The 57,671-nt window shown below is 68.6% G+C and carries 49 protein-coding genes (1 of these 49 running past the window's edge); 27 read left to right on the top strand and 22 right to left on the bottom strand.

Annotated elements, in window-relative coordinates; translation table 11 throughout:
- From IT359_01355 to ligD, 6 genes are all read left to right on the top strand, one after another.
- Positions 1-1,460, top strand: the final stretch of a protein-coding gene (locus tag IT359_01355; GenBank protein ID MCC6927610.1) for a PAS domain S-box protein. It extends 1,513 nt beyond the left edge of the window; 1,460 of the gene's 2,973 nt are visible here — the last part of the coding sequence; the start codon falls outside the window, past its left edge; its stop codon occupies positions 1,458-1,460.
- 184 nt (positions 1,461-1,644) lie between these two features.
- Positions 1,645-1,848 carry a hypothetical protein gene (locus IT359_01350; protein MCC6927609.1) on the top strand — a complete coding sequence of 68 codons (204 nt, stop codon included), beginning with the start codon at positions 1,645-1,647 and terminating at the stop codon, positions 1,846-1,848.
- 4 nt (positions 1,849-1,852) lie between these two features.
- The gene (locus IT359_01345; protein ID MCC6927608.1) at positions 1,853-2,704 is read left to right on the top strand and encodes a Ku protein; all 852 of its coding nucleotides are present in this window, start codon (positions 1,853-1,855) and stop codon (positions 2,702-2,704) included.
- Between the two features lie 209 nt (positions 2,705-2,913).
- On the top strand, positions 2,914-3,096 hold the full coding sequence (locus IT359_01340) for a hypothetical protein (GenBank protein MCC6927607.1): 183 nt from the start codon (positions 2,914-2,916) through the stop codon (positions 3,094-3,096).
- 46 nt (positions 3,097-3,142) lie between these two features.
- The gene (locus IT359_01335; protein MCC6927606.1) at positions 3,143-3,772 is read left to right on the top strand and encodes a ferritin-like domain-containing protein; all 630 of its coding nucleotides are present in this window, start codon (positions 3,143-3,145) and stop codon (positions 3,770-3,772) included.
- A gap of 83 nt (positions 3,773-3,855) precedes the next feature.
- A complete protein-coding gene (ligD, locus tag IT359_01330) occupies positions 3,856-5,670 on the top strand; it encodes a DNA ligase D (protein MCC6927605.1) in 1,815 nt (604 codons plus the stop codon).
- Here the strand turns inward: ligD and IT359_01325 are convergent.
- The 7 genes from IT359_01325 to IT359_01295 form a co-directional block, all read right to left on the bottom strand.
- Positions 5,624-7,120, bottom strand: a complete 1,497-nt coding sequence (locus IT359_01325) for a serine hydrolase (GenBank protein MCC6927604.1) — start codon at positions 7,118-7,120, stop codon at positions 5,624-5,626. The genes ligD and IT359_01325 overlap by 47 nt on opposite strands.
- A 199-nt stretch (positions 7,121-7,319) precedes the next feature.
- Positions 7,320-8,348, bottom strand: coding sequence for a hypothetical protein (locus tag IT359_01320; GenBank protein ID MCC6927603.1), 1,029 nt, complete (start codon positions 8,346-8,348; stop codon positions 7,320-7,322).
- Positions 8,349-8,355: 7 nt separating this feature from the next.
- Positions 8,356-9,324 (bottom strand): putative zinc-binding metallopeptidase, encoded by a 969-nt coding sequence (locus IT359_01315; protein ID MCC6927602.1) that lies wholly within the window; start codon positions 9,322-9,324, stop codon positions 8,356-8,358.
- Positions 9,325-9,559: 235 nt separating this feature from the next.
- A complete protein-coding gene (locus tag IT359_01310) occupies positions 9,560-10,252 on the bottom strand; it encodes a cytochrome c biogenesis protein CcdC (GenBank protein ID MCC6927601.1) in 693 nt (230 codons plus the stop codon).
- Between the two features lie 150 nt (positions 10,253-10,402).
- Positions 10,403-10,708 carry a hypothetical protein gene (locus IT359_01305; protein MCC6927600.1) on the bottom strand — a complete coding sequence of 102 codons (306 nt, stop codon included), beginning with the start codon at positions 10,706-10,708 and terminating at the stop codon, positions 10,403-10,405.
- Between the two features lie 92 nt (positions 10,709-10,800).
- Entirely contained in the window at positions 10,801-11,709 is a 909-nt protein-coding gene (locus IT359_01300; protein MCC6927599.1) for a c-type cytochrome, read from the bottom strand.
- 215 nt (positions 11,710-11,924) lie between these two features.
- Entirely contained in the window at positions 11,925-13,100 is a 1,176-nt protein-coding gene (locus tag IT359_01295) for a hypothetical protein (GenBank protein ID MCC6927598.1), read from the bottom strand.
- A gap of 334 nt (positions 13,101-13,434) precedes the next feature.
- On the opposite strand from IT359_01295, the gene IT359_01290 reads away from it, so the two are divergent.
- The 4 genes from IT359_01290 to IT359_01275 all read left to right on the top strand — a co-directional run bounded on the left by IT359_01290 (position 13,435) and on the right by IT359_01275 (position 18,529).
- Positions 13,435-14,958, top strand: coding sequence for a fumarate hydratase (locus tag IT359_01290; protein MCC6927597.1), 1,524 nt, complete (start codon positions 13,435-13,437; stop codon positions 14,956-14,958).
- 89 nt (positions 14,959-15,047) lie between these two features.
- Positions 15,048-15,416, top strand: coding sequence for a hypothetical protein (locus tag IT359_01285; GenBank protein ID MCC6927596.1), 369 nt, complete (start codon positions 15,048-15,050; stop codon positions 15,414-15,416).
- Positions 15,413-15,823, top strand: coding sequence for a type II toxin-antitoxin system VapC family toxin (locus IT359_01280; protein MCC6927595.1), 411 nt, complete (start codon positions 15,413-15,415; stop codon positions 15,821-15,823). The genes IT359_01285 and IT359_01280 overlap by 4 nt, the downstream gene beginning before the upstream one ends.
- 171 nt (positions 15,824-15,994) lie before the next feature.
- Positions 15,995-18,529, top strand: coding sequence for a hypothetical protein (locus IT359_01275; protein ID MCC6927594.1), 2,535 nt, complete (start codon positions 15,995-15,997; stop codon positions 18,527-18,529).
- Positions 18,530-18,608: 79 nt separating this feature from the next.
- Here the strand turns inward: IT359_01275 and IT359_01270 are convergent, their stop codons facing one another.
- Positions 18,609-19,394, bottom strand: coding sequence for an enoyl-CoA hydratase (locus tag IT359_01270; protein MCC6927593.1), 786 nt, complete (start codon positions 19,392-19,394; stop codon positions 18,609-18,611).
- A 213-nt stretch (positions 19,395-19,607) separates the two neighbouring features.
- On the opposite strand from IT359_01270, the gene IT359_01265 reads away from it, so the two are divergent.
- On the top strand, positions 19,608-20,708 hold the full coding sequence (locus IT359_01265) for a metallophosphoesterase (GenBank protein MCC6927592.1): 1,101 nt from the start codon (positions 19,608-19,610) through the stop codon (positions 20,706-20,708).
- A 32-nt stretch (positions 20,709-20,740) separates the two neighbouring features.
- On the opposite strand, the gene IT359_01260 is transcribed toward IT359_01265, so the two are convergent.
- Positions 20,741-21,127 (bottom strand): hypothetical protein, encoded by a 387-nt coding sequence (locus tag IT359_01260; GenBank protein ID MCC6927591.1) that lies wholly within the window; start codon positions 21,125-21,127, stop codon positions 20,741-20,743.
- A gap of 23 nt (positions 21,128-21,150) precedes the next feature.
- The gene (locus IT359_01255) at positions 21,151-21,603 is read right to left on the bottom strand and encodes a DUF1569 domain-containing protein (GenBank protein ID MCC6927590.1); all 453 of its coding nucleotides are present in this window, start codon (positions 21,601-21,603) and stop codon (positions 21,151-21,153) included.
- 356 nt (positions 21,604-21,959) lie between these two features.
- Here IT359_01255 and IT359_01250 point away from each other — a divergent pair, with 356 nt between their 5' ends.
- Positions 21,960-23,426, top strand: a complete 1,467-nt coding sequence (locus tag IT359_01250) for a right-handed parallel beta-helix repeat-containing protein (GenBank protein MCC6927589.1) — start codon at positions 21,960-21,962, stop codon at positions 23,424-23,426.
- Between the two features lie 131 nt (positions 23,427-23,557).
- Here IT359_01250 and IT359_01245 read toward each other — a convergent pair whose 3' ends face one another.
- Positions 23,558-25,459 (bottom strand): gamma-glutamyltransferase family protein, encoded by a 1,902-nt coding sequence (locus IT359_01245; GenBank protein ID MCC6927588.1) that lies wholly within the window; start codon positions 25,457-25,459, stop codon positions 23,558-23,560.
- A 192-nt stretch (positions 25,460-25,651) separates the two neighbouring features.
- Positions 25,652-26,368, bottom strand: coding sequence for a 6-phosphogluconolactonase (gene pgl / locus IT359_01240; GenBank protein ID MCC6927587.1), 717 nt, complete (start codon positions 26,366-26,368; stop codon positions 25,652-25,654).
- A gap of 99 nt (positions 26,369-26,467) precedes the next feature.
- On the opposite strand from pgl, the gene gnd reads away from it, so the two are divergent.
- Entirely contained in the window at positions 26,468-27,496 is a 1,029-nt protein-coding gene (gnd, locus tag IT359_01235) for a decarboxylating 6-phosphogluconate dehydrogenase (protein ID MCC6927586.1), read from the top strand.
- Entirely contained in the window at positions 27,493-28,869 is a 1,377-nt protein-coding gene (gene zwf, locus IT359_01230) for a glucose-6-phosphate dehydrogenase (GenBank protein MCC6927585.1), read from the top strand. The genes gnd and zwf overlap by 4 nt, the downstream gene beginning before the upstream one ends.
- Before the next feature lie 66 nt (positions 28,870-28,935).
- Here the strand turns inward: zwf and IT359_01225 are convergent, their stop codons facing one another.
- Complete coding sequence (locus tag IT359_01225; GenBank protein MCC6927584.1) at positions 28,936-30,276, bottom strand: hypothetical protein; 1,341 nt, start codon at positions 30,274-30,276, stop codon at positions 28,936-28,938.
- A complete protein-coding gene (locus IT359_01220) occupies positions 30,273-30,878 on the bottom strand; it encodes a gluconokinase (protein MCC6927583.1) in 606 nt (201 codons plus the stop codon). The genes IT359_01225 and IT359_01220 overlap by 4 nt, the downstream gene beginning before the upstream one ends.
- Positions 30,879-31,090: 212 nt before the next feature.
- Here IT359_01220 and IT359_01215 point away from each other — a divergent pair, with 212 nt between their 5' ends.
- Positions 31,091-33,157, top strand: a complete 2,067-nt coding sequence (locus IT359_01215) for a PQQ-binding-like beta-propeller repeat protein (GenBank protein ID MCC6927582.1) — start codon at positions 31,091-31,093, stop codon at positions 33,155-33,157.
- Positions 33,158-33,196: 39 nt separating this feature from the next.
- Complete coding sequence (locus IT359_01210) at positions 33,197-35,653, top strand: ABC transporter permease (protein MCC6927581.1); 2,457 nt, start codon at positions 33,197-33,199, stop codon at positions 35,651-35,653.
- Between the two features lie 313 nt (positions 35,654-35,966).
- Here the strand turns inward: IT359_01210 and IT359_01205 are convergent, their stop codons facing one another.
- Positions 35,967-38,405: a TonB-dependent receptor gene (locus tag IT359_01205; protein MCC6927580.1), complete on the bottom strand. Its 2,439-nt coding sequence runs from the start codon at positions 38,403-38,405 to the stop codon at positions 35,967-35,969.
- Between the two features lie 234 nt (positions 38,406-38,639).
- Positions 38,640-39,125, bottom strand: a complete 486-nt coding sequence (locus tag IT359_01200; protein ID MCC6927579.1) for a VOC family protein — start codon at positions 39,123-39,125, stop codon at positions 38,640-38,642.
- Between the two features lie 236 nt (positions 39,126-39,361).
- Between IT359_01200 and IT359_01195 the strand changes: the two genes are divergently transcribed.
- The gene (locus IT359_01195) at positions 39,362-40,276 is read left to right on the top strand and encodes an alpha/beta hydrolase (protein MCC6927578.1); all 915 of its coding nucleotides are present in this window, start codon (positions 39,362-39,364) and stop codon (positions 40,274-40,276) included.
- Between the two features lie 147 nt (positions 40,277-40,423).
- Here the strand turns inward: IT359_01195 and IT359_01190 are convergent, their stop codons facing one another.
- Together IT359_01190 and IT359_01185 are read right to left on the bottom strand one after the other, a co-directional pair.
- Positions 40,424-40,798: a DUF1801 domain-containing protein gene (locus tag IT359_01190; GenBank protein ID MCC6927577.1), complete on the bottom strand. Its 375-nt coding sequence runs from the start codon at positions 40,796-40,798 to the stop codon at positions 40,424-40,426.
- Between the two features lie 84 nt (positions 40,799-40,882).
- Positions 40,883-41,368 (bottom strand): hypothetical protein, encoded by a 486-nt coding sequence (locus IT359_01185; protein MCC6927576.1) that lies wholly within the window; start codon positions 41,366-41,368, stop codon positions 40,883-40,885.
- Between the two features lie 315 nt (positions 41,369-41,683).
- Between IT359_01185 and IT359_01180 the strand changes: the two genes are divergently transcribed.
- On the top strand, positions 41,684-41,896 hold the full coding sequence (locus IT359_01180; GenBank protein ID MCC6927575.1) for a hypothetical protein: 213 nt from the start codon (positions 41,684-41,686) through the stop codon (positions 41,894-41,896).
- Between the two features lie 123 nt (positions 41,897-42,019).
- Here the strand turns inward: IT359_01180 and IT359_01175 are convergent, their stop codons facing one another.
- Complete coding sequence (locus IT359_01175) at positions 42,020-42,313, bottom strand: hypothetical protein (GenBank protein MCC6927574.1); 294 nt, start codon at positions 42,311-42,313, stop codon at positions 42,020-42,022.
- Positions 42,314-42,909: 596 nt separating this feature from the next.
- Between IT359_01175 and IT359_01170 the strand changes: the two genes are divergently transcribed.
- Positions 42,910-43,182 carry a hypothetical protein gene (locus tag IT359_01170; GenBank protein MCC6927573.1) on the top strand — a complete coding sequence of 91 codons (273 nt, stop codon included), beginning with the start codon at positions 42,910-42,912 and terminating at the stop codon, positions 43,180-43,182.
- Positions 43,183-43,210: 28 nt separating this feature from the next.
- On the opposite strand, the gene IT359_01165 is transcribed toward IT359_01170, so the two are convergent.
- Positions 43,211-43,906 carry a hypothetical protein gene (locus IT359_01165; protein ID MCC6927572.1) on the bottom strand — a complete coding sequence of 232 codons (696 nt, stop codon included), beginning with the start codon at positions 43,904-43,906 and terminating at the stop codon, positions 43,211-43,213.
- 580 nt (positions 43,907-44,486) lie between these two features.
- Between IT359_01165 and IT359_01160 the strand changes: the two genes are divergently transcribed.
- Entirely contained in the window at positions 44,487-45,524 is a 1,038-nt protein-coding gene (locus IT359_01160) for a BMP family ABC transporter substrate-binding protein (protein ID MCC6927571.1), read from the top strand.
- A gap of 28 nt (positions 45,525-45,552) precedes the next feature.
- Here IT359_01160 and IT359_01155 read toward each other — a convergent pair whose 3' ends face one another.
- A complete protein-coding gene (locus IT359_01155; protein MCC6927570.1) occupies positions 45,553-45,771 on the bottom strand; it encodes a hypothetical protein in 219 nt (72 codons plus the stop codon).
- A 398-nt stretch (positions 45,772-46,169) separates the two neighbouring features.
- On the opposite strand from IT359_01155, the gene IT359_01150 reads away from it, so the two are divergent.
- The 7 genes from IT359_01150 to IT359_01120 all read left to right on the top strand — a co-directional run bounded on the left by IT359_01150 (position 46,170) and on the right by IT359_01120 (position 54,777).
- The gene (locus IT359_01150; protein ID MCC6927569.1) at positions 46,170-47,852 is read left to right on the top strand and encodes an ABC transporter ATP-binding protein; all 1,683 of its coding nucleotides are present in this window, start codon (positions 46,170-46,172) and stop codon (positions 47,850-47,852) included.
- On the top strand, positions 47,849-48,961 hold the full coding sequence (locus IT359_01145) for an ABC transporter permease (GenBank protein MCC6927568.1): 1,113 nt from the start codon (positions 47,849-47,851) through the stop codon (positions 48,959-48,961). Before IT359_01150 ends, IT359_01145 begins: the two co-directional genes overlap by 4 nt.
- Positions 48,958-49,854, top strand: a complete 897-nt coding sequence (locus IT359_01140; GenBank protein MCC6927567.1) for an ABC transporter permease — start codon at positions 48,958-48,960, stop codon at positions 49,852-49,854. Before IT359_01145 ends, IT359_01140 begins: the two co-directional genes overlap by 4 nt.
- A 3-nt stretch (positions 49,855-49,857) precedes the next feature.
- Complete coding sequence (locus IT359_01135; GenBank protein ID MCC6927566.1) at positions 49,858-51,222, top strand: MFS transporter; 1,365 nt, start codon at positions 49,858-49,860, stop codon at positions 51,220-51,222.
- A gap of 402 nt (positions 51,223-51,624) precedes the next feature.
- Positions 51,625-52,239 carry a DUF1707 and DUF2154 domain-containing protein gene (locus tag IT359_01130; protein ID MCC6927565.1) on the top strand — a complete coding sequence of 205 codons (615 nt, stop codon included), beginning with the start codon at positions 51,625-51,627 and terminating at the stop codon, positions 52,237-52,239.
- Positions 52,239-53,213 (top strand): serine/threonine protein kinase, encoded by a 975-nt coding sequence (locus IT359_01125; GenBank protein ID MCC6927564.1) that lies wholly within the window; start codon positions 52,239-52,241, stop codon positions 53,211-53,213. Before IT359_01130 ends, IT359_01125 begins: the two co-directional genes overlap by 1 nt.
- Before the next feature lie 151 nt (positions 53,214-53,364).
- Positions 53,365-54,777 carry a tyrosine phenol-lyase gene (locus IT359_01120; GenBank protein ID MCC6927563.1) on the top strand — a complete coding sequence of 471 codons (1,413 nt, stop codon included), beginning with the start codon at positions 53,365-53,367 and terminating at the stop codon, positions 54,775-54,777.
- Between the two features lie 27 nt (positions 54,778-54,804).
- Here IT359_01120 and IT359_01115 read toward each other — a convergent pair whose 3' ends face one another.
- Positions 54,805-57,291 (bottom strand): CehA/McbA family metallohydrolase, encoded by a 2,487-nt coding sequence (locus tag IT359_01115; GenBank protein MCC6927562.1) that lies wholly within the window; start codon positions 57,289-57,291, stop codon positions 54,805-54,807.
- Positions 57,292-57,671 lie beyond the last annotated feature (380 nt).

Genomic DNA, 57,671 nt, shown 5'->3' with positions numbered 1-57,671 from the left:
GCCAATGGCTGGAGGTGACCGGGGCCATGCCCGGCGAGGACCTGGGAACGCGATGGCTCGAGCGCATCCATCCGGATGAGCGCGACGCATTCGGCGCTGCCCTCGCGGCGTTGCGCGATGCGCCATCCGCGGGCGACGCGGCGCCGTTTCGACTCGAGCTGCGGTTGCGCCAGGCAGACGGGAGTTGGCGCTGGACGCTGCACTCCGCCTCGCCACGCCTGGACTCCGAGCAGCGGTCACTGGGATGGATCGGCTCGGCGATAGATCTCGAGGACCGCAAGGTGATGGAGCGCGACCTGCGCGCGCTCGCCGCCGACCTCTCGCTCGCGCACCGGCGCAAGGACGAGTTCCTGGCCACGCTGGCACACGAGCTGCGCAACCCGCTGGCCCCCATCCGCAACGCGCTGGAGATCATCCGTCGGGTGCAACCACACGGCAGCGAGGCCGTGGTCAAGGCACGCTCCATCGTCGAGCGACAGTTCGCGCAGTTGGTGCGCCTGGTCGACGACCTACTCGACGTGAGCCGCATTACCGGTGGCAAGCTGGAACTCCGTTGCGAGACCATTGCCCTCTCCGATGTGCTGCTGCAGGCAATCGAGACCAGCCGCCCGCACATCGATGGCGGCGAGCACACGCTCGACGTCACCCTTCCATCACATGCAATCCACCTGCACGCCGACGTGACCCGGCTGTCGCAGGTCTTCGCCAACCTGCTCAACAACGCGGCGAAGTACAGTGAGCCCGGTCGCACCATCCACGTCTCGGTGCAGGAGGAAGGCGACACCGTTGTCGTGCGCATTCGCGACGAGGGGGTCGGGATTGCCAACGACCTCCTCCCCGACGTCTTCGACCTCTTCATGCAGGCCGATCGGTCACTCGAGCGCTCGCAGGGAGGACTCGGCGTCGGCCTCACCCTGGTCAAGCGTCTCGTCGAGATGCACGGGGGGAGCGTGGAGGCACGCAGCGACGGCATTGGCCGCGGCAGCGAGTTCTTGGTGCGGCTTCCGGTGCTTAGGGCCCAGGTCGACGCGCCAGCGCCCGAGCGTACAGACAACGGCCGGGTCGCGCGGACGCCATGCCGCGTCCTCATAGCCGACGACAACGCCGACGCGGCTGCCAGCCTCGCCGAGCTGTTGCGGCTGGACGGCCACGCCGTGCGCATCGTCAGCGACGGCTTGCAGGCGGTGTCGGCCGCTGAGTCGATGCATCCCGACGCCATCCTCCTCGACATCGGGATGCCCCACCTCAACGGCTTCGATGCCTGCGCGCGCATCCGCTCCTCAGCCTGGGCGCGCAACACGCTGATCGTCGCACTCACGGGATGGGGGCAGCTCGATGCGCGAGAACGCTCCGAGCAGGCGGGCTTCGACCGACACCTCGTGAAGCCGGTCGATCCGGCCGAGCTGTCGACCCTCCTCGCGTCGCTGCCCAACTCCGCGACGACGCCCGGCCCCACCTGATCGCGGGCCAGCCACGACGGGGCCATGCGTCGCGTCGCCCGCTCGGCCAATGCGGGGCGCGTCACTTCGGGCGTACGGGCACCCCGCCCGATGGGAGGGCGCGCACATCGCTCCCGCGGGAAATGGCCGGAGCGCCTGGCCGATCGCAGCTTGCCCCAAGGCACCTGCCACGAGAGGACACGCCATGCCCCTACACAAGCGCAGCAAGAAGCTCCGTCGTCCGGACGAGGAGGAGGAGCGGAGCGAAGCCGAGCGGGAGGTGGAACCACCACCACCCGACTCGGACGATCCGGTCGAGGAGGCGAGCGCCGAGTCGTTCCCGGCATCCGACCCTCCGTCCTTCACGCCAACGCACGCCGGACAGCCGTCACGCAAGCCCACGAGGTGACGCGATGCCGCGCTCCATCGCCTCGGCCACGATCTCCTTTGGGTTGGTCGCCGTCCCGGTCGAACTCTACTCGGCCGCTGACACTCGCGACGAGGTGCACTTCCACCTCATCTCGAAGAAGAGCGGCCAGCGCGTCAAGCAGCAGTACATCGACCCGACGACCGACGAGGTGATTCCCCGCAACCAGCTCGTGAAAGGATACGAGGTGCGGAAGGACGAGTACGTCATCTTCACCCCGGAGGAACTCAAGGCGCTGGACGAGAAGGCAACGGGGAGCATCGACATCACGGAGTTTGTCATGCTCTCGGATGTGGACCGCGAGTACCTGGAGAAGGTCTACTTCCTGGGACCGGGCAAGGGAGGCGAGCGCCCCTACCGACTCCTTGCCAAGGCGCTGCAGGACACCGGGCGCGCCGCGCTGGGGCAGTACGCGGCGCGCGGGCGACAGTACCTGGTGCTGCTCCGCCCGCGCGACGGCGTTCTCGTCATGGAACAACTGCACTACGCCAACGAGCTGCGCTCCCCCGATGAGATCCCGGTGGGCGATAGCGACGTCAAGGCGAGCGAACTCACGCTGGCCAAGAAGCTGATCGACCAGGGCGCCACCGATCGCTTCGACCCGTCCAAGTACAAGGACAGCGTGCGCGAACGCGTGGCCGAGGCAATGCAGCGCAAGGTGGAGGGCGAGGACATCACCGAAGCCGAGGCGCCGCAGGCAGGGGGCGGCAAGGTGCTCGACCTGGTGCAGGCGCTCAAGGCAAGCCTCGAGCGCGACGCGCCCCCGCGCGCGGCACGACGAACCGGACGACGCCAGGCGACGGCGCGCAAGTCGTCGCGATCGCGCAAGTCTGCCTGAGCGTCGCGTGACGTGACGCGTGACGCGACGCGTGACGTGTCGCGTGACGTGACGCGTGACGTGACGCATGCCGGGCACCACCGAGCGTCGCCCAGCCGGCTGGCGCAAAGATCATCCGCGCGGGCGATGTTCCCGCACGCCGACTTTCTCAAGTTTGTCCGCCGCGCCGGTGCCTGCCGGCCGGATCGTCGCCCTCACAGGAGTATCGCATGACCAATCCCTACGACCCGGACCAACCGCGCGATGCGCCGCGTCGCGACCGCGACCGCGATATCCCCGATTCGCGCCCCGCCCCCGATCGCGACGACGAGGATGATTACCGCGCCGCGGGAAACCCGCAGGACGACGACCTCGACCGCGACGACGATCGCGACCAGCCCGCGACCGACTGACGATCCGTCACCGTTCGCCCCCACGTTCCCAACGGAGACACGACCCATGCAGCTCGCCACCCTGCACGACCTCATGGTGCACCAACTCAAGGATCTTTACAGCGCCGAGCGCCAGCTCGTGCAGGCGCTCCCCAGGATGGCCAAGAACGCCACCTCCCGCGATCTCCAGGACGCGATTCGCAAGCATCTCGACCAGACCGAGGAGCAGGTCACGCGCCTCGAGCAGTGCTTCGAGCTGCTGGGCGAGAGCAGCCGCGGCCCCAGGTGCAAGGGAATGGAGGGACTCATCGAGGAGAGCAAGGACCTGTTCGAGGAGGACGTGGACGAGGACGTGCTCGACGCCGGCATCATCGCCAACGCCCAGCGTGTGGAGCACTACGAGATTGCCGGCTACGGCACGGTGTGCGAGTACGCACGGAGCATGGGGCACGAGGAAATCGCCGCCCTGCTCGAAGCCACGCTCGAGGAGGAGAAGGAAGCCGACCAACGCCTGACGTCGCTGGCCGAAGGTGGCATCAACGCGCTGGCCGAGCGCGATGGCGACATGGAAGAGGACGAGGAAGCGGATGCCGCCGAGGGCGACCTGATGGCCGAGGACGAGGCCGAGACGCAACCGACGGCGTCGCGCACCTCCGGCCGCAATGGCCACACGAACAAGGGCGGCCGGAAGCGCTGATCCGCGCGCCCGCCAGCTGCACAGCTCGAGGTGCCCGGGCAATGCCTGCACCTCGAGCTGTGCGCGCGACGCGGTGGCCCTTCGTGCCGCCGGCCCTCGCCACGCGCGTCGAGCGCCCTCCCGCTGGCGACGATTGGTATCACGAGATCAAGTACGACGGCTATCGGCTGCAGGCGTCGGTGTCGGGTGAAGCCGTCCGGCTCTACACGCGCGCCGGACTCGACTGGACGCACACCTTTCCCGGCATCGCGCGCTCGCTGGCGGCGCTCGACCTGGCCGACGTGCTCCTCGATGGTGAGGTAGCGGTCGCGACGCCTGACGGCCGCACCGACTTCTCGGCGCTTCAACAGTCGCTGAAGGCGGGCGCGAACGATGTCTCGTACTTCATCTTCGACCTGCTGGCCCTCGGGAACGATGACCTGCGGGCGAAACCGCTCGCCGAGCGCCGCGGCGCCCTGGAGGCGGTGCTCGCACACGGAGCGGCGCCGCTCCACATTTCGCCTGTCTTTGCCGGAGAGGGCGCGACCGTCCTGGCAGCGTTCGCCGAGCGCGGGCTCGAGGGCGTCGTGTCGAAGCAGCGAGACGCGCCGTACCTTAGCGGGCGAACGGCGAGCTGGCAGAAGGCCAAGCTGGTCAACGTGCAGGAGTTCGTGATCGTCGGCTGGCTTCCGTCGGAGCGCCATCGCCCCTTTGCCTCGCTCCTGCTGGCCGATCGGGTCGACGGGAGGCTTACCTACAGAGGGAATGTTGGCAGCGGCTTCGACGAACCGACGCTCGTTTCGTTGCAGCGACGACTTTCCGCCCTTGCGCGAGCCACGCCGCCGCTCGATGTTCCGCGCGATGTCGCACGGCGCGCGCGCTGGGTCAGCCCGACGCTCGTCGCCCAGGTACGCTTCACCGAGTTCACCCGCGATGGCTTCGCGAGGCACGGCGTCTTTCTCGGCTTGCGTGAAGACAAGCCTGCACGGGAGGTGAGGAGCGAAGTGCCAACCAAAGGCAGCACCAATCGTTCGGCGGTGCGACTCACGCATCCCGAGCGCGTCCTCTTCCCCGTCGCTGGCATCACCAAGGGCGAGCTGGCGGAGTATTTCGCGCGCGTGGCCGGCCGCATGGGGCCCCACGCCTTTCGACGCGCCGTCAGCATCGTGCGCGCTCCCGATGGCGTGGGCAAGGTGACCTTCTTCCAGCGGCACCCCACCGAGGGGATCCCATCGGAGATCGCCGTCGTTCCGGTCACCGCGCGAAACGGCTCCACCGAGGATTACCTTGCCCTGCCTAACGCGCGCGCACTGGAGGCCTGCGCGCAGCTATCGGTCGTGGAGCTCCACCTGTCGGGGGCGCGCATCGACGCCCCCGAGCGCCCCGATCGCCTGGTCTTCGACCTCGACCCGGACGAGGGACTCCCCTTTGCCCATGTACGACGAGCGGCGCTCGACATCAAGTCGCTCCTCGACAGCGCCAACCTCCCCAGCTTTGCCATGCTCACCGGGGGGAAGGGGATTCACGTCGTCCTCAACCTCAGGCGACGTCACGGCTGGGATGAATTGAAGGACTTCGCCACGGCATTTGCCACGCAGGTTGCCGCACTCGATCCCAAGCGCTTCGTCGCCAACTTGTCCAAGGCGCGCCGCGAGGGGCGCATCTTCGTGGACTACCTGCGCAACCAGCGCGGCGCCACCGCCATTGCCCCGTACTCTCCGCGCGCCCAGCCCGAGGCGCCGGTGGCAACGCCGGTCGCCTGGGATGAACTCGAGACCCTCGACACCGCGCGTGCGTTCACCATGCGCGACCTCGACGAGCGACTGCGCCAGGACGATCCCTGGGCAGAGTTCGCGCGTCGCGCCGTCACGCTCACCGCCGCGGTGCGCTCGAAGCTGGGGCTGCGCTCGAGCGCTTGAGCTTCATGGGCGGCAAGTCGATTCCGGTGATCTTTCCCTTGGCGTCGGCGATGAAGGAGAACTGCATCCCCGATTCCAGTGCGATCGCCTTCCGGGCTTCGAGCAATCGCACCTCGGTGCGCGGCACATACCTGGGTTCCTCGACGAAGAGCTTCGTCCCCTCGCGCGTGACCGAGAGGGTGATCTTCTCCGGCTTGTCGATCATGTACGTCCCGGTGAGGGCGTCGAGCGCGGCCGAGTCGAGCGCGATCGGCGCAATCTCGCGCGGGGCGAAGTCGACCCACGTGTACTCGGCGGCAATCGCGAAGAGGATTTCCTGGGCCAGCGCCGAGCCGTTGTCGCTGTTGGTCATCACCGCGGCACCGCGCCCTAACTCCGGGAAGTAGGTCACCTGCGCGCGGTAGCCCTCGTTGGCGCCGCCATGCCCGAAGTTGAAGCCGCGCTCCTTGCCGGCCAGCGCGGGGCCCAGGCCAAACGCCCCCTTCTGCGCCGTGAGCATCTCGGTCGCCATCTTCTGCGAGAGCACCTTGGCCGAGGTACCGGCGCGCGCCGCCGCGATCTCCACGGCCCACTTGAGGAGGTCGGTCGGTGTGGTCCAAAGACCGGCAGCGGCCAACTCCGGATACGTGTGCCAGCGCCCCTCGATCATCGTCCCGTCCGGGCCATGCCCCGCCGCAGCCTGCGCCGTGCGCGGCGCCGCCAGCGGTTGATCGTAGCCGCTGTTCGACATCCCGATCGGATCGAGCACGAGGCGCTTGAGCAGCGCCGGGAACGCCTCACCCGTCGCATCGCTCATCGCCAGCTGCTCGATCGTGATGCCGCCGCCGGAGTAGCGCGAGATGGCGCCAGGAAAGGTGTCGACGCGCACCGCGGCGGTATTGGCCGGCTTGGCACCGTCGAGCAACTGCGGCACCGTAGGCACCGAATCGTTGGCGGCGTAGCCGGGGAAGCCGTGGACGGTGAGCCCAGCGCTGTGCGACACGATGCGGCGCAGCGTGACCTTTTCCGTGGCGGTGAAGCGGTTCTCGGGGAGCTTCCAGCTCTTGAGGTAGTCGTTGACCGGCGCGTCGAGCGAGAGTTTCCCCTCCTCCACCAGCCGCAACAGCCCCGTGGCCGCCACCGGCTTCGAGATCGATGCTGCCTGGAAGATCGTCGTTGCGGTGACCGAGTCGCTCGTCCCCGCTTGCTTGAGGCCGAAGCCGCGCGCCCAGACGATGCGTCCGCTGTCCACCACCGCGATCGAGACGCCCGGCACCTTGTAGTGTGCCATCCGCTCGGCGAGCGAGAAGGAGGCGGGGGGTTCGCCCTTGACCGCGATGGCTGCGCGCAGCCCGGCGGTAACGCGGGCGACTGCCGCATCCGCGTTAGGCTCGGGCGGCGCCTTGCTGGCGGGAGACGAACAGGCCGCGACTGCCAGCAGGACAACGACACGGGGCGTGGGCGTGCGCATCGGACTCTCGGCGGGTGAGGGATCGGTCGCCTCCACATTGCACCGCCGACCGCGGGTGCTGGAAGGGGCAACCGCGCCGCAGCTCGTCCCGCGCCCGACGCGGCGCGCGCCACAGCACTGCCTGCAGCGCCCACCGCCACGCCGCCAGGTGCCGCCCAAACGCCGCGGGCTGGATCGACCTACAGCGACCTACGGCGACCTACAGCGACCCGCGCCGAACGCCGAGCGTCACGATGCGCTGCACCAGGTCGGGATAGGCATACCCCGCCTCTAGCGCCGACGAGGCGAACTCCTCGCTCTCGGCGATCTCGGGATTGGGGTTCGCCTCGAGGAAGAACGGCGTTCCATCCTCGCGCAGGCGGAAGTCCAGGCGCGCGTAGCCGTCGAGCGAGAGGAGCTTGTAGATGCGACGCGCCGCGGACACGAGGCGATTGCGCACCGCCTCCGTCAGCTGCGCCGGCCCCTGGTTGATGCCGCGCTTCTCCTGCGCATTGGGGTCGTGCTTGTAGTGCGAGGTGGCAATGCGACGCGTTCCCGGCGCCACGTTCTCGAAGGTCAGCTCCCACGGGGGAAAGACCTCCAGGCGGTGGTTGCCGACTATCCCCATGTAGATCTCGCGCCCATCGATGAACTCCTCGACAATGGCGTCGCTCTCCGTCGTGCGATGGATGAACTCCACGCGCGCCCTCAGGTCCTCGTCGTTCTCCACCACCGACGCCTGGGCGATTCCCACCGACCCTTCCTCGGTGAGCGACTTCACGATGAGCGGGAACTTGAGATGGCGCGACCGGCGGGCCGTGCGCCCGCGCCGCACCACGTCGAAGTGCGGGACCGGGATGCGGTGGTAGGCCAGGATCTTCTTGCTCAGCGCCTTGTCGCGCGCGAGCACGAGGCCGCGCGGGTTGCACCCGGTGTATGGAACGCGCAGCAGTTCGAGGTAGCTCACCACGTGATGATCGAACTCGCGCAGCCCGAAGAAGTCTTCCAGGAGATTGAAGACAACGTGCGGCTTCCACTCCTCCACGGCCTGGCGGATGGGGAGAAGCTCGTCGCGCACGCCCAGCACGCGCACATCATGCCCATGGCGGCGCAGCGTGCTGGTGACGTCGTACTCGGTCTTGATCTCATAGCGTTCGCGCTCGCTCAACCCGGCGTCCGATTCCGGCGGAATCAGCGTTGGCTGGACCAGCACCAGGATGCGCAGCTTGCGACGTGTTGTCCGGCTCATGGCATTCTCACATCGCGATCGAGACGCGCCGCGAATACAGGAAGTGCACCGTGCGCACCGCCAGCATCCCGGCAAAGTCGAGCAGGACCGGCCGCTGTTGCCCGGTCACCCGCAGCTTGAGTTCGCGGCAACGCCCGATCATGTCGCGCAGCAACTGGTCGAGCGTGAACTCGTATTCCCCCGTCCAGCGCGCCACGGTGCGACGTATCTCGACACGGTGCCGCTGGATGAAGTGCGAAGCCAGCTCGCGCCGGGCATGCTTGGGATCGTTGGAGAAGACCTTGAGCAACTCGCGATCATACGTGGTGGGATAGCTCACCGTGTATTGCGCACGCTTTCCCTCGTAATACTCGCGCAGCGTCATCGTCAGACTGGACAGCGGCTCGACCACCTCGCGCGCGCGTCGGCGCGGCCGCCCGCCGCGCAGCTCCTCCATCAGCTCGTCCACGTAGTGCAGCTTCTGCAGTGCCCCCCACCCCTGGTACCTCCGCTGCCACGCCGAGCGCGGCCCCATCCACACAGCGAACGTCTCGGCGAAGTCCTCGTCGGGGTGCGACTGCGCGTAGTACAGGCGCAGGTGCTGCACATACTTGCGGCTGGCGGGATTGGGGCGGTAGGACTCGGGATAGGGAGTCGTCGACGGCCCGAATAGCTCGCGCCACCGCTTGCGGCGATGCAGGTCGAAGGCGTGCTGCAGCGCGTGCCCAGTCTCGTGGCGAAGGATGCGCATGCACTCGGGGCGCGTCCCCCCCTCCACCTCCAGCATCATCGTGCGCTCGAGACGCATCAGCCGCGGATGCGCCAGGTAGAACGGGATGCCGATCCCCGTCACCCCCTCCGGCGAGAACCACTCGCTCGACAGCCAGCAGTGCGGGCGCAGCGACAGCCCGCGCTCGGCCAGTTCCTCGTACAGTGCCTCGATGCACTCCTCGATCCACGTCCCCTCCAGGCGCACGCCGAGATCGCGAATGCGCATCTCCAGGAGCTCGTCGCGCGCGAGCGAGGCCCAGGGATCGGCGCCGTTGCGGCTGGCGGTGGCGATGCTCTTGCCGCGCGCGACGCGCGGGGCGGGCGCAGGGGGCGCAGAGCGCGGGGAGCGCGCAGGGCGCGGGGAGCGCGAACGTTGGCGAGCGACGGGCGGCAAGGCGCGAGTCTCGGTCGGGTCGATCGTGCGTGAGGGGACGTAAACTGTCGATCGCGCGCTCGCCGCGTCAGGCGTCGCGCGACACGGACGCCGACGGCCCTGCCGGCCCTGCCGGCGCCTGCGGCGTCGCGCGCGCGCGGCGGCTGGCGATTACCGGAATCAGCAACGCCACCAGGATCCCCAATATCGTGAGGATCGTCATCGCCCGCATCGCCATCGCCCCGCGGCGCACGCCCGCGCCATCGTCGCGGCGCGGCGCCACGACCTGCGTCTCCGTCAACGCACGGAACTGCCCATACATCACCCAGCGCCACCGCGCAATCATCCCAAACGCGAGAAGGAAGAAGAGCGACGCCGTCTGCAACGGCGAGATGAGGTGCCCAATGTAGTCGTGCAACAGGAGACGCACCGCGAGCAGCGCCAGCAGGATCGCCAGGAACGCGCGCGAGCGCTGCATGTAGATCACCCCGTCGCGCGGCTCGAGGCGCGTGGAACGCGTGAGCGGATACGACAGGACGAAACACCCCAGCAGGAAGGCGCCGAGTGCCCATGTCCAGGGGACGCGCGCCATCGGCATCGCGAAGATCACGAAGCCGGAACTCATTGCCAGCGGCGGGATCACGATCGCCTTGGCGGAGACGGGGACACGCGTCTCGCGAACGCGCCACGCCAGCATCGCCACACCGCCGAAAACCGGGGCAATGCGCAGGATGGGGCGCAGAACCTGGGCGTAGTGGGCGTACAGATCCTGGAGGGACACGCGACGCTGGGGTTCTGGTGCAGCCTGTTCTGCGGGACGATCGAGGCGAAATCTATTATCGATGAAACGCAGGTGGGCCACGAACTGGACTCGGCGGCGAGGAGGTGCCGCTGAGCGCGAGCCAGCGGGCGGGCGGGCGCGCGGGCGCGCCTAGTCTCGCTCCGCCTCGGGAAGGCTCCGCACGTCCACGGGACGTCGCGCCGCGAGCGGTTGCCCGGGCGCGAAGACTTCATCCCCCGCGACGCCCAGTCGCTCGCGCTCACTACCGGTGGCGCCCAGCCGCTTCCCGCCCAGGAGCCTGCGCGCGATGTATCCCACGGTCCCCAGCACCGCTCCACCAGCCAGCAGCGCCATCCCCGCCGTCAGCACGAAGGCGAGCAGCGCCAGGATGACGACCAGGAGGAGGATCCCGACGAGCGGGTTGCGACTGTCGACGCGGATGATGCGAAGCTGCATGACGATGGCGCGGGCGATAGGCTCACTCAATCTACCGCCCGGTGCGCCGCCGCGTTCCCGCCCCGTTCCCCGCGACGCGTGCGCGTCGCCGCCTAACGCGCCCCCGTCTCGCGCGGCGGGAGCGATTGGAAGAAGGCCCACAGCGCCTTGACCTCCACATCGGTCAGCTCGCCAGTGATGCGCACGTCCATCGGCGGCCGGAGCGTTGTCCCGTCGGGGCGCTTGCCAGTGCGCAACGCCGCCCTGAACGTCGCCTCCGAGTACGACGCCAGCCCGGTGGGGGTGAGGTTGCCCGCGGCCGGCCAGTCGGGGGGCGCACCGGCAATCTTCCCCCCGGCGTAGTTCTCCCCGTGACACCCCATGCACCCGGCCGCCATGTACTTCCCGTACGACACATCCGGCGTCGGCACCACGCGCACCGGGTGAGGAGCCCCGTGATCTATTCGCTCGGCGGGATAGAGCACCAGCGCGCCGGCCGCGTGCAGCGCGCGCCCCAGCGGTCCGATGCGGGTCGGTGGGAAGAGACGCGTGACCGACGGGAGCGATCGCGTCCATGCGACAATTGCCGCCAGGTCCTCGTCCGAGAAGGCGGTGAATTCGTGCGACGGCATGAAGTTGAGCGGCGTGGAGTCGGCGCGGATCCCGTGGCGCACGGCGCGCTCCCAGTCGCGGTCGCTGAGGATTCCCGCGCTGCGAGCGTTGGTGAGGTTGGCCGTCACCAGTCGCCCCATGGCCTTGTCGTCGATCATCACCTTGCCACCCATGTCGGCGGCGTGACATTCGTTGCAGCCGCGAATGGTGGCGAGGTGCCGGCCGCGCTCGATCGCCTGCGAGTCGGCCACAACGGTGAGGGCGTGCTCGGGGACGTCGTACGTGCGGTGTCCGCGCCGATTGGAAACGCCGTATGCGGATGCGGTGCCCAGGAGCGCGAGCACCACCACCGCGCCCGCTATCCGTCCGCCCCACCGCAGCGTTGCTCGCCAAATCGCTCGCTGTGCCATAACGCTCACCTTCGTTTGGGTAGTCTCATCACGCATGGCGGCGCGCGCGTAGCGGCGCCGTGCGAGGAGACTACGACCAGGCGTCGGCGTTGGATTGGGTCATTCGTACCATCTCGCGTGGCGGCAGACGAAACGCGGCGACGCAACCAAGCACGGGTGGTGAACGCGTTTTCCGATGGCCGCGGCTTCGGCGCTCGGCGTCGGCGACCGAAGGGCTATAGGTCTCGAGGCTTCCGAGCGGGTCGCGCCGCCGGAGCTCGATCGCGAGCGCCAAACCGATGTACGCGGAGAGTCGTCACGCCCAATTCGTCGCGCCAGGTGCCAAGCAGCGATCCCTCTCCCACGTCAAGGACGTCGAACGACGCTGGCAGCATCATGCTGGCGCGCGGCGCCCCGTCCGGCGCGATCACGTGCCAGCGAACGGAGTCAGCGGCGGGGAGTTGGTACTCCGACAACCACAACTCCCCTCCCGAGCCGACGAGCATGCGGCCGAGCGGTGGGAACTCATCCGGAAAGCGCAGCGCTTCCAGCAACGCGCGTACTCGCGCGCCGTCCGACTTGTTGCGCTGGGCCTCCGCCCGAGCTTCGATGTACGCCTGCACTTGACGGTTGGTCACCCTGGTGCGGGGAATCTCGACCGTTGCAGAGCGCGTTGGCGTTCCATCCACCCGCACCCTACGAATCTCGACTCGACTCCCTCTCGCTTCACCCCGACCCCAGCTGACATGAATCGACGATGGTCCTGCCGCTACCAGGGTGAGAGCACCCAGCGGTCGAGGCATGTCCTCCCGTCCGGTGAAATATCGCTCGCTGGCCGGGAAGCTTCCCAACGACTTCAGGCCTTCGCCCGACGTGCTGAGCGCGGTCAGTTCCACCACTGGGCGTCGCGGGCCAATGGCTGCGGGCGGCGACGGTGAACGGTTGACAAATACGAGCGTGCCGCCGCCATTGCAGTAGGCATCGTATGGCGGCATGCTGATCCCCGTACTCCGCAGGTCGATCGCTCGAACGTATCGACCGTCAGGAGCAAAGATCGAGATCCTCAGGGCCACGGGGTCGTAGACGAAGGCTGAGTCTCCTCCGCACCTCAGCAGCGCCCGTATCGACCGAAACTCGCCCGGCCCCTCGCCGCGCCTCCCCGATCGTGCCGTGAGTCGCCCCGAGCGGTCATAGAACTGCAGCTCGAGTGCCTGCCCGTCAGCGGCGATAACGCCGCCGTTGGCACCAAGAACCGCACCGGCGACACTCCCGAACCCGCTGCCGTCGGTTTCGCCGATCGCGAGCACTGGCGCAGAGAGGTGCCAGACGGATTGTGCGTGTGCACCCGTCGACGCGAGCACCAGCACGATGGTCAGGCGGGCGAGCAGGTGAGTGCGGACGTGACTCGTCACACGGGTGCTCCGGCGTTTTGGGTGGGTTGGCGGTGTCGCAAGACCTCCGCGACGCGCGGGCGAGTCGCCAGATGCAACTCGCCCGCACGAGTCAGGTCCCACGACGAGCAGCATCATCACCATCGGAACCGCATACCGCGTGCTGCCTGTCGTTCCCGGTCGTGCCGACATTCGCAGGACGACCTACCGTAGCGTCGATCCGAGGCAGGGGGCAAGAGACCCAGGCCTCGGCTCTGTTGCCGGGTCTGCCAAGCCTCGGCGAGCTTCCGCCGGCCGGCATGCGCCGGTATTCCACTGCCTGCGCCCCCGCCCCTCCCGACATAACTTCCGCGCCATGACGACCATCAAACAAGCCGACTTCATCCAGTCCATCGCCGACGCGCTCCAGCACATCTCCTACTACCACCCGCTGGACTACATCCAGGCGCTGGCCGTGGCCTACGAGAAGGAACAGTCCCCCGCCGCCAAGGATGCCATCGCGCAGATCCTCACCAACTCGCGCATGTGCGCCGAGGGGCACCGCCCCATCTGCCAGGACACGGGGATCGTCGTCGTCTTCCTCAAGGTGGGGATGGACGTGCGCTGGGACGCGACGATGTCGGTGCAGGAGATGGTGAACGAAGGGGTGCGCCGCGCCTACCTCGAACCGACCAACGTCCTGCGCGCCTCGATCGTCGCCGACCCGGCCTTCACACGGAAGAACACGCGCGACAATACGCCGGCCGTGGTGCACTACGAGCTCGTCCCCGGCAACACGGTCGAGGTGAAGCTCGCCGCCAAGGGGGGCGGGTCGGAGAACAAGACGAAGTTCGCGATGCTCAACCCCAGCGACTCGATCGTCGACTGGGTCCTCAAGACGGTCCCCACGATGGGGGCCGGCTGGTGCCCCCCGGGGATGCTGGGGATCGGGATCGGCGGCTCGGCCGAGAAGGCGATGGTGCTGGCCAAGGAGTCGCTGATGGATCACATCGACATGGCGCAGCTCAAGGCGCGCGGCCCGCAGAACAGGATCGAGGAGCTGCGCATCGAGCTGTGCGACAGGATCAACGCGTTAGGCATCGGGGCGCAGGGGCTGGGCGGGCTGTCGACCGTGCTGGACGTGAAGATCTGGGACTATCCCACGCACGCCGCGTCCAAGCCGATCGCGATGATCCCCAACTGCGCCGCCACGCGTCACGCGCACTTCACGCTCGACGGCTCCGGCGTTGCCCATCTCCCCATCCCGCAGCTGTCGGATTGGCCCGACGTCACCTGGAAGCCCGACGCCAATGCCACGCGCGTTGACCTGGACACGCTGACGCCCGAGGTGGTGGCGACGTGGAAGGCGGGCGATCGCCTCTTGCTCAACGGCAAGCTCCTCACCGGGCGCGACGCCGCGCACAAGCGCATCGCCGACCTCTTTGCCAAGGGCGAATCGCTCCCCGAGGGGGTCGACTTCACCAACCGCGTGATTTACTACGTGGGCCCGGTGGACCCGGTGCGCGACGAGGCCGTGGGCCCCGCCGGACCCACGACGGCGACGCGCATGGACAAGTTCACCGAGATGATGCTCGCCCGGACCGGGCTGATCGCGATGATCGGCAAGTCGGAGCGCGGCCCGACGGGACTCGAGGCGATTCGCAAGCACAAGGCGGCGTACTTGATGGCGGTTGGCGGCGCCGCATATCTCGTCTCCAAGGCCATCCGCTCCGCGCGTGTCGTCGCGTTTGCCGACCTGGGCATGGAAGCGATCTACGAGTTCGACGTGCGCGAGATGCCGGTGACGGTCGCCGTCGATGCCGCCGGGAACAACGTGCACGAGACCGGCCCCAGGGAGTGGGAGGAGAAGATCCGGCGGTTGCCAGTGCTGGCCGGTTAGGGTCGCCTGGCGCGGGGGCGCGGGCACAGCCGCCCCGCGGTGCTGTGCATGCTATTGCGTACATGCACAATGGCTGTTAGCGTACATGCATGTCAAAGCATGCAACTTCCTCGCGCGCCGTGCGCGAACCGGTGCAGGTGTACCTCGAGAGCGCCGACAGCGCCCTCCTGGCGCGCCTCTCCGACCAACTCGCACTCCCCAAGGCCGAAGTCCTGCGCCGGGGGCTGCGAAGCCTCGCCGCGCAGGTGGGAGGACACAGCCCCATGTACCGCTTCGTCGCCGAGAGCGCTGCCTCCGATACCGCCACCTGGCCAGCCGCGATGGCCGCCGACCACGACACCATCCTGGCCGAGAGCTATCGCCCGTCTGAGCCAGCGCCGGCCACGCCGGACACGCCGGCGACGGCAGCGCGCGGAAAGGTCCTTCGCGTGGCAGAGCGCGGCACCAGGCAGCGGTGAAGGGAGCCTTCCTCGACACGGCAGGGTGGTTCGCCGCGCTGAGCCCGCGTGAGAGCCATCATGCAGGCGCCCTCGCCGCTTACCGGGGGTGGATGGAGCGCGAGGTACCGCTCATCACGACCAACCTCGTCGTCGCCGAGATGCAGATCCTCATCTCGCGCGCGCGCGGCGTGGGGGAGGCGCTGCGATTCCTCGACTCACTGGAACAGGACCCGTCGCACCAGGTCGTGTACGTCGACGCACGCCTCGAGCGCACGGCGATCGATCGCTGGCTGCGGCGCTTTGCCGACCAGCGCGTGAGCCTTACCGACGCGGTGAGCTTCGAAGTGATGCGCGCGCGCAAGCTCACGCACGTCCTCACGCTCGACGCGCACTTTGCGCACGCGGGGTTCACCTGCATGCCGTGAGCGCGCGGGCGGTCACGGAGGCCGCAACGACGGAGTAGCGCGCCATCCACACGCGGGCCCGACGACCTGGTCGGGCCCGCGTGCGCGTTCGCGACGCACTTCTGCGCAATGCGGGCAGCGACGGCCCTGTCCGGTAATGGCGGGCCACCCCCACCGAACGCAGGAGGTCCCGTGCTTCGCCATCGATCGTTCGCTTCGCTGCTCGCGTCCCTTGCCCTCATCGCCGCTTGCGGCGGCGGCGACGGCACGTCACCCAACCCCCCTGTCACGCAGGGCGGCTTCACCCTCACGCTCTCCTCGTCCACGCTCTCCGTGGAGCAGGGCGCCAGCGGTTCGGTCACGGCAACGATCGCGCGCAGCGGCTCCTTCACCGGCGCCGTGACGCTGAGCGCCGAGAACGTCCCCAGCGGGCTCTCGGCGAGCTTTACCCCCAACCCCGTTGCCGCCGGAGCCACCTCGGTGACGCTCGCGGTGAGCGCCACGGCGGCAGTCGTCGCCGGCAATTACTCGTTTGTCGTGCGAGGGCAGGCGAGCGGGATGACCGACCAGACGGGGACGGTCTCGGTGACGGTGACGGCGAAGCCGGCCATCGCCATGACGCTCAGCGCCGCGACGGGGAGCGTGGCCGCGGGAGGGAACGTCTCGCTTACCGCCACCGTGGCGCGCACCAACTTCGCGGGCGCGGTGACGGTGGCCGTGACCGGGGCGCCGACCGGCGTCACGCCGGCCGTCAGCAGCAACGGAGACAGCCATGCCATCGCCGTGGCGGTCGCCGCCTCCACCGCGCCGGGAACGTACCCCCTCATCGTGACGGCGAGCGGGACCGGCGTCACCGCCGTGACCGCGACGTACACGCTCACCGTGACCGCGGCGGCTGCGCCCTCCATCGCCCTGACGGCGACGCCGCCGGCGCTCTCGGTGCAGGCGGGTGGAACCGGGGCAACGACGACGCTCGCCATTACCCGCATCAACTTTGGCGGGACGGTGGTCGTCGCGGTGCAATCCGGGCTCCCGGCGGGGGTCACCGCCACCAACAATCCTGGAGGCCCCGTCAGCGGCAACTCGGTCGCCGTGACCTTCGTCGCCTCGGCGGCCGCGGTACCGGGGACGTACAACGTCGTGCTGCAGGGCGCCGGCTTCCAGGCCACACCGGGGACTGTCACCGTCGCGCTCACCATCACACCGGCGGCCAGCGGCGCGAGCGTGGCGCTGAGCGCGAGCCCTGCGGCGCTCTCGATTGCCCCGGGGAGCGGGACGACGACCGTGATCAACATCGCCCGCACCAACTTCACGGGGACGGTGAACCTCGCGGCCAGCGGCGCCCCGGCCGCCGTGACGCTCACCATGACCACCACGCAGACCACCGGGAACAGCGCTACGTTAGGCATCGCCGCCGGCGCCAGCGCCGCGACGGGGACGTATCCCATCACCGTCACCGCCAGCGGCAACGGGATCGCCACCACGCAGGTGACCATTCCCGTCACCATCACCAACGCCTCGTCAGGCGGTAACGTCGTCTGGACCTTCTGCACCGCGACCGGCTTCCCGGTCTGGTTCGCCTACCAGGACGGTGGCTCCACGTCGCCGTGGACGCAGGTAGCGCTCAGCGCCGGGAACCGCTACGCCTTCGACATCGGGACGCGCGGCGCCGTTGCGGTGGTCATGCAGAACAACCCGGACAACTACACGCTCAACGTCACCTACGGGAGCCGCGCCGAACTGGCGTCGCAGGGGACCGCGACCTGCCCGGCCCCGGGGAGCATCCTCAAGACGGTGAACGGAACGGTGACCGGCTTCACGTCGGCCAACGACTTTGCCACCGTGGGAGTGGGGTCGGCGATGTCGCAAGTCTCGCCCACGCAGGGAAACCCCAACTTCACCATCAGCGGCGTCCCCGACGGCCTGCGCGACCTCGTGGCCACGCGCTCGGCGTTCAACGCGGCCAACCTGAGCAATCCGCTCACCGTCACGAAGATCTATGTCCGCCGCGGGATCAACCCGCCCAACTTCAGCTCCGTGGGCACGGTCGACTTCAACGCGAGCGAAGCCTTCGACCCGGCGACCACGCAACTGACGGTGAACGGGATCGTGGCGGGGGAGACGGTGGCAGCGTCCAACACCTTCATCACGAACACGACGTCGTTCGGATCGCTGGGCAGCAGCACGCTCACCACCGGCTCCGTGCTCGACATCAAGACCGTCCCCTCCAACAAGACGCAGCCGCTCGACGTCCAGGCCCTCACCGTCAACGCCGCGACCATTGCCGGCTCGCTCGCCACGCAGATCCGCTCGGTCACGGCGGTCTTCCGCGACCCCAGCAACCCCACCGTCACGCTGGGCTCGGCGATCGGCGCACCAACCATCAGCAGCATCTCCAACGCGCCGTACGCGCGGCTCCGCGCGCAGTTCGCGCGGCTCGCCGACTACCAGGACTTCTGGTCGGCCACCTTCACGCAGACCGCGACCGCCTCGCGCCGTTCGGTCACCATCACCGTGTCGTCCGCGTACGCCGGCGCCGGGACGTCGCTCGACCTGTCGATCCCCGACTTCACCGGCGTCGGGGGGTGGAACAACGCCTGGGGGCCGATTGCCGGCAACCTGGTGAACTGGAACGTGGCCATGACCGGGTGGATCTCGGCAAACGGTGGTTTGGTCGACGGCGCGCTCTACCGCATCGGCCAGCGGCAGGGAACGTTCACGCCGTAACTTCGGGGTGAACGTGAAGCGAGGCCCGGTCGCTGCAGCTGGCGGCCGGGCCTCCTCGCATGGCGCAGCGTGCGGCGTCCTACCATTTTGGCGGGCGTTTCTCGATAAAGGCCTGTACCCCTTCCAACGCGCTGTCGTCCATCATGTTGCACGCCATCGTTTGTTCGGCGTCGGCATACGCGCGCTCGATCCCTTCCTCCAACTGGCGATAGAAGAGCGCCTTCCCCATCGACACCGCCACGCGCGGCTTGGCGACGATCGAGGCAACGAGCGATTCGACTTCCATCTCCAGCGCATCGCCGGCCACCACGCGGTTCACCAGCCCGCGCTGCAACGCCTGCTCCGCACTGATGAAGGCGCCGGTGACGAGCATCTCGAAGGCGGCCTTGCGCCCCACGTTGCGCGACAGCGCCACGCTCGGCGTGGAGCAGAACAGCCCCAGGTTCACCCCGCTCACGGCAAAGCGCGCGTCGGCAGTCGCCACCGCCAGATCGCACATCGCCACGAGCTGGCACCCCGCCGCGGTGGCAATCCCGTGCACCTGCGCAATGACCGGGACGGGGAGCTTCTGGATGGAGAGCATCATCCGCCCACATTGCGCAAAGAGCGACTCGTAGTAGCCCTGCGAGGGGGCGGCGCGCATCTCCTTGAGGTCGTGACCGGCGCAGAAGGCCTTCCCCGCCCCCTTGATCACCACCACGCGCGCCGTCTCGTCGGTGGCCACGGCGTCCAGCGCCTGCTGCAAGGCGTCGAGCATCGCCTCGCTCAACGCGTTGAACTGCGACGGGCGGTTCATCATCAGCGTCACGACGCCGCGCGCATCCCGTGACTGGACAACGAGCGGCTCGAGCGTGGGGTGCGTCATGGTCAGCCTTCCATACAGATGGCGGTGCAAGCGGAGCAGGTACTCAGCACCGCTCGGGAGAGGAGCGTCCGTACTCGAGTGGTCCGGACCTTGGCGAATCTCGCCACGGGAGCAAGGCGTGGCCAGTCAGCGTCGCGCGCGCGGCCCAGCTCCCTGCTACCGCGGGATCGTACGCGGGGTAGAATCTCCCGGACCTCTCGACGTCACGCGCGCATGCCCCGACTGCTTCGTCCCCTTCTCGCCCTCGTCGCCGCCACGCTCGGATGCGCGCTTCCGCGTGCAGGCCGTACGCAGGACGTCTTTCCTGCCGCGCCGCGACTCGTGGCGGTGGGCGACGTGCACGGCGACTACGGGCAGTTCCTCACCGTGCTGCGGCAGGCCGGTGTGATCGACGGCAAGGCGCACTGGATCGGCGGCTCGACCACTCTGGTGCAGACGGGCGACGTCCCCGACCGCGGCCCCGATTCGCGCAAGGTGATGGAGCTGCTGATGACGCTTACCGCCGAGGCGCGGAAGGCGGGTGGGCGCGTCCTTCCGCTGGTGGGGAACCACGAGGCGATGAACGTCCTGGGCGACCTGCGCTACGTCCATCCCGGCGAGTACGAGGCCTTCCGCAACTCCAACTCGCCAAAGCTGCAGGAGCGCGCTTGGCGCCTCCTCTCCGACTCCGCTCGGCGCGATGACACGGCGTACCGCGAGGAGTGGTTCGCGCAGCACCCGTTAGGGTGGGTGGAGCAGCGACTGGCGTTCGAGGGGAACGGCCGCTATGCCACGTGGATCCGGGAGAACGACGCGGTGGTGAAGGTGGGCGACATGCTCTTCCTCCACGGCGGCGTGTCGCCCAAGTACGTCGACTCCACCATCGCCGCCCTCAACAACGGGGTGCGCACCGCGCTCTCGGGGAACGGCACGCCGCCCCCCGGGAACATGGCGGAGGACGAGGAGGGGCCGCTCTGGTATCGCGGACTCGCCACGGGCGACGAGACGCTCCTGGCCGCGCACGTGGACAGCGTACTGCGCAAGTTCGGCGTGCGGCACATCGTCATTGGTCACTCCACGACGCAGGGGGCCATCATGCCGCGCTTTGGCGGGAAGGTGCTGCTCATCGACGTGGGGCTCTCGGCGGCCTACGGCTCCAGCCAGGCCGTGCTGCTGGCGGAAGGGGGCGAGCTGTTCGCGCTCCACCGTGGGAAGAAGCTCGCCCTCCCGTTAGGCACCGACCCGATGGCATACCTCGAGGCGGCGGCGGCGCTCGAGCCGGAGGGGAGCCGGCTCAAGCAGTGGGTCGCTGGACTGGTGGTGGCGAAGCCGTAGGCGTCGTTTGGCGACTGGTCGCCGGCGCGCGCTCAATCCCCTGCCGGCGGTTCCCACAGCTCCACGCGGTTCCCCTCGGGGTCCATCACCCAGCCGAACTTCCCGAAGTCCGATTCGTCGACCTTCTCGTCCACGGCACACCCTTCCGCGCGCAGCGCCGCGAGCAGCGCGTGCAGGTCGGCCACGCGGTAGTTGACCATGAAGGGCGCGGTGCTCGGCGCATAGTACTTCGACGCGTCCGGCATGATGGACCACACCGTGGACCCGTTGCAGGCGTTGCCATTCGCATCCACCCAGCGAAAGGCCGTCCCACCCCACGCTTGCACGTCGATCCCGAGATGTTGCTGGTACCAGGCGCGGAGGGCCACGGGGTCCTTCGCCTTGAAGAAGATGCCGCCAATGCCGGTTACGCGTTGCATGAGTCCGCTCCGTGAGATGGCGCCTACACGCCAAACTGTCGCAGGTGATGATCCAGGTGCTTGTACATCAGCACCGCCCACTCGTCAGGCGTGAGCGTCCCGAAGAAGGCGTGCGGTTCCTTCGTGCACGCACCTGAGCCGCCAGATGCAAAGCGGTCGACGAGCGCGAGCAGGCGCGAGCGCTCGCGCTCCAGGTCCCGCTCGTCGGCCACGACGTACGACGGGGCGGTGGGAGCGTTCTTCGCGAACGGGCCGTCCTTGCCCAGCACGGCCTTCTTCACGAATCCCCCGAGCAAGCGCCCCACGAAGAGGCGCGGCACATGCCGTTCGCCGAGTGCGGCCTCCAGCGCGATGGAACAGTGCGCCACCATCTGAGGTGCCGTCATCTTTCCCCACTGCCGGGGGGAGTCCGGGCGTAGCGCACGAATTCGCGTGGTGATCTCGGCGACCTGCGCGGCGTCTTGAAGGTTCAGCATGGCCGGTGAGGGAAAGGCGAGGAGGGGCGCGGAGACAATAACCCGCTGGTCAAGGTCGGTCAAAATGTCCCGCTCGCCGCCTCCCACGCGCTCGCTTTGGGTGCTCTCTCGCCGTGGTCGCGCCGACAGTCCAAGCGTCGCGTGCATCGACGGGAGGTCGACGTGATGTGAGCGACACGGGCGATGGTCACCGGTCACAGAATGGCGAACGCAGCCGCTTCAGATTGCCGAGCGCGACCGCTCGCGGGATGGACGGGCCAGGGATGCGATGCGGGTGTTTCGCGAGCCAGCGACTCGCCGTCATAGGCAGAGAGTACTCAGCCTCCTGCCGCTCAACACTCAGCATGCGCCTCGACATGACCAGGTTGCGCCCGCTCGCCACCGCCCTTGGCGTCGTCACCCTCGCCGCGCTCGTCGCGTGCGACACGTCCTCGCCCACCGACCCGGGAATCGATCCGGCGATCAGCGAATCGCTCGACGCCAGCCTCGCGGTTGCGCCGGCTGCACCGCGTAGTTGGTATGTCGCCCCTAACGGGAGCGACGCCAATCCGGGGACGGCCACGCTTCCGTTCCGCACCGTGCAGAAGGGGGTGAACAGAGCGGCCGCCAGCGACACCGTCGTGGTGCAGGCTGGAACGTACGCGCTCACCACCGGCGTCCTGATCCAGAAGAAGTTCGGGACGCCGGCCGCGCCCTTCGTCCTGCGTGGCAACGGCGCGGCGATTCTCAGGGACCCGACCGGGAAGTCGCTCCTGTGGAGTGGGCTCGTCAATGTGAAGAACTCCACCAACGTGGTCGTCACCGGGCTCACGCTGCAGAACTCGGGCTTCTTCGGCGTCATGATCCAGTCGGCCAACCGCGTCACGGTGCAGGGAGTCACGAGCACCACGTCAGGCGCCTCGGCGCTGTACGCGCTCAGCAGCTACAACATCAAGGTCTACAACAACGACTTCTCCAACTTCTGCTACCTGGGAGCGTACGGTCGCGGCATCACCTGCCAGGAGGGGATCTCGATCGTGAGCGTCGACACCTTCGACGTCGCGGAGAACCTGGTGCACGATGCGCGGCAGACCGGTTCGTCGGTGCAGCCCGGCGGCGGCGAGGGGATCGACGTGAAGGAGGCGTCGAAGCACGGCTACGTGCGCTACAACAAGGTGTGGAACCTGGTGCAGCTGGGCATCTACATCGATGCGTGGGACAAGACGCTGGAGGATGTCGAGGTCGCGGGCAATCGCGTCTGGAACACCGCAGCGGGAATCACCATCGCCTCCGAGGAGGGCGGGACCGTGCGCAACGTGCGCGTCCATGACAACCTGGTGTACCGCAACGGCTACGACGGGATCGAGATCAGCGGCTACGGCAAGAACGGGTTGCGCGAGAACATCGCGATCTACGGCAACACGACGAGCTACAACGGTTATACCGCCAACAAGCCGCCGTACTGCAAGCTGTGGGGGTGTGGCGACTACGGGACCGGGATCCGCGTCGAGACCACGAACATCCGTAACTCGCGGATTCACGACAACATCTCGTACCAGAATGCGACGACGGTGATGGAGAGCGCCGCCAGCGCGACGAACGCGGTAATCGACAACAACGTCGTCTACCCGGTGGGGAAGTCGACATGGGCACCCGAGAAGCTTGGCTCGCGTCCCATCAAGGTCGATCCGCTCTTCGTCTTCCCCGGCTCGAACGACTTCCACCTGCGATCGACGAGCCCGGCCATCCGTCGCGCCATCGGCGGCGATCCGCTGAACCAGGACGCCGACCGATTCACGCGCAGCGTCCACCCCACCGAACTCGGCGCCTTCATCTACCGTTAGGCGCGGGCGCAAGGCCAGGTGCACGTCGCGGAGGTCCACCCCGATTCGGGGTGGACCTCTGCGTATCGGTTCCTCTCCGTGTGAAAAGCTCTTCAGGACAGAGCGTTGCAACGAGTGCCCGCCTCGCGCACTCAGAACCCCATCGCGTACCCCGTGCGACGCGGGTCGGCACCGGCAATGAGGCGACCCGTGCGTGGGTCGACGGCGATGACCTGCATGTGTCCAAGGCTCCCCCACCCCGGGAGGACGGTGACCTTGTGCCCCCTGGCCCGCAGCGCGGCGATCTCGTCGGCGTTGGCCCGCCCCTCGATGCGCACTTCGACGGCCGCGCCCGGCTTGTAGAAGTTAGGGTCTGCGTCGAGGACGAAGCGCGGCGCCTCGATGGCCTCCTGTACCGGGAGCCGCTCGTCGACCAGGCGCACGAGGACCTGGAACTCGGTCTGCCCAATCGTCTCGCCACCCGGCGTCCCGAAGACGAAGCGCAGCGCGCCATCCTTGAGGACCACGACGGGCGCATTGTTGAGGATCGGGATCTTTCCCGCCGCCACGTAGTTCACGTCGGTGGGATACGGCGACGTCGAGCCGATGCGCATCCCGTTGTTGAGGAGGAGCCCGGTCCGCCCCACCACCACGTTGTTGCCGAACAGCCCGCCTAACGTCGGCGTCACGCCCACCGCGTTCCCCGCCTTGTCCACCACGGAGAACGACGTGGTGTGCAACTCGCCATCATAGCGTTCGTCGAAGACCGGCCCGCCCGCGCCCGGCAGTGCGGCGCCAGGCGTTGCGCCCGACGGTGCCCCCGGCGGCACGCCGGCGGCAGGATAGCCGCCCGAGCGCGCCGGATCGATGAGGGCGCGGCGCGCCGCGGCGTAGTCCTTGGACAGCATCCCGTCAGCGGGCACCCGATGGAACGACGGGTCGGCGACGTACCGGTAGATGTCGGCCTTCGCGACCTTGATGGCCTCGATCTGCGCATGCCACGACTCGGCGCCCCCCTTCGACAGGTCGAACCCTTCCACGAGGTTGGCCTGCATCAGCACCTCGAAGCCACCGCGCGACGTCGAGGGGTTGGAGTACACGTCGAAGCCGCGATACGTCGTGTGCAACGGTGCCGTCCACTCCGGCGTGTACGCGGCAAGGTCAGCCGCGGTGAGGATCCCGCCGTTCTCGCGAAAGAAGCGGTCGATCTCCTGCGCAATGTCGCCCTTGTAGAAGCGGTCGAACGCCGCCTGGATCGACGCACTCCGAGACGCGCCGCGCCCTCGTGCCTTCCGCTCTGCCTCCACCAGCTTGCGCAGCGTGGCCGCGTAGTCGGGGTTACGATACAACTCCCCCGCCTTGATCGGGGCGCCACCAGGCAGGAAGAGCGCCGAGGTGGTCGGGTAGCGCGACAGGTTCCCCTTCCCGCGATCGATCGACTGCGCGGTGAGGCGATCGAGCGGATACCCCTGCTCGGCGAGCTCGATGGCCGGCGCCAGCACCTCGCCTAACGACTTGGATCCGAAGCGCTGCAGCAGCGCCAGGTATCCTCCCAGGTTCCCGGGAACGATCCCCGCCTTCATCCCCGCGTTGAGCGTCGCCGGCGTCATGTCGCCAGGCGCGAGCGCCCGGGGCGCGGCACCAGTCATCGACAGCGACCAGACCTTCCCGCTCGCCTTGTGGAAGATCGTCATGAAGCCGTTGCCGCCAATCCCGTTCATCTCGGGCTCGCCCATCGCCGCCGCCGCGCCCACCGCAACCGCCGCGTCGAAGGCGTTTCCCCCCTGCATCAGGATGCGAAGCCCCGCCCCCGACGCCACGGGATGCCCCGCCGCGACGACGCCATTGAGCCCCGTCACGGCGGGGCGCGTCTGGAAGCGGCCCCCCGATGCCGGTGCCTCGGCAGCCTGTTGCTGCGCGAGCACCGCGCGCGGAACGAAGAAGAGCTGCATGAGGGCGAGCGCTGCCAGCGCGCGCCGCAGCTGCGAGCGCACCACACGGGCAAAGGCGGTAGCGACGATGGCGCGCGTGGCCGAGATGCGGATGGCGTGCATGAAGTCGATGTGGGAAGGGATGACTCCACGTTGCCTCGCGAAACGCGCGCGCGCCAGCGCCTTGCCGCCAGCGCGACCGCAACGCCCCGACTTTCCGCGATTGCGCGCCGCAGACTGCCCTGCATGCCTAACGCGGCACGGGACACGGACGAAGTACCGATGGAGCGCGGGTGGGCAACGCCCGCCTTGCGATCAATCCTCGCCAGCCGCCGCCCGGTCCAGGAGAACATCCACGCGCGCGGCGTCTCGCAGGAGCCTGGTGATCGGAAGCTCCCACTTCCCCTCGTGCAGTGCGGCGCGCATCGCCAGAGCCTTGCTCGCGCCAAAGGCGGCCACCACCACCCGCCGCGCCCCCGTCAGTGTGCGCAGCGTGAGCGAGATGCGACGCGGCGGCGGCTTGGGCGCGCATGGCACCGGGATCGCGAGGCGCGGCGATGCAAGCGCTCCCTCGTCTCCCGGAAAGAGCGAGGCCACGTGCCCGTCTTCTCCCACTCCCACGATCACCAGGTCGAGTATCGCTTGCGCGCCCAGCACCGACGCCAGCGTCCCCTCGTAGGCGGCCGCGCACGCCTGGAGCGTGGGCGCGTCGACGGGGATCGGGTGCAATCGCATCGCGGTATGGGCGAGCGCATCGAGCCACTGCGCGCGCGCGAGGGCATAGTTGGAGTCGGGAGCAGCCCATGGAACGGCGCGCTCATCGACCCAGAACAGGTCGCAGCCATTCCATGGCGCGTCGTCTGGGCGCATCGCCGAGAGGAGCTGCGTGACGACGGAGCCCCCGGGGATTGCCATCGACCATCGTCGCCCCTCGGCCGCGGCGCCTTCGCCCGCCTGCCTCACGAGGGCACGCAGCCGCTGGCGTAGCTGCTCAACCTCGCCGACCACGATCCCGCGACGTTGTAACATCATGACTTTCCCCCCTCCCGCTGTCCGATGACATATTGGGCGCTGAAAACTACCGGCGAGGCCACCGAGAGCGTGAGCACCGCCGACTCTCTTTCAGGATGAGTGCGCGACATGGATATCGGGATGATCGGCCTGGGGCGCATGGGGGCCAACATGGTGCGACGGCTGCTGGCGGGGGGACATCGCTGCGTGGCACACGACCGCGCAGAGGCGGCCATCGCCGCGCTCGAGCGCGACGGGGCAGTCGGCGCACGTTCGCTCGACGCCCTGGTCGCTTCGCTCCCGATGCCGCGCGCCATCTGGATCATGGTACCGGCAGGCGTCGTCGATGCCACGCTCGACGCATTGCTCCCGCTCTTGTCGCCGGGCGACATCGTCGTCGATGGGGGGAACTCGAACTTCCAGGACGACATCGCGCGCGCGCCGCGCCTGGCCGCGCGCGGGGTGCACTACGTGGACGCCGGGGTGAGCGGCGGAGTGTGGGGGCGCGAGCGCGGCTACTGTCTCATGGTGGGCGGCGAGGGAGATGTCGTTAGGCACCTGGCCCCGCTCCTCGTCACCCTGGCCCCCGGTGCAGCGGCCGCACCACCCACCCCCGGACGCTCCACCACCGACGCGCGCACCGCCCAGCTCGGCTACCTGCACTGCGGCCCGCACGGCGCCGGCCACTTCGTGAAGATGGTGCATAACGCGATCGAGTACGGGATGATGGCCGCCTTCGCCGAGGGGTTCAACGTGCTGCAGCACGCGGGGCGCGGACGCTCGGGGCAGGAGCACGACGCCGAGACGACGCCGCTCCGCCATCCCGAGCACTATCAGTACGACTTCGACCTGGGGGAAATCGCCGAGCTGTGGCGGCGCGGGAGCGTGGTCTCGTCGTGGCTGCTCGACCTCACGGCGCAGGCGCTTGCATCTGACGGCCAGCTCGCGAACTTCGCCGGGCGCGTCTCCGATTCGGGCGAAGGGCGCTGGACGCTCGCCGCGGCCAACGACCTCGCCGTGCCGGCGCCGGTCATTGCCAGCGCGCTCTTTTCCCGCTTCGCCTCGCGCGGCGAGGATGACTTCGCCAACCGCCTGCTGTCGGCGATGCGCCTCGCCTTCGGCGGGCACCTGGAGAAGCAGGCGCCATGAACGGGGTGCTCTCCGACGCGCTGGTCTTCTTTGGCGTCACCGGCGACCTCGCCTACAAGAAGATCTTCCCCGCACTGCACGCCATGGCCAGGCGCGGGGCGCTCGATGTCCCGGTCATCGGCGTCGCCTCGTCGGACTGGACGCTGCAGCAGCTCCGCGAACGGGCGCGGGCCAGCATCACCGAGTTCGGCGGCGGTGTCGACGACCGCGCCTTCGCCACGCTCGTCCAGCGACTGCAGTACGTGCGCGGCAGCTACACCAACGCCGCCACCTACCAGCAGCTCCGCGCCGCGTTAGGCTCGGCGGCGCGCCCCCTGCACTATCTCGCCATCCCGCCGTCGCTCTTCGCCAACGTCATCGAGGGGCTCGGCGAGGCCGGGTGCGCGCAGGGCGCCCGCGTGGTGGTCGAGAAGCCGTTCGGCCGCGACCTCGCCTCGGCGCGCGCCCTCAATGCCACGCTGCACGCGCGCTTCGACGAGTCGGCCGTCTTCCGCATCGATCACTACCTGGGGAAGGAGGCGGTGCAGAACATCCTTTACTTCCGCTTCTCCAACGCCTTCCTGGAGCCGGTGTGGAACCGGCATTACGTCGAGAACATCCAGATCACCCTGGCCGAGTCGTTCGGCGTGGCGGGACGCGGGAAGTTCTACGAGGAAACCGGCGTCATTCGCGACGTGATCCAGAACCACCTGCTGCAGGTCGTTGGCTTCCTGACCATGGAGCCGCCCACATCGGCCTACGCGGAAGCGATTCGCGACGAGCAGGCCAAGGTGCTGCGCTCCATTCCGCCGCTGGACCCCGAGCACCTGGTGCTGGGACAGTTCGACGGCTATCGCACCGAGCCCGGCGTCGCGCCGGATTCGCGCGTGCCTACATACGCCGCCATCCAGCTGCGCGTCGACTCGTGGCGCTGGGCCGGCGTCCCGATCTTCGTGCGCGCCGGCAAGTGCCTGGCACGGTCGGTGACGGAAGTGCTCGTGGAGTTCAAGGCACCGCCGAGCGTCGTCTTCCATGAGGCGGCACCGGTCATGGGAAACACCGTGCGCCTCCGCCTTGGCCCTACCGTCGGCATTGGCATTGGCGTGAGCGCCAAGCGTCCCGGCGAGGCAATGGAAGGAGAGCCGGTCGAGCTGAGCCTCGTGCGCGAGAAACGCGCCGACGAGATGGACGCGTACGAACGCCTCATCGGCGACGCCATGCACGGAGACGCTACGCTCTTCGCGCGCCAGGATGCCGTGGAGGCGGCGTGGGGAATCGTGGACCCGCTGGTGAGTACAGGGCGCGAACCGGAGCCGTATCAACCCGGGAGTTGGGGCCCGGCGCGCGCGCAGCAGCTGACGATCGACGTGGGAGGGTGGAACGACCCGACGTGAAGCCGCACGGATGCGGCGCCGCGAGCGTTCGCCGACGCGTCACGCACTGCAGGTCGTTTCGTCGTCTCACACGATGAGGCTCAGCAGCATCGTCAGCGCGAGCCCCACCACGCCGACAATCGACTCGGCCACGGTCCAGGTGCGTAGCGTCTGGGCAACCGTCAGGTTCAGGAACTCCTTCACCAACCAGAAGCCCGAGTCATTCACGTGCGACAGCATGAGCGATCCGGAACCCGTCGCCAGCACCAGTAGTTCAGGACTCGTCCCCGGGATCGTGGCCGCGATGGGCGCGACGATTCCCGCGGCGGTCGTCATCGCTACCGTCGCCGACCCTGTCGCGATGCGGATCAACGCCGCAATGCACCAGGCGAGGACGAGCGGCGACGCCTGCGTGCCGATGGCAACCGCGGCGATCGCCTTCCCCACCCCGCTGTCGCTCAACACGCGATTGAAGCCACCGCCGGCGCCAATGACGAGGATGATTGTCGCCGTGGGCGCCAGGCACTCGTTGGTGAAGGCCGACAGCTGCTCGCGCGTGAAGCGTGTTGCGCGTCCCAGCGACCAAAAGGAAAAAAGCAGGGCGAGGAGCAGGGCGACGATCGGGTGACCGAGAAACTCGGCGAGCGCGCGCCAGTGATCGCCCGGCGGACGCGTCACCGCCGCCGCGCTCGCCACCAGCATCAGGAACACCGGGACCAGCACCGTGAAGACGGTGATCGCGAAGCCCGGCATCGTCCCGTGCACTCGGCCCGCCAGCTGCATGGCCAGCTTGTTGTCCGGGTTGATTCTGATACGCGGGGCGACCCACGTTCCGAAGATCGGACCGGCCATTGCCGCGGTGGGCAACCCGACGACAAGGGCGAGCAGGATCGTGCGACCGAGATCGGCGTGGAATGTGTCCACCGCCAGCATGGCCGCCGGGTGCGGTGGGACCAGCCCGTGCACCACCGAGAGCGCCGCCACCAGCGGGAGCGCGATCTTGAGGAGCGGCATCCCGGTGCGCGTCGCCATGGTGAAGACGAGCGGGATGAGGAGGACAAAGCCTACCTGGAAGAAGACGGGGATCCCGACGATGAACGCAACGCACATCATCGCCCAGTGCAGCCGATGCTCGCCGAGTCGCGCGATGAGCGTCATGGCGATGCGCGTCGCGCCACCACTCTCCGCCATCATCTTTCCCAGCATCGTCCCCAGTGCAACGACGGTGGCAATGAATCCGAGCACGCCGCCCACGCCGTCCTGGAAGGACTTGAGGACCGCCGGGAGCGGCATCCCCGCGGCGATCCCCATCCCCAGCGAGACGAGGACGAGGACGACGACCGGGTGCAGCTTGAAGCGGGCGATGAAGACGATGAGGGCCACAACGGCCCCCAGCGCGTAGAGGAGCAGACGCGTGTCAGCGGTCATCGGGCGTCGCCACGTGCGTTGGCCGCCGCCTTCACGAGACGCGCCACCACTTCGAGGGCGATCTCGTCAGGCGGAGTCGAGACATCGAAGCGCCACGCCGCCTCGTCAGGCGCGGGTGCCTCGAGGGTCGCGAACTGGGAATCGAGGAGCGCGGGCGGCATGAAGTGCCCGCGGCGCCGCTCGAGTCGCTCGGCGATGAGCCAGCGGTCGCCGTCGAGGAAGACAAAGCGCACCGGCGCACCCGCGCGCAGCACGTCGCGATAGGCGCGCTTGAGCGCCGAGCAGGCGACCACGAGCCCACGCCCCTCCCTGTGCGCCTGGGCGAGCTGCTCGGCGAGCGTCCGCAGCCAACCGGCGCGGTCCGCATCGGTGAGCGGGATTCCCGCGGACATGCGCGCGCGATTCTCCGCCGGGTGCAAGTCGTCTCCCTCGACGAACTCGACGCCCAACGCGCTGGCGAGTGCAGCGCCGACCGTGCTCTTGCCGGCGCCGGCAACGCCCATCAGGACGAGGAGCACGGGCGTTAGAGGTGGCCGATCGGGGTTCACGGACGAGAGGCGTGGCACGCGCGGGCGCGGAGTTGTTGGCGGCAGCTGCAACATCGACTACGCAGTTCCTTCACCACAGGGAACACGGGGTTGCACGGAGGACGAGTGGAGGGCTCGCGCGCAGCACCTGCCCACGATTCCCGAATTCCTCCGTGAGACTCTGCGTTCTCTGTGGTGAAAAGACCAGACCTTGGTACGCGCCGCGCCCCTTGAGCGACGGCGCACCGAATGCCAGCATTGGGCACACCCCTCCGCCCATTGGCCGCATGCCGCTTCGCCTCCCGCTCTCGCCCTGGGCCGCCAGCGCCCTCGTTCTCGCGCTCGCCTGTACCAGCGCCCCGCGGAACGTCGATTGGCCCGTCTACCAGGGGAGCGACGCCAAGACCCACTACACCACGTTGGCGCAGATCTCCCCGGCCAACGTTGCGCAGCTCCGCGTCGCGTGGACGTACGACACGAAGGACGCCTTCGAGGGGTCGGAGATGCAATCCAATCCCATCATCGTGGGCGGCGTGCTGTACGCGATGTCGCCAACGCAGCGCGCCTTCGCGCTCGACGCCGCCACGGGGAAGGAACTCTGGTCGTTCGACCCTACCAACGGAAAGTTCACCGGGCCGCGCATCCGCTATCGCGGCGTCGTGGTGCACGACGGGCGCGTCTACTTCAACTATCGCTATCGGCTCTTCTCGCTCGACGCCGCGACGGGACAGAAGGCCGCCGGCTGGGGGAATGACAGCGGATGGGTCGACCTGCGCGAGGGGCTCGGCCGCCCCGTCGAGGGGCTCTCGGTGAGCGCCAGCACTCCAGGCGCCGTCTACAAGGACATGCTCATCATCGGGACCGCCGTCCCCGAGGCGCTCCCTTCGGCGCCGGGCGACATCCGCGCCTATGACGTGAAGAGCGGGAAGATCCGCTGGTCGTTCCACACCATCCCGCACCCCGGTGAGGCCGGCTACGAGACCTGGTCGCCCGAGGCGTGGAAGGTCGCCGGCGGCGCCAACGCCTGGAGTGGCGTCACCGTGGACCAGCAACGCGGAATGGTCTTCTTCGCCACCGGCTCCGCGTCGTTTGACTTCTACGGCGCCAACCGGCTCGGCGACAACCTCTTCGCCAACTCCATCGTAGCGCTCGACGCCAGCACCGGGGCGCGCAAATGGCACTTCCAGGGGCTCAGGCACGACCTGTGGGACCGCGACTTTCCGGCGGCGCCCACGCTCGTCACCGTCCGCCGCAACGGACGCCCGGTCGACGCCGTCGCCCAGATCACCAAGACCGGGCACGTCTGGCTCCTCGATCGCGACACCGGCGCCGAGCTCTTCCCCAGCGAGTGGCGCAAGATGCCGCCCGCCATCCTCGATGGCGAGGCAACCGCCGATTCGCAGCGCTTCCCCACCCTCCCCAAGCCGTTCGCCCGGCAGCAGCTGACGGAGGCGATGCTCACCAGGCGCACACCGGAAGCGCACGCGGCGGCCCTCAAGCTCTTCAGGGAGAATCCCACCCCCGACCCGTGGACGCCGCCCAACACAAAGGGGATCATCATCTTCCCCGGTGTCGACGGCGGCGGCGAGTATGGCGGCCCGGCGTTTGACCCAAAGACGGGAATGCTCTACGTCAACGCCAATGAGATGGGATGGATCCTCAAGATCGTCCCGCGCGAGACCAACTCGCTCTTTGGCGCCTACTGCGCCGAGTGTCACGGGGCCAGGAGCACCCCCATTGGGCCGACGCTCACCGGCGTCGCCAAGCGCCTCACGCGCGAGCAGGTCTCCAACGCCATCCGTGCCGGCACCGGTCGCATGCCGGCCTTCGCCACGGCGTTAGGCGACAGCGGCATCGCGCAACTGACCGAGTACCTCATCAGCGGCAAGGCGCCCACGCTGATGCCGCGCGACCTCCCCACCTTCCTCAAGTACCGCAATACCACCTTCGACATCTTCCTCGACCACGAAGGGTACCCCGCCATCGAGCCGCCATGGGGGACGCTCTCCGCGATCGACCTCAACTCTGGCGAGACCAAGTGGTCCATCCCCTTCGGCGAGTACCCCAAGCTCGCCGAACAAGGGCTCACGAACACCGGAAGCGACAACTACGGCGGCGCCATCGTCACCGAGAACGGGCTCCTCATCATCGCCGCCACCACTTACGACAACAAGATCCGTGCGTTCGACAAATCGAACGGGAAGCTTCTCTGGGAAGGGGCGCTCCCGGCCGCGGGAAACACGACGCCTTCGACCTACATGGTGAACGGGAAGCAGTACATCGTAATTGCCTGCGGCGGGGGGAAGAACGGGGCGCCGAGCGGGGGATCGTACGTCGCGTTTGCGCTGCCCTGAGTTGGAGTCTTTGCCGATGACGCCGCACGCCGGCCGCCAATGACCACCAACCTGCGCCACGCCGTGCGCTCGCTGCGGCGCACACCCGGCGTTGTCGCCGCGGTCATTCTCACCCTGGGGCTGGGGATCGGGCTCGCCACGGCGACCGCCGCGGTCGCGCGCACCGTCGCCTTTGCCGGGCTGCCACTGCGCGACGCCGACCGCGTCCTCGTGCTCTGGGGGGTGGACCGCGCCAGGAGCTTTCCGCACCTCCCGCTGCGGCCCGGCGACGTGCACGGGCTCACCGACCGGATGCGCGGCGTGGCCGACATTGCGGCTGGCGACTACAACGGTGCGTATCCGTGGCCGTTTGTTGCTCCTGACGGCGGCGGCGCCCCGTTGCGGCTGCGCATGACACTCGCCGGCGGTCGCTACTTCGACGTGCTGGGCACACCACCGGCGCTGGGGCGCGCGCTGCGCCCGGACGACGACGTCGTCGGCGCACCGCGCGTCATCGTGCTCAGCCACGCCGCCTGGCAGCGCCACTTCGGTTGCGACCCCGACATCATCGGACGCACACTCAGGTCGGTCATCTTCGGCGCAGCGTACACGATCGTCGGCGTGATGCCGCCAGGGCTCGACCTCCCGCGAGGAGTGGAAGGGTGGACCGCCTTCGTTCCCACCGCTGCGGTCGACGGCTCGCTGGACAAGAGCCCGTGGGCGGTGGACGTCGTGGCCCGCATTGCGCCAGGGAGCAACGCGGCACGCGTGCGGCAGGTGCTAACCGACTACTACGCCACGCTGGCGGCCGCCGGGGCGCGACAGTACGCAGGGGCGCGCGCCACCTCACGCCCTGTCCCGGAACTGGTCACCGGCGACGTGCGGGTGCCCTTTCGCGCGTTAGGCGCGGCTGCGCTCGTCCTCCTCGTCGCCACCTGCGGCAACGTTGCCGGGCTCCTCCTCGTCCGCGCGGGCGCGCGCCGGCGCGAGCTGGCGTTGCGCACAGCGCTCGGCGCCACGCGCGGCACCCTCGTGCGCGCGCTCCTGCAGCAGCACGCGCTGCTCGCGCTGGCCGGTGGCGCCGTGGGCGCCCTCGTCGCCGCAGCGAGCGTGCGCGCCTTCGCGCTCCTCGCCCCCGCCGAGTTGCCGCGCGTCGCCGAGGTCGGCGTGGACTGGCGAACGTGGGTGGCGCTCGCCGCCGTGACCACGCTCGCCACGCTGGCTATCGGCGTCGCTCCCGCGCTCTCCGCCACGCGCTTTCCGCCCGCATCGGTGCTCGGCGCGGCGCATGCTGGGGCCGGTGGGCGCACCGGCGACGTGCGCACGCGACGCATCCTCGTCGGCGCGCAGGTCGCGCTGGCACTCGTCCTCCTCAGCACGTCCACGCTGCTGGGACGCTCGCTGGTCAACCTCACCTCGCTCGACCTCGGCGTGACCGCTCCCGAGCGTTTGTCTTTCGTCGAGCTGATCCCCTCGGCCGGTTGGGATGCCGGCGTTGCGCCTGACACGCCCGAGGCGCGCGGCGAGCACTGGTTGTCGCTGCAGGAGGAGATCCTCTCCCGCATTGCCGCCCTTCCAGGAGTGGATGGTGTCGCCCCGGTGGTGCACGAGGCCTACGCCGGCGCTGCCGGCTGGGATGCGCGTCTCGAAGCCGAGGGGGCCGCCGCGGACGACTCCGCGCGCCGCCCGTACCTCAACATGGAGATCACCAACGAAGCGTATCTCCGCGTGACGGGCGGAACGTTACTGCGCGGGCGCTGGCTCTCGGCGAGCGATCGCGACCACGCGCCCGCGGTCATGGTGCTGAGCGAGAAGGCGGCGAGCATCCTCTTTCCGGGCGAGGACGCGGTGGGGCGTCGCGTTAGGCTGTGGGGCGGGCGCCTGGTCATGGTGATCGGGATCGTGCGTGACGCGCGCTTCCGCGAGTTCCTCGAGCCCAGGGCAACCTTCTATCTCCCGGTGCGACAGTTCGATGGCGGGGCGCCGTTCCTCGCCATTCGTACGCGCATGAGGCCAACCGCACTTGACGCGCAGGTGCGCCAGGTGGTGTCGTCGCTCGCGCCGGGGCTGGCCGTGCACCCCCACGGGACGATGCAGGATCGCCTGGCCGAGCCGCTGGCGCGTCCGCGCTTGCTCGCCGCGGTGCTGGGCGGCTACGCGCTTGCCGTCGTGCTCCTGGCGGTGGCCGGATTGTACGTCGTGGTGGCCTCGAGCGTTTCCGCGCGTCGCAAGGAGTTCGGGATCCGCGCCGCATTGGGCGCCACGCCGAACCGGCTGTTGCAGCTGGTGATGGGAGAAGGGGGGCGCGTGGCGGCAGTCGGCTTGGTGGTGGGGGTGGCGATGGTGCTGGGCGCCGGGCAGATGCTGGCGTCGCTGCTGTACGGCGTCACCGCCAACGATCCGTTCTCGCTCGCCGCGTCGGTGACGGTGCTGCTGGGGGTTTGCCTCGTGGCGGTGGCGGTGCCGGCGTTCCGGGCGAGCGCAGCGGACCCCGCGAGCGAGTTGCGCGGAGAGTAAGGCAACGCGCCGCAGCGCCGGCGCGTCCTGCTGATAGCCGTGATAGCGACGGCTCGTATCGCGTGCAGCTGGCGGCGCAGGCGTTCGCCATCCTGACTCGTAGTCGGCCCGGGCGCTTCCCACGCCGTCCAGCAAGCGCGCTGTCGGCGGCAGTGGCGGCCCGTCGGAAAGGGGAGAACGCGCGCGCATGCACAGATGCCTCTGACGATGTCAGTTCGACCGTCGGTCACCGGAAGCGACGTCGCAACGCGCGCATTGTCAACCACGCGCGGTGAGGCGCGCCGGTTGCCCGAGTCCATCCCCTACGCACGTGCTAGAACTTCCAGCTATACCCCACGCGCACGACCTGCGTCTCCAGGTAGTCGGTGCTGACGAGGCGGAAGTTCGTCCCGCGCAGCGTGCGCTCTGCCTGGTTGGTGTTGAGGAGGTCCGTGGCGTTGATCACCAGCTCGCCGCGACCGCGCTGCACGAGTTTCCTGGCCCCCGCGTCCAGCGCGTAACGACTGCCAAGCCTTCCTTGCGGGAAAAGGTCGGGCGCGAGGTACGTGTTGGCGAGTTGCAGCTGCCAGTCGCCCGGCAAGGTGACGGTGGCGCCAAGCTTCACGTTGCCCGACGTGAGCTGCTCGCGCGGTGCGGAGTAGGTGACCGGGACGGGATAGCGATTCACCACCGAGAAGGCGTCGACGGTGCGGCGGTAGATGTTGGCGTTGGCATTGAGGAGGAGCCTGGCCGCGAGCGTCTGTTGCCACACCACCTCGCTCCCGGTGCTCCAGCTGCGTCCCGCGTTCTGGAAGACGTTGTAGAGCAGCGTGTTTCCCGGCGCCTGCGTGGCGATGCGCGTGATGGTGCCGTCGACGATGCGATGATAGGCGGCGACGTAGAAGCTCCCCAGCGACCAGCTCGTCTTGTACCCCAACTCCGCCGACGTGGCATATTGCGGCTGCAACGCGGGATTCCCCACCTTGATCAGCTCGGGCTCGTCATACTTGGGAAAGATGCGGATGTCGACCTCATTGGGGCGATCGACGCGACGATTGATGAAGAGCGAGAGCTTGTTGGCGTCGTCGAACTTCCAGGCCGCGCGCACGTTGGGAAAGGGCTGGAAGTAGCGATAGCCGTCGCTCTTGTAGGTGTTGTGGTTCGGGTTGACGTCGTAGTTGACGTTCACCCCCTCGACGCGTACGCCGCCTTCCAGCTCGATACGCTGGCTCTCGAACACGTAGTTCGCGTAGAGCGCGGGAATCGTCTCTCGATAGTTGGCCCAGCCGCCGGCGCCGGTGTCGATGGGCGAGTTGAGTCCCGGGAAGAAGCGCATGTTCACCGGGATCGAGCGGTAGCGTCCCTTGAAGCCCGCCTCCACACGCCCCTGCCGAAGCGGCTTCACGTAGTCGGCGTTGAGGTCCACGACGTGCTCGTCGGAGATGAGCTTGAAGGCGTCGTTCCCCACGAAGGTCGGGAGCGTGTTGGTGAAGTAGTACTTCTCGTCCTCGCGATGGAAGGAGTAGTTGCTGGTGACCGTGAGCGTGTGCCCGGCCTGCGGGAACTTGTGGATGAACGACGCGGTCGCGAAGGCGGTGTACTTCACCTCATCCTCCAGGAACTGCCACAGACGCACGCGGTTCTGCAGCGTCCCCTCGAAATACGGATTGTCGCCGTAATCGAGGATCTTCTCCCGGTTGAACAGCCCCGCCACGTGCAACGTGTTGCGCCCATCGAACGCATGGTCGACACCGGCGTTGAGCGTGGCGTAGTCGGTGCGACGGTTGCGCTTGACCTGCTGCGTGATGACCGTCCCGTCATCGTAGGTGCGCGTGGCAAACTCGTTCTTGTTGAGCGTCGGCGAGTAGAGCCAGTCGCCCTGCAGGAAGACGTTGGTCGCACCGTTGCGATGATTGAGCGCGACCGACGGGTTGAACTTGGCCGTCCCGCGGTACTGCGGACGGATGGTGGGGAGGTTCGCCTTCTTCTCCCACAGCGCTCCCGCCCCGCCCATCACCCCGACCTTTCCGTTCCATCCCACCTGCTCCTCCTTGCGGAAGACCAGATTGATGATCCCGGCGCTCGCGTTGGCGTCGTACTTCGCCGACGGGTTGTTGATGACCTCGATGCGCTCCAGCGCCGAGGCGGGGAGGTTGTCGAGCCCCGCCTGCGAGCCGAAGCCGGTGAGTGCGGTCTGCTTCCCGTCGATGAGGACGACGACCTTGTCGCTCCCCCGCAGCAGCAGTTTCCCGTCCTGCCCCACGGTCACCCCGGGCACGGTGGACATGGCCTGCAGGACGGATCCGCCCGACTGGGTAACGTTGTCGCTGACGGTGAACGTCTTTCGGTCCATCGCCTCGGCGACCGCGTCGGCGCTCCCCGTCACCACCACGCCGGCCAGCGCCTGCGCTTCCCTAACCATTGACAGCGTGCCGAGGTCGAGGAAGGGGGAGAGCTCACCCACCAGGACGCGCTGGCGAATGGGACGGTAGCCGATGCGCCGCGCCACGAGGACGAAGCTCCCCTTCTTCAGTCCGGAGAATGAGAAGCCCCCGGCGTCATCCGTAAGCCGTCCGGCCACGAAAGCGCTGTCCTTCTCCGCGAGGAGTTGGAGCGAGAGGTAGGGGAGCGCCGCCTTGGAATCACCGTCGATGATGCGGCCGGAGAGGGTGACGCCGGTGGACGACACCTGGGCCGACCCGACGGTGGCAGTCGACAGCAGCGCGAGCAGGAGGAGCGGCGCGAGGCGCGCGAGGAGCGAGCGAGGAGTCACGGCACACGAAAGCGAGGAGCGGACGATACGGGCGACGGCGCACGCTCAAGTTAGCGGCATGCGCGCGCGGTCGCGGCGCTGCTTCGCCGTCTCTTTGTGCACAGGAAGTGACTGCCCGTGAACGGGTACGCTCGTCCGCGCTTCATGCCGCGTTCACATGGGCCTCCGCACCTGGGTAGCGCGCGACCATCCGCTGGGCGCACCCGCCAGGCGCATCGTGCATCGTTTCCTCCGTCACCCCCGTCGCGCTGCTTCGATCGTCGCGACGTCGATCTTCTTCATCGTCAGCATTGCCTGGAAGACGCGCTTTGCCGCAGCGCGGTCGGGACCGGCCATGGCTCTCGTTAGGGCGAGCGGCGTGATCTGCCACGAGATGCCCCACTTGTCCTTGCACCATCCGCACATGCTCTCCTGGCCGCCGTTACCGACAATCGCGTCCCACAGGCGATCGGTCTCCGCCTGGTCAGCGGTCGCGACCTGGAACGAGAAGGCTTCGCTGTGCTTGAACTGCGGGCCGCCGTTGAGTCCGAGGCAGGGGATGCCCATCACCGTGAACTCGACGGTAAGAACGTCCCCCTCCTTCCCCGTCGGGTAGTCACCCGGCGCGCGATGCACCGCCTTCACCGCCGTATCGGGGAAGATGGACGCATAGAAGCGCGCCGCTTCCTCGGCGCCGCTGTCGTACCAGAGACAGATCGTCGTGCGGGCGGGGTCTGACATGTCGGTTCTCCTGTCGAGTGGATTGGGGATCGGGAGTAGACCGTGCGTTGAGCCGCGAGAGGAGCCGAAAGTCATCGCCGCTCGGGGCAAAGCGCCAGTGGAGTGCACGGGGGCGTGAAGTCTCGGGCAACTCGCGGCCGCTGCCCTTACCGCGTCGTCGCATTCTCGTATGATACCCGTGAACCAAGCGCTGGGCTCGGCCGACCCGCGCGCTCATCCCTTCCCGAGGCTCGTCCATGATCGCTCGTCCACTTGTGGCCGCCGCGCTCCTCACCCTCGCCGCCGTGCCGGCCAGCGCGCAACTGGTGGCCCGGCCGGTGCCGAACGCCGGCGTCGAGTCGTTCACCTTCCAGTCGCCGTCGATGGGGGTGCGCTTCTCCCTCAACGTCGGAATGCCGGCGGACTACAAGCCGGGGGATGGCAAGCGCTACCCCGCGCTCATCGTGACCGATGGTGACTTTACCTTCGGCAACGTCTTCGCAGCGGCCGCTTCACTCTCCGGGGTCATCAAGCCGCTGTTCGTGATTAGCGTCGGTACGGCATTGACCGAGGGTGAAGCCGAGCACTCGCGGCGGCGCATCTACGAGTTCTCGCCTCCCGGCTGGGACCGGAAGGACGCCTTTGGCGAACTCGTCTCCGGGTTCTGCAAGACGCTGCAGAGCCCGGAGGGGCGATGCACCGGCGGTTCGGCGAAGTTCCTCACCGCGATCGCGACCGAGATGCTCCCGCTGCTCGCCGCGAAGTTCCCCATCGACACCACGCAGCTCGGGCTCTTCGGCCTTTCGGCGGGGGGCTTCTTCACGTCGTGGGCCGTCTTCCAGCCCAACTCGCCGTTCACGCGCTACATCATCTCCAGCCCAGCCATGTCCTACGGGCGCGGGGAGATCTTCCGGCAGGAGGCGGCGTACGCCGCGACGCACAAGGATCTCCCCGTGGGCATCTACCTCGCGGCGGGCGTGCTGGAGGCTACCGATCCGCAGCTGGAAGGAATCGGCGAGATCGTGAGCGGGATGTCGCACCTGGCGGGGACGCTTGGCGGCCGCAACTACCCCGGGCTCAAGCTCACCATCGAGTTCCACCCGGGGATGGGGCATTCCGACGTGATGGCGGCGTCGGTGGTGCGGGGACTGCGCACGCTGTACGCGAAGTAGCGCGCCGCCGCGCTCCACCGGCGGCTGCAACGCATGGAGGCAGAGTCTAATGACCGCGCTGCCCCTTCCTGCACGTGGTTTCAGAACCGGCGGCCGCGCCGTTACGGGCGCAATGCGCCGGCGAAGCGGCTACCGGTTCCGAAACCACTACGAGCGCGCCGCCTTGCGGTCACGATTCGCCCGCAAGCGCGCCTTCACGATCTTCGTGATGAGGGTGTAGGGGATTGGCTCCGAGAGCGGGAACTGCAGGTTGCCCTTGGGACCGGCGTACTTCGACAACTGGGGAAGGAGCGCCGCGTCGCGCACCGGGGGAAAGATCCCGATGTGCTTCTTGAACGCGGCGAAGTAGATCACCACCCCGTCGAGGAAGAAGGCTGGCATCCGATAGCTGATGCGTTCCTCGGCGAGGGGAGCTGCCTTGCGCACCGTGCGCCGGATCCGTTCCAGGATAGGCTGGACCGCGGGTGGCGATGCGGCGATGTATGCGTCGATTGTAGCTGGCGGAGAGGTGCTCGCCTTCATGTCGTCGCTCCCGTTGCGCACCTGCCCGCTGGCGCGGGCAGGTGCGGTGTTGCTGCCAATCGTTAGACGTCGTCGTGTGGGGTGCTAGCGCACCCAGACGCGGAACTTCTCGTGACAGGCGGTGCACGATGCGCTGATACGGGCAATTCCCACCAGGACCGTGTCCTTCACCGCCTGTGCGTTGGGCGCGCGCCGCACCGCGACCGTCAGGCTATCAAAGCCGCCGTGGGTGCGCTCGGCCAGTTCCTTCCATTCGGCAGGGAGGAGCTCCTCGAGTTCGTGGTCGGCCGCCGCGGCGCTACCGGCCGGCGCCAGCGCGGCGATCAAGGCGAGCGTATCCGCGCGCGCCGCCGCCGACATCGCACCACCAATCGCGCCCAGTAGCTGCCGCATCTCGCCGAGTACTGCCTCCTGGCCGTGGGCGGGGAGTGGGACGGCGGTGCGCGGATCGTGCGTGGGATCGCTCCCGACGCGCTCCTGTTGCGGAGCCGGGCTGCAGGCGACCGACAGCAGCGCACCTGCGAGCCCGAGCGCCCCACGCGTAGTCCACCGACGGAAGGCACAGTTCATAAGTCGTTCATCTCCTTGAGGATGCGGATGATGTGCGATGTGAATAGAGCGCCCGCGACGCCGGTGCACCAGATGCGCGATTTTGGTACGCTCGCAGATTTCGTTCGATTGGGGTCAGAGTCACCGAACCAAATTCTCGGTGACTCTGACCCCGATCTCCCCCCCGATTTCCCCGCCCCCCATGGCCCTCCTCGACACGCTGCGGCAGGACGTCGCATACGCCCTCCGGTCGCCACGCTCGCCCTCGGCATCGGCGCCAACACCGCGCCCTTCGGGATTCTTGCCCTGCTCGTCGCCGCGATCGGGCTGCACCGGGTGATTGGCTACGACGTCGCGCAGCGCATGCACGAGCTGGGCGTGCTGGTGGCACCCGGCGCGCAGGCACAGGACCTGTTGCGCCTCATCGTGCGCCAGGGCATGGTGCTCACCGCAATCGGCGTGGCGCTGGGCGCGGCCATCGCGCTTGCGGCTGGCGCCCAGGTGCAACCGCTCCTCTTCGACCAACCGGCGCGCGACCCGCGCATGTAAGGTATCGTGATCGCGGTGCTGCTCGCCGCAGCGTTCCTGGCGACGCTGGTGCCGGCGCTGCGCGCGTCGCGCGTGGACCCTAACGTGGCACTGCGCTCCGGGTAGACGTCGTCGGCACGTCAATCAGGAACAGTAGAACGGCAGCACGCGCGTGTAGATGGTGTCGGCGCGAAAGGTCACGACCGTATCGCCCGCATCGGGCCAGACAACCGTGCTGGCGCCGATCGTCACTCGTGCGCCGATGAGATGCGCCCCCGGCGTCACGGAGAAGCGCGCCGACTCGGTGTGCTCCGGGGGAAGATGAATGCGGAACGTGTCGACGCCGACCGATCGCCCATCGATGAAGAACTCGGCGGGGAGGCGGCTGCTGCAGAACGGGGCGTCGAGGCGAAAGGCGAGCGTGGCAGGAGTAGGCACGCCTTCGGGGGTGTGACACGCCGCGAAGATGAAGGCCAGCACGACCGACGACGCGCCACGGGCGTGGGCACGCGCACCGCTGAATCGTCGCAAGAAGATCACCTCCCTCATGTGCAGCGCTGCGATTCCGCATCACCTCCGCCGCTTCGCCATGAGCTTCTGCCGCCCCACCTGCCGTACGATCCGCTCGATCGCCCCGCCGTCTCGCTCGAAGGTCACGTCGATGCGGTTGCCGCGGAAGGCCCCATTCCTGGCGAGCGTCTTCGAAAGCCATACTGCTCGCGTGCTCGACGCGGGGAGGACGGCGGCCGGGGAGGGCGAGCGAATCTACCGCCGCACCAACACGCCGTCACCACCTCTGCGAGACTCTGCGTTCTTCGCGGTGGAAGATCTTCCCGCACGACTGTCGGCGGCGCCGCGAGTTCTTTCACAGCAGAAAGCGCAGGGTTTCGCAGAGTGGAACACGGCAGAGGTGGGGTGCTGTTGGCGGGTAGCGTTGAGGTGCGGGGTGGTATAATTGCAGGACACCCGCGATCGCGCGCGCCCCGGGGCGCCGGCTGCATGATCCACGTGAGACGACGGAGAGGAGGGTCTCGATGTCACGTGCATTCCTACGCGACGACGCCGAAGGGGAGATGCCCCGGCGCAACTACGCCTTGCCGCCGCGCGACGATCCGGAGTTCGATCGCGCGGCCGCGCGCGCACTGCTCGAGGCGGCATGCGTCAACGAGACGCAGCTGGCGGAGCGGGCGACGGGTTACCACTGGGGAGAACCGACGCTGCGCCCCTATGTGGAAGAGGTGCTCGCCGAAGCGGTGAAGACAAACCAGGACCGGCTGGAGCAGGTCGCCCGGCGCTACTTGCGTTGACGCGGGACCGTGGCGGGCGATGGGTCCGTCACTCCCCCCACCGCTTCGGCATCGCGATCGGCGCCTGACGTTCGACGGGCTTCTCCGAGCGATTCCACCTGAAGTAGAGCGGCGAGAAGTCCTTGGGGCGGAAGAACCACATCTTGAGCTTCTTGTCCCAGTAGAGCCGGAACTGGTGGGCGCGCATGAAGAAGAGCTGCCAGAACACCAGGCAGAGCGCGACTGCCATCCATTGCGGCGGCCAGGCGATCGTCGCCTCCCACCCTAACGACGGAAGGTCGCGCGCGGTGCGCCAGGCGTTCGTGGCGCCGCCGTTCATCAGCATCGCCAGCAGGAGCAGTCGCACCACGTGCCGCGCCAGGTAGTAGGTGCGATTCATCCCCCAGAACTGCTCCCGTCGCACCACCGTCCAGCAGACAACGATTGTGGGGAGGAGGATCAGCGCCCAGCGCAGCAGCGGACTCCCGCCGAGCCCCACGGCGAGGGCCACCTTCTCGGCTACCATCGCCGTCAGGAGCGTCGCCACGCCGCCCACCGGGTAGAAGATGAGGACGAACGGCCAGAGCACGAGCGGGGCCAGGATCCATTCCAGGCTCCCCTCGTACTTGCTCCTGGCGGCGGCCTGCCCCGCCATGAAACCGGCCGTCCCTTCAGCGGTCGCGGGGGCGCTGAACATGTTGCCGCGCGCGCCCGCGTCGTAGCCGGCGTTGTAGTCGCTGCTCATCGTTTGGTGTCGTGAGAGGGGGAACGACGTTCAGATGGTCTTGCGGGGCGAGCGGGCCTTTGCGGTGGGAAGGCGGGCCAAGCTACGGCGTGCGCGGAGCGGGGGACAGGTGGAGGAGCGAGAGAATCCGCATCGTTGCGCTTGCGCGCCGTCTCCATGGGCGTGACCTCCTTGGCCGCGATCGTGAGATCGGCGCGCGCCTCGAGCAGGATCGCCAGCGCCTCGGCGGCACCAACGGATTGGCTTCCGCTCAGTCGCGACCGCAAGTCCGGCGCGTCGGAGCGTTGTCGTCATGACGAGTGCTCCGCGGTACGGCTTCAGCGGCAGCCCGCTGGCTGCGGCGCGTGGTAGAATTTCGCCTCGAATCGCAACGCCATGCCCACGGCCGGGGTCGTCCGCGTCGGCGAGAAGCATAGGCGAGGCGTCGGTCGAGCGAATCAGAGCGGACCGCGTTCCGAGAACTAAATCTCCCGCTCGGTCGAACTGCTCGATGAGCGCGAGCTGACGCGTGCACCCGGCACTCGCCCCCGCCCCCGCCCCCTTCCCCCCCACCCTCCCCCCCACAACCTTTCCCGCCCTCATGCGCAAGCTCACCTACGTCCTCGGCACGCTCCTCGTCGTTCATATCGCCCTCCTCTTCGTCCGCCCATCAGGCGCCGAGGAGCGGCCATCGGGCGAAGGGCTCGACGTGGGGATCGTCTTCGACCTCGGCGGGCGCGGCGACAAGTCGTTCAACGACGGCGCATACCTCGGCGCGGAACGAGCGCTCAAGGAGCTGGGGGCGCGCGTCCGCTTCATTGAACCGGGCGAGGGCTCGGACCGCGAGGCGGGGCTCCGGCTCCTCGCCGCCGAGGGGATGGACCTGGTGATCGGCGTCGGCTTCATCTTCTCCGACGACCTCACGCAGCTCGCCAAGGAGTATCCGAAGACGAACTTCGCCGGGGTCGACTACGCGGTGACGATGGACGCGTCGGGGAAAGCCGTTCAGCCGCCGGCCAACCTGGCGGCGCTCAAGTTCCGCGAGGAGGAAGGGTCGTTCCTGGTGGGCGCGCTGGCGGCGCTGGCGGGCGGGTCGAAGAAGGTGGGCTTCGTGGGCGGGATGGACTTCCCGCTCATCCACAAGTTCGAGATGGGATACAAGGCGGGGGTGAAGGCGGTCTGCCCGGACTGCGAAGTGATCGCCCAGTACGCCGGCGTCACACCGGAGGCGTTCCGCAACCCGTCGCGCGGGCAGGAGCTGGCGCTCTCGCAGATCCAATCGGGAGTGAACGTGATCTTCCACGCCTCGGGCTCCACCGGGCTCGGTGTGTTCGAAGCCGTTAGGCGGCGCGGGAAGCTGGCCATCGGGGTCGACGCCGATCAGTACAGCGAGGCTCCGGGTTTCATCCTCACGTCGATGGTGAAAGGAGTCGACGCCGCGGTCTTCGACACGATCGAGCGGGTGAAGGACGGCACCTTCAAGGGCGGGATCTTCCAGTTGGGGCTGCGCGAGAAGGGGGTGGACTACATCTATGATGCGCACAACCGGGGGCTGATCCCTGATTCGGTGCATGCGCGGGTGGAGGCGTTGCGGCAGGAGATCATTGGGGGGAGGATCAGCGTGCCGTCGACGAAGTAGGGGATGGGGAGGGTGCGGGTCGGGGCGCTCACGCGTCGGGTGAGGTGACGATCGTGGCAGGTAGGGCGCGGTTTCCATCGAGTTGCGCCTTGGGGAGGACGAGTGGAGCGAGGGCGGCCTCGATGGTCTCGGTGGCGGTACGGGTGCCGAGTATCCGCTTGGCGGCGATGAGTGTTTCGGGCGAGAGCCGCAAGGTGTGCGCGACCTTGCGTGAGGAGCGCCGCGAGGTGCAGGTGGGTCTGGTCATGGCACGCTTCGTAGTGCGTACGCGAGAACGACACGCGCACACGAGCGGAGGGAATGCCGGACCTCCGCAGGCGGACGGTGTGCTCGGCGTCGACGTTCCTCGCTCTCCCCTTCCCCCCTTCCCCCCTTCCCCCCTTCCACGCCCCCCACGACCTTTCCCGCCCTCATGCCGAACCACGCACCGCCCTCCCTTGCGACTGCCGATCGAGCGCGCCCGCGCGCGCGGCGAGATCGGCGCGATGTGGTGAGGGTGCGGGAGTGCCGAGTGAAGATGGATCCCAGCTTTCGCTGGGAAGGTGGGCGGGGGGGCTGGGTTGGTGGGCGGGGGGGCTGGCGTGGCCCACGCGCCTTCGCCCCTTCGCGTGAGACCGCCCTTCGCCCCCGCCGGAACAGCACACGATGACAGCCGCTAGCTCACCCGTCGCCCTTCGCGCCATCGGCGTCGCCAAGCGCTTCGGCGAGGTGCGCGCCAACCGCGACGCGACGCTCACGGTGCAGCGCGGGGAGATTCACGCCTTGGTTGGGGAGAACGGCGCCGGGAAGTCGACGTTGATGCGCATTCTCGCCGGGATGTATCCGCCGGACGGCGGGCGCGTGGAGGTGAACGGGAAGGATGTCACCGGGTGGTCGACGCGTGAGGCGATTGCGGCTGGCGTGGGGATGGTGCACCAGCACTTCATGCTGGTCCCGACGCTCACGGTGGCCGAGAACCTGGTGCTGGGGCAGGAGCTGACTAAAGGCATGCAGCTTGATCGTGCCGGCGCGGAGCGCGCGGTGCGGGAGCTGTGCGAGCGCACCGGGCTGCGCGTGGATCCGTCGCGCCTGGTGTCGGATCTGAGCGTCGGCGAGCTGCAACGCGTGGAGATTCTCAAGGTGCTCTATCGCGGGGCGAAGATCCTCATCCTCGATGAGCCGACCGCGGTGCTCTCACCTCCTGAAGTCACGGAGCTGTGGCGCGTGCTGCGCAAGCTGACGGCGGAGGGGGGCACGGTCGTGCTCATCACGCACAAGCTCGATGAGGTGATGGAGGCGTCCTCCTCGATCACGGTCATGCGCGCGGGGGCAACGGTGGGCGAGGTGCAAACGTCGGCGACGACTCCGGCGGGGATCGCGAAGATGATGGTGGGGCGGGATGTGCGACTCGCCTCTGTGCGAGAAGACGAGAGGACGAGAAGACGAGAAGACGAGGGGACGACCCTGGGGGGGCGGGGAGTCGGGGGGGGCTCGGCTGCGCCTTCGCGTTCACGGCCGACGCCGGTACTGTCCGTCTCTCGGCTCACCGTGGCGTCGTCGCGGAAGCCTAACGAGGTGGATGATCTCTCCTTCGACGTGCTGCCGGGGGAGATCTTCGGGATCGCGGGGGTCGAGGGGAATGGGCAGACGGAGCTGATCGAGGCAATCGCGGGGTTGCGCTCTCCTGCCTCGGGGACGATCTCGATGGCGGGGAAGCCTGTCACCGAGCTTTCCGTGCGCGCGCGCGCGGAGCTTGGGCTGTCACACATCCCCGAAGACCGGCACCGGCGGGGGCTGGTCCTCGACTACTCGATCGGCGACAACCTCATCCTCGGGCTGCAGCATCACTTCGCGGGGAGCGGCGGGGTGCTGCGCGGGGAGCAGGTGCACTCGAACGCGTTGGCCCGCATTCGCGAGTTTGACATCCGGCCGCCAAACGCCGAGTTGCCGGCTCGTTCGCTTTCGGGCGGCAACCAGCAGAAGATCGTCATCGCCCGTGAGATGCGCGGTCGAGAGTACACGGTGTTGCTGGCCTCGCAGCCCACGCGCGGCGTGGACGTGGGGGCGATCGAGTTCATTCACGAGCAACTGCGGGCCGCACGCAACGCCGGAAAGGGCGTCCTCCTCATCTCCGCCGACCTCGTCGAGGTGTTGTCGCTGGCGGACAGGGTGGCGGTGATGTACGAGGGGCGGATCGTGGCGACGCTGGCGAGGGATGAAGCGACGCGGGAGCTGGTGGGGGAATACATGACCGGCGCTACGGGGGGGACGGGGGACGGGGGACGGGAGACGGGAGTGGCGCCTGCGGCGCCGGAAGGGCAACGGCCTAACGATGAGGATGTGCGATGAGCCTCATCAACGACGCCATCCCCGGCCCGGGCGCCGACAGCATCTCCCGTCCCCCGTCCCCCGTCTCCCGTCTGCTCTCCGCGCTGCTGCCACCGCTCACGGCGCTGCTCATCGCGGCCGTGGTGGGCGATATCCTGATTCTCAGCTTCGGGCAGTCGCCGGCCGACGTCTTCGCCCTCCTCATCGAGGGGACGTGGGGGAACGCATACGGGCTGGGGCAGGTGATCTACAAGGCGACGACGCTGACCTTCACGGGGCTCGCGGTGGCGGTGGCGCTGCGCGCGGGGCTGTTCAACATCGGCGCCGAGGGGCAGCTGGCAATGGGCGGGTTCTGCGCGGCGGTGGCCGGGTTGCTGCTGCCGGCGGGGGCGCCGGCGGTCATCGCCATCCCGCTCTGCCTGGGGGCCGCGGCGTTAGGCGGGGCGACGGTGGCGAGCGTGCCGGGCGTGCTCAAGTCGCGCTTCGGGGCGAGCGAGGTCATCGTCACGATCATGGTGAACTTCATCACGCTGGCCCTCCTCAACTGGCTCATCGCCACCAAGCTCAACGTGGCGGAGTCGTTGCACACGCCGGAGATCCGTGCCGGCTCGGTGTCGCGACTCTCGTCGATCATTCCCTCGTTTGCCGGCTCGGCGGCCAACCTGACCCTCCTCGTCGCGCTGGCGGCCGCCGCCTATGCGTGGTGGTACCTCTTCCGCACGCGAGGGGGCTACGACCTGCGCGCGGTGGGGCTCCAGCCCGATGCCGCCGAGTACGGCGGCGTGAAGGTGGGGAACGTCTGGCTGCGCGCCATGTTGTTAGGCGGGGCGCTGGCCGGGCTGGGGGGGACGAACTACGTCCTGGGCTACAAGCAGTACTATGAAGAAGGGTTCGCCGCCGGCGCCGGTTTCCTTGGGATCGCCGTGGCGCTCGTCGGGCGCAACCATCCGGTGGGGGTGGTGATTGCCGCGCTCCTCTTCGCCACGCTGTCGCAGGGCGGGCTGGCGGTGAACGCGGTCGTCCCCAAGCAGATGGTCGACGTCCTCACGGCGGTGGTGATCATCGCGGTGGCAACGTCGGTCCCCGAGGTGCAGCGGTTGATCCGGAATGCGCGGGGAGGCGGCCGATGATCCTCTTCGCCTTCCTGGTGCAGACGCTGCGCATCGCCATCCCCTACCTCTTCGCAGCATCCGGGGGCGTCCTCTCCGAGCGCTCGGGGGTCATCGCGCTCACGCTCGAGGGGTGGATGCTCACGGGGGCGTTCACCGCGGTGCTGGGGACGCACTACAGCGCCTCGCCATGGATCGGGATCCTGTGCGGGATCGCCGGCGGCGTGCTGGCGGCGCTGCTGCATGCGATCGCCTGCATTCGCTACCGCGCCGACCAGGTCGTGGTTGGCATCGCGATCAACCTGCTGGCGGTGGGAGTGACGCGCTTCTTCCTGAGACTGGCCTTCGATTCGTCGTCCAATTCGCCTCGCGTCAACGGATTCGACTTTGTGGGGACGGGAGACGGGGGACGGGGGACGGGAGTGCTCGCTTCGCTCGCGAATCCGCTGGTGCCGGTGGGGATGCTCTCCCTCGTCCTGGTCTGGTGGGTTCTCTATCGGACTCCGTTCGGGCTGCGTCTCCGGGCGGTTGGGGAGAAGCCGGAAGCGGCGGCGTCGCTGGGGGTGGGGGTGAACCGTGTGCGGTGGATCGCGGTGCTTGGCGCGGGGGCGCTGGCTGGGCTTGGGGGGACGTATCTCGCGCTCGAGCAGCATCAATTCACCGATAGCATGACGGCCGGGCGCGGCTTCATCGCCCTCGCGGCGGTTATCTTCGGGAAGTGGGAGCCGGCGCGCGTGGCGGTGGCCTGTCTCCTCTTTGCGGCGGCGGAGACGTTGCAGATCCAGTTGCAAGGGCTCCAGCTGATCCCGTCGCAGTTCGTGGAGATGATTCCCTACGTCCTCACCATCATCGCGGTCGCCGGCGTGGTGGGGCGGGCAACACCGCCGTCGGCGTTAGGCAAGGTGAGCGAGTAGCGCTTGGCCCAACTCGAGCTCGCACAATCGCTGCAGTCGCCCGTGGTGCGGGTGCTGGGAGGGGTCATCGCGGCCGGCCTCCTCTTCATCCTTGCGCAGGAGGTGCGCAAGATCCCGCCCAAGCTGTTCGCCCTGATGGCGACGGCCTTCATCGACATGGTCGGGCTGCTGATGATCATCCCGATCATCCCGTTCTACGCCCGGGAGCTGGCGACCGACGGGTTGCAGCTGGGGCCCGTGCACTTCGGGATCGGGATGATCCAGGCGATCCTGGTCACCTCGTTCACCATCGCCCAGCTCCTCTCGGCGCCGATGTGGGGTCGCTTCTCGGACCGGCACGGGCGTCGCCCCGCGCTGTTGATCGCGTTAGGCGCGTCGGCGCTGGCCTACCTCGTCTTCGGCTTCGCCACCTCGCTCTTCGTCCTCTTCCTGTCGCGCGTGCTGCAGGGAGCCGGCGGCGGCACGGTGGGGGTGATCCAGGCCTACGTCGCCGACTCGGTGGAGCCCAACGATCGCGCCCGCTCGCTGGGCTGGCTCTCGGCGGCCACGAACCTCGGGGTCGCGTTAGGCCCCGTGCTGGGCTCGGCCGCCGTGGGGCTGGGGAAGACCGACCTGGTGCCCGGCGATGCGCACTTCATGCTGGGGCGCGCGGCGCCGGGAATCGTCGCCGCGCTGCTCTGCGTGATCAACATGTGGTTCGTGAACCGCTTCCTGCACGAGTCGCGTGAACACCACGCGGCCGGGCCCGAGCGCAAGACGTCGCGCGAGGCGGTGTGGCGTGTCATCACGCACTCGGGCGACCCATCATCGCGCCTCATCTGGATCTACGCCATCGCCATGGGCTCGTTCCAGGGGGTGACGGCGATGCTCCCGCTCTTCCTGGCGGCGCGCTTCGCGGTGGACGAAGGGCACATCGGCTACTTCTTCATGTACGTGGGCGCCATCTCGGTGTTCGCGCGCGTCCTCCTGCTGGGGCGCGCGGTGGACAAGCTGGGCGAGGCGCGGCTGTCGCGCTGGGGCGTGACGCTCCTGGCGTTAGGCATCGCGGGGATGCCGTTGTCCCGCAACCTGGGGATGCTGGCAATCGCGGTCGCCTTCATCCCGCTGGGGACGGCGTTCACCTTTCCCTGCGTGACAGCGCTCCTCTCGCGCGTCATCTCGCCGGCGGAGCGCGGGCTGTACATGGGGCTGCAACAGACCTTTGGCGGCGTGGCGCGCATCGTGGTCCCGCTGTGGGCCGGCTTCGCCTTCGACCGGCTGGGGGTGGGGATCCCCTTCTACACGTCGGCGATCGCCGTCTTCGTCACGATCTTCCTGGGATTGGGGCTGGACCAGTTCGCGAAACCGAGGGCGGGCGCGGAGGCGTAGGGCGGAGTCGCGAGTTCGAGGTTCTGAAAGGCACGACACCGAGGTTGCAGGTTCGAGGTTTCGAAAAGCTCGACACGGAGGGCCGCGGAGGTTGCAGGTTCGAGGTTTCGAAAAGCACGACACGGAGGGCCGCGGAGGTTGCAGGTTTGGCGTTTCGAAAAGCACGACACGGAGGTCCGCGGAGGTTGCAGGCTTGGCGTTTCGAAAAGCACGACACGGAGGTCCACGGAGGAGACACGGAGGTTTACGCGGAACGTTCAACGTTCGCGATCGGAGTGTGAACCTCCCGAGAACCTCCTTGGAACCTCCGTGCGCCTCCGTGAAACCTCCGTGAGCCTCCGTGTCTCGCTTCTGGTTTAGCTAGGCAGTGGGCACGAGCACATCTCGAGCAAGAGAGCCAGCATGGAGTCCCGATCACCACATCCGGTCGATCCGCGTTCGATCCCCGCACGCGTGGGTGAGCGCGAGCGCGAGCAGGTGGTGACGCTGCTGGGCGATCACTTCGCCCTCGACCACCTCACCGTGGAGGAGTACGAGTTCCGGGTGCAGGCCGCGTTAGGCGCCACGCAATGGTACGTACTCTCGGCGCTCACCACCGACCTCCCCACGCTCGATCCCAACCGCTCGCCGGTGCTGGCCGCCGACGCCGGGCGCAAGGTGGGCGGCGGGACGATGCTGGCGATCATGGGCGGCTTCTCGCGAAAGGGACGTTGGTTCGTCCCCGAGCGCATGACGATCTGGACGCTGATGGGCGGCGCCGAGTTGGACCTGCGCGACGCCGTGCTCACGTCGCCGGTAACGGAGATCAAGGTGGTGGCAATCATGGGAGGCGTGCAGATTCGCGTCCCCCCCGGCGTGCGGCTCGAGACGAACGGGATCGCGATCATGGGCGGATTCGATGACTCGCCCGGCGTCGCCAGCGACAACTCGCCCGTGGTGCGCGTGTCGGGGCTGGCAATCATGGGCGGTGTGGGGACGGAGATGAAGCCACGCGGATGGTCGGATGGAGACGGCTGATGCACGATGAAGAACGATCCGCCGCCCGCATCACGCGCTTCAACCAGGCGTTAGGGAGCCGCTACCGCGTCGAGCGCGAGATGGCCGCGGGCGGGACGGCGACAGTCTACCTCGCCACGGACCTCAAGTACCAGCGTCCGGTGGCGGTGAAGGTCTTTCGCCCCGAGGTGGCCGAGGCGATGGGGCACGAGCGCTTCATTCGCGAGATTGCCTTCGTGGCCACGCTCAACCATCCGCACATCGTCCCGCTCCTCGACTCCGGCGAGGCGGAGGAGCTGCTGTATTACGTGATGCCGGCGGTGGAGGGCGAATCGCTGCGCGACCGCATGACGCGCGAGAGACAGCTCCCTCTCGACGATGCGCTGCGCATCGCGCACGACGTGGCGGTGGCGCTGGACTACGCGCACAAGCGCAACATCGTGCATCGCGACATAAAGCCGGAGAACATCCTCCTCTCGATGGGGACGGCCGTCGTGGCCGACTTCGGCATCGCCAAGCTGGTGACGAGCGCAAAGGGGAACTCGCTCACGCGCGCCGGGATCGCCGTGGGGACGGTCACGTACATGTCGCCGGAGCAGGCCGCCGCCGGCCCGGTGGACGGGCGCACCGACATCTACGCGTTAGGGTGCGTGCTGTTCGAGATGCTCGCCGGGCGGCCGCCGTTCACGGGAAAGACGACGCGCGCGGTGGTGGCGGCGCACTTCACCGAACCGATGCCGTCGCTGTGCGCAGAGCGCGCCGACATTGCGCCGGCGGTGGAGCACGTGCTGGCGCGGGCACTGGCCAAGGAGCCCGAGGAGCGCTTCGCGACCGCCTCGGCGTTCGTCGACGCTCTCAACGAGGCGCGGCGCAGCGCCGCCCCCGCGGGAGAGGGGGACGCGGCACCCGCCGGGCTGGGCAGGCGGTGGCTGGTGATTGGCGTCGTGGCTCTCATCGCGGCGCTGGGGCTCTACCTGGTGCTGCGCCCGCGCTGAGCGTGGCGCGGAGGCGCCGGTTGGTCTGACCAGCTTGACCGGTGTGCGGACACCGCGTGGGGCATTTTCCGACAGATGCTCGGGTGTGTTTGCCGATCTTCCTTGGCCGCGGGCGCGTTAGGCGTTCGCAGCACCTCCCCGAATCCCCGCCATGACGCACCCCACACCACGCACCATGGGCCAGCAGTTCGGCCGCCGCTCCTGGGCCGAGCCCTGGAAGATCAAGATGGTCGAGCCGCTCACCATGACCTCGCGCGCGCAGCGCGAGAGAGCGCTCGCCGAGGCCGGCTACAACACCTTCCTCCTCAAGAGCGACGACGTCTACATCGACCTCCTGACCGACAGCGGGACGAGTGCGATGTCGGACCGGCAGTGGGCGGGGATGATGATGGGCGACGAGGCGTACGCCGGGAGCCGCAACTACTACCACCTGGAAGCGGCCATCCAGCAGTTCTACGGCTACCAGTACATCGTCCCCACACACCAGGGGCGCGGCGCCGAGCACCTGATCTCCCGCGCAGTCATCAAGCCGGGACAGTGGCTCCCCGGCAACATGTACTTCACCACCACGCGCGCGCACCAGGAGCTGGCCGGCGGGATCTTCACCGACGTCATCATCGACGAAGCGCACGACCCGGCCTCGTTGCACCCGTTCAAGGGGAACGTGGACCTGGACAAGGTGCAGGCGCTGATCGACCGCGTGGGCGCGGCGCAGATTGCCTACATCTCGGTTGCCGGAACGGTGAACATGGCCGGCGGCCAGCCGGTGAGCATGGCCAACATCAAGGCGCTGCGCGCGCTGTGCGACCGGCACGGGATCAAGGTGTACCTCGACGCCACGCGCATGGCGGAGAACGCCTTCTTCATCCGGGAGCGCGAGCCGGGATACGCAGAGCGGAGCGTGGCCGAGATCCTGCGCGAGTTCTGCAGCTACACCGACGGGGCGTGGATGAGCGCCAAGAAGGACTCGCTGGTGAACATCGGCGGGTGGCTGGCGGTCAACGACTTCCACCTGTTCGAGGAGCTGCGCAACCTGGTGGTGCTGTACGAGGGGCTGCACACCTACGGCGGCCTTGCCGGGCGTGACATGGAGGCGATGGCGATCGGGATCGAGGAGAGCGTGCAGGACGACCACATGCGCTCGCGCATCGGGCAGGTGCGCTACCTGGGCGAGCTGCTCACCGACTGGCAGATCCCCATCGTGCAGCCGGTGGGGGGGCACGCCGTCTTCCTCGACGCGCGGGCCTTCTATCCGCAGCTGCAACAGGTGGAGTTCCCGGCGCAGGTCCTGGCGGCGGAGCTGTACCTGGATTCGGGAATCCGTTCGATGGAGCGCGGGATCGCCAGCGCGGGGCGCGACCCCAGGACGGGCGACCATCACTACCCCAAGCTGGAACTCACCCGGCTGACGATTCCGCGTCGCGTCTACACGCAGGCGCACATGGACGTGGTGGCGGAGAGCGTGAAGATGGTGTATGACGCGCGCCAGTCGGCGCGTGGGCTCAGGATGGTCTATGAGCCGCGATACCTGCGCTTCTTCCAGGCGCGCTTCGAGCGGCTGTAGCCCACGCACCGTTGCCTCCCGGTCACGTCACCGGGAGAGTTTCTGCAGGATGTCCCGCGCCTCGGCGAAGTACGCCTTGAGGCGCGGGATCTCGCTCCCCGCGTAGCCGGCGTCGAGTCGCTTCTCGTTCACGCCTAACGCGGCCAGCAGCTCGGCGGCCGCCGCCTTGCGGGCCACGGGATCGGTGCTCCCCTTCTTCCCGATCCAGATCGGTGCCGTGTGGGCAAAGGTGTACTCGCCCATCGCCGGCCAGGCGGTGGTCGCGGGTCCCGTGACGCGCGCCGCGACCCAGCCACCGGCCGGGAGGCGGAGCTTCCCGCTGTAGCTCGCCTTCCCTGAGGCGTCGGGGCGTGCCCCGCTCCACACTGTCTTCCCGTTCACGACGATCGCCACGCTGTCGATGGCCACCGCCGAGGCGACGGTGAGGGTGAAGGGGAGTTCGCGACCGGCGGCGATGACCTCGCCGGGCTGCATCCCGTCCACCGCCAGTTGCAACATGGGGCCGTTGGTGACGAAGGAGCGCCCGGCCTTGAGGGCGGCGAAGTAGTTGGGCCAGTTGAAGGGACCGTCCGGGCGCACGTAGACGCGCGCGGCGCCGATGGCCATGGTGCGATGGAAGTCGGCCATCACGTCGGTGCCGCCGCTGGGAGCGACCGGGAAGCCGGCATTGAGGAGTCGGTACCACAACTCGGCGGTCCCCACCGAGTTGCTCCAGAGGCAGATGATCTCCATGAGGTCGATGTTGCCGTGGACGCCGTCTGCGATGAGGGCAACGGGGAGGGCGTTCATCCCCGCGGCGCTGAACGGCGTGCGCGTCCCGCTCACGGGGTGGACGTAGTAGCCGGCACCGCCCTGCGCGCGGGCGAAGGTGATGGGCTCGGCGTTTAGGCGGTCGTCGCGCCCATACGTCTCGTATCCTGGCCCCCAGACCCACGGCCAGAAGAGCGTATTGGTCCCCAGGAGCCCGATGTGGCCAAGGAAGTGCGAGCGCACTTCCTGCGCCCATGCGACGAGCGGGCCGTCGCCTAACGACCGCCAGTCGAAGAGCGGCTGGTCCTCGAAGCGATTGTGGAGATTGGCGAGCATCGGCGTGGCGACGTCGAGGTCCTCGCCCTGCATGAGCGGGAGGAGGTCGGCCGGTGCGAGGGCGAACTGCCCGCCATAGTTGAGGTGGAAGTGATGGTCGGCCGAGTACCAACCGGCGCGCTGCGCCTCCCACAGGGGGTGCAGGTCGAGGGTGGCAGTCGCCGTCTCGCCCGCGGGCACCGTCACCGTGGTGCTGGCCTCCGGCGTGGCGAGCCCGCGCACCGCGCGGACCGTGACCGCACCTGCGGGGACGTCGAGCGTGATGGTGCCTGACGAGTAGAAGAAGATGCGCCCGACCTGCCCATCGAAGCGCGGCATTCCCTCGTTGGGGATGAGCGGGTGGCCGCCGGCGTCGGTGACGGAGAGCCGGGCGGCGGAGCGCGCGCTGCCATCGGCGCCGCGGAAGGTGGGCGGCGCGCAGGCGGGGCAGCGCGTCTCGATGACGAGACGTCCCATCGGCACGCCGGACTCCCACGCGCGCACGGCGACCTCGCGCGCCGCGCCGCCGACCGTCGGGACGCGATAGAGGTGCGGGCGCTGCGTCGCGTCGCTCTCCGAGAAGTACACCCAGTCGGAGCCGCTGCTGAACGACGGGACGAGGGGACGACCGCCGGGGCGTGCGACGAGGGCGATCGATGGCCCGGGGCGCTCGACCGACATCAGCCGCAACTCCCACCCCGTGCTCGAGGGCCAGGTGAAGGCGAGGAGCTTGCCATCGCTCGAGAGCGCAGGACGCGTTTGCGAGACGATGTTCCCCTGGAGGAGGACCGTCTCCTTCCCGTCGGCCAGGGTGCGGAGCCGCACCTGGTCGCCCCCGCCGCGCGTCTTGGACATGTAGATGAGCGACCTGCCGTCCGGGGTGAGTTGCGGGCGCAACTCGATCCCCGGTTCGCTCGTCAGGCGCGTCCGCGTCGACGTCGCGAAGTCCCATCGCCAGAGGTCGAGGTCTCCGCCGGGCGCAACGTTGGCATAGATGAGCGCAGCGCCGTCCGGGGTGAACACCGGGTCCATCGCCATCCCGCGGTCGACCTCCGACTCACGACCCGACGCGACGTCGCGGACGACGACGGCGAGCGTGCGCGAGTCGTCGCGCACGAAGGCGAGCGACCGACCGTCGGGTGACCATGCCGGGCGCGAGTCGACCCCGGCGCCACTCGTCAGGCGGCGGGCAATCCCGGTGTTGGGTTCGAGGCGCCACAGCCAGCCGCGAGCCGCAACGACGAGCTCACCCGCGGCCGACTGCGTGGCATCGAACGGGCCCGCCGTGAGGACCGGGAGTTCGTAGCCCTCGAGGTAGACGTGGTGTCCGTAGCCGGCGTTCTTGGGGTAGCGGTTCGTCCACTGGGCGGCCGCGCGGGCGGGGAGGAGTGCGAGGGCGGCGGCGAGGCCGGTGGCGATGGTGGTGGCGGTCGTTAGGCGGCGGGGCATGCGGGCGCGGGCGGTGGGAGGTGGGGGATGGGGGGAAAGTGTGGTCGGGGAGGGGGTGGGGCTATGGGTGGGGGGGGCGTGTGGGGGGACGAGAGACATTGGTCACGCGAAGACGCGAAGGAGGCGCGGCGAGGTGGTTGCGTGCTGCGCGCGACTCCCCGCGCCCCCACCCACCTTCCCAGTGAAAGCCGGGACCCATGTGTCAGTGCACGGCGCGCCCGGCGGTCGTGGTGGCGCGGGGGCGCGAAGGCGCGCGGTTGAGGTGGAGGGGTGGTGGGGTGGTGGGGAGGTCGCGATGCGCGCACGCTTTGCCGGGCGCCCACGCCCACCTTCCCAGCGAAAGCTGGGATCCATTTGTCCGTGCACCGCGCGCCGAGCGG

The organism is Gemmatimonadaceae bacterium, assembly GCA_020852815.1.
Lineage (GTDB): Bacteria > Gemmatimonadota > Gemmatimonadetes > Gemmatimonadales > Gemmatimonadaceae > SCN-70-22.
This window is presented reverse-complemented; position numbering and strand designations above follow the sequence as displayed.

Excerpts from the sequence above, each read along its gene's own strand:
- IT359_01250 (MCC6927589.1), top strand. The coding sequence starts at position 21,960 with ATGACCAGGTTGCGCCCGCTCGCCACCGCCCTTGGCGTCGTCACCCTC.
- IT359_01245 (MCC6927588.1), bottom strand. The coding sequence starts at position 25,459 with ATGCACGCCATCCGCATCTCGGCCACGCGCGCCATCGTCGCTACCGCC.
- IT359_01220 (MCC6927583.1), bottom strand. The coding sequence starts at position 30,878 with ATGTTGCAGCTGCCGCCAACAACTCCGCGCCCGCGCGTGCCACGCCTC.
- IT359_01325 (MCC6927604.1), bottom strand. The coding sequence starts at position 7,120 with ATGCGCACGCCCACGCCCCGTGTCGTTGTCCTGCTGGCAGTCGCGGCC.
- IT359_01225 (MCC6927584.1), bottom strand. The coding sequence starts at position 30,276 with ATGACCGCTGACACGCGTCTGCTCCTCTACGCGCTGGGGGCCGTTGTG.
- IT359_01210 (MCC6927581.1), top strand. The coding sequence starts at position 33,197 with ATGACCACCAACCTGCGCCACGCCGTGCGCTCGCTGCGGCGCACACCC.
- IT359_01255 (MCC6927590.1), bottom strand. The coding sequence starts at position 21,603 with ATGCTGAACCTTCAAGACGCCGCGCAGGTCGCCGAGATCACCACGCGA.
- pgl (MCC6927587.1), bottom strand. The coding sequence starts at position 26,368 with ATGATGTTACAACGTCGCGGGATCGTGGTCGGCGAGGTTGAGCAGCTA.
- IT359_01350 (MCC6927609.1), top strand. The coding sequence starts at position 1,645 with ATGCCCCTACACAAGCGCAGCAAGAAGCTCCGTCGTCCGGACGAGGAG.
- IT359_01215 (MCC6927582.1), top strand. The coding sequence starts at position 31,091 with ATGCCGCTTCGCCTCCCGCTCTCGCCCTGGGCCGCCAGCGCCCTCGTT.
- IT359_01145 (MCC6927568.1), top strand. The coding sequence starts at position 47,849 with ATGAGCCTCATCAACGACGCCATCCCCGGCCCGGGCGCCGACAGCATC.
- IT359_01285 (MCC6927596.1), top strand. The coding sequence starts at position 15,048 with ATGTCAAAGCATGCAACTTCCTCGCGCGCCGTGCGCGAACCGGTGCAG.
- IT359_01345 (MCC6927608.1), top strand. The coding sequence starts at position 1,853 with ATGCCGCGCTCCATCGCCTCGGCCACGATCTCCTTTGGGTTGGTCGCC.
- IT359_01195 (MCC6927578.1), top strand. The coding sequence starts at position 39,362 with ATGATCGCTCGTCCACTTGTGGCCGCCGCGCTCCTCACCCTCGCCGCC.
- IT359_01130 (MCC6927565.1), top strand. The coding sequence starts at position 51,625 with ATGGAGTCCCGATCACCACATCCGGTCGATCCGCGTTCGATCCCCGCA.
- IT359_01170 (MCC6927573.1), top strand. The coding sequence starts at position 42,910 with ATGTCACGTGCATTCCTACGCGACGACGCCGAAGGGGAGATGCCCCGG.
- IT359_01320 (MCC6927603.1), bottom strand. The coding sequence starts at position 8,348 with ATGAGCCGGACAACACGTCGCAAGCTGCGCATCCTGGTGCTGGTCCAG.
- IT359_01125 (MCC6927564.1), top strand. The coding sequence starts at position 52,239 with ATGCACGATGAAGAACGATCCGCCGCCCGCATCACGCGCTTCAACCAG.
- IT359_01190 (MCC6927577.1), bottom strand. The coding sequence starts at position 40,798 with ATGAAGGCGAGCACCTCTCCGCCAGCTACAATCGACGCATACATCGCC.
- IT359_01335 (MCC6927606.1), top strand. The coding sequence starts at position 3,143 with ATGCAGCTCGCCACCCTGCACGACCTCATGGTGCACCAACTCAAGGAT.
- IT359_01160 (MCC6927571.1), top strand. The coding sequence starts at position 44,487 with ATGCGCAAGCTCACCTACGTCCTCGGCACGCTCCTCGTCGTTCATATC.
- IT359_01165 (MCC6927572.1), bottom strand. The coding sequence starts at position 43,906 with ATGAGCAGCGACTACAACGCCGGCTACGACGCGGGCGCGCGCGGCAAC.
- IT359_01315 (MCC6927602.1), bottom strand. The coding sequence starts at position 9,324 with ATGCGCATTCGCGATCTCGGCGTGCGCCTGGAGGGGACGTGGATCGAG.
- IT359_01200 (MCC6927579.1), bottom strand. The coding sequence starts at position 39,125 with ATGTCAGACCCCGCCCGCACGACGATCTGTCTCTGGTACGACAGCGGC.
- IT359_01140 (MCC6927567.1), top strand. The coding sequence starts at position 48,958 with ATGATCCTCTTCGCCTTCCTGGTGCAGACGCTGCGCATCGCCATCCCC.
- IT359_01340 (MCC6927607.1), top strand. The coding sequence starts at position 2,914 with ATGACCAATCCCTACGACCCGGACCAACCGCGCGATGCGCCGCGTCGC.
- IT359_01300 (MCC6927599.1), bottom strand. The coding sequence starts at position 11,709 with ATGGCACAGCGAGCGATTTGGCGAGCAACGCTGCGGTGGGGCGGACGG.
- IT359_01265 (MCC6927592.1), top strand. The coding sequence starts at position 19,608 with ATGCCCCGACTGCTTCGTCCCCTTCTCGCCCTCGTCGCCGCCACGCTC.
- IT359_01150 (MCC6927569.1), top strand. The coding sequence starts at position 46,170 with ATGACAGCCGCTAGCTCACCCGTCGCCCTTCGCGCCATCGGCGTCGCC.
- IT359_01185 (MCC6927576.1), bottom strand. The coding sequence starts at position 41,368 with ATGAACTGTGCCTTCCGTCGGTGGACTACGCGTGGGGCGCTCGGGCTC.
- zwf (MCC6927585.1), top strand. The coding sequence starts at position 27,493 with ATGAACGGGGTGCTCTCCGACGCGCTGGTCTTCTTTGGCGTCACCGGC.
- IT359_01290 (MCC6927597.1), top strand. The coding sequence starts at position 13,435 with ATGACGACCATCAAACAAGCCGACTTCATCCAGTCCATCGCCGACGCG.
- IT359_01120 (MCC6927563.1), top strand. The coding sequence starts at position 53,365 with ATGACGCACCCCACACCACGCACCATGGGCCAGCAGTTCGGCCGCCGC.
- IT359_01270 (MCC6927593.1), bottom strand. The coding sequence starts at position 19,394 with ATGACGCACCCCACGCTCGAGCCGCTCGTTGTCCAGTCACGGGATGCG.
- IT359_01260 (MCC6927591.1), bottom strand. The coding sequence starts at position 21,127 with ATGCAACGCGTAACCGGCATTGGCGGCATCTTCTTCAAGGCGAAGGAC.
- IT359_01115 (MCC6927562.1), bottom strand. The coding sequence starts at position 57,291 with ATGCCCCGCCGCCTAACGACCGCCACCACCATCGCCACCGGCCTCGCC.
- IT359_01155 (MCC6927570.1), bottom strand. The coding sequence starts at position 45,771 with ATGACCAGACCCACCTGCACCTCGCGGCGCTCCTCACGCAAGGTCGCG.
- IT359_01305 (MCC6927600.1), bottom strand. The coding sequence starts at position 10,708 with ATGCAGCTTCGCATCATCCGCGTCGACAGTCGCAACCCGCTCGTCGGG.